Here is a 48,519-nt window from a genome sequence, read left to right on the forward strand (position 1 = left end):
CCGCTGCGGCGCGCCCGGGGGGCGGGGGGGGTCACGGAGCGCCCCCCGGGGGGCGCCCCCGGGGCCGGGTGGCGCCCACGGCGGTCGTGTCGGCGCGGGTTCAGCCCTCGTTCGCAACCGCCATCTCGCCGAGCTCGGACCAGTCGTCCTGCGCGAGGGTCGTGTTGACGATCCGCGGGGTCTCCACCAGGTGCGGCGGCAGGGTCCGGCGGGCCTGGGCGAAGTGGGCGGAGCCGACGTGCGCCGCGCCGGCCTCGTCGTCGCGGAAGGCCTCGACCAGGACGTACTCGGTGGGGTCGTCGACGCTGCGGGACCAGTCGAACCACAGGCAGCCCGGCTCGCCACGGGTCGCCTCGGTGAACTCACGCGTGATCTCGGGCCAGGCGTCGGCGTCCTCGGGCCGGACGCGGAACTTGGCGGTGATGAAGATCATGAATGGGTCCTTTCTGTCGTTCAGGGAACGAGGATCGCACGTCAGCGGACGCGTCCGGCGTCCAGGTCGCCCGCGTCGCCGCAGGGGCCGAGAGGCCGAGGGGCCGCCGCAGCCCGGTTCCCGGAGGGCTCACCACCGAGCGGTTCCCGAGCAGCAGCCGTGCTGCCGCCGCGCCTGGCGTGTTCCGCGTCGAGCGGGGCCTGACCGCGGCCGGGTCAGCCGGGTGAGGAAGCGGAGAGCTGGGCGCGCACCCATGCGGGGTCGGGGTTGGTGCGGGGCCGGCCCGCGACGACGACCGTCGGCACGGTCTCGTTGCCGCCGTTGGCCGCCCGTACCGCTGCCGCCGCCTCCGGGTCGCGCCAAATGTCGACCCAGTGCAGCCGGCGGGCGTCACGGCCCAGCCTGAGGCGCAGCCGCAGACAGTACTTGCAGCCCGGCCGCCAGTAGACGACCGGCCGGCCGTCGGCCTCGCTGCGGCGCCGCGCCTCCAGCGCGCCGACCGGCCGCGGGAAGACCAGCGGCGAGTGGACGCCCGCGAGCAGGAGGAAGAACAGGAGGAGTACGGCGGCCTCGCCGGCGCTCCCGTCCAGGACCAGCCCCGTCGCGACGGCCGAGCCGCACAGCACCAGCAGCGACGGCAGAACCCAGGTACGCGTCATGAGGACGCAGGTCAGCGTGCGCCGACCGACCGACTTTGCATGTTCATACGTTGCCCTGCATAATCAATACATGTCCAAGGTCCTCACTTCCCTCCCGGCCGGCGAGCGCGTCGGCATCGCCTTCTCCGGCGGTCTCGACACCTCGGTCGCGGTCGCGTGGATGCGCGACAAGGGTGCCGTCCCCTGCACCTACACCGCCGACATCGGCCAGTACGACGAGCCCGACATCGCCTCGGTGCCGGACCGCGCCAAGACCTACGGCGCCGAGGTCGCGCGTCTGGTCGACTGCCGCGCGGCGCTCGTCGAGGAGGGCCTGGCCGCGCTCGCGTGCGGGGCGTTCCACATCCGTTCGGGCGGGCGGGCGTACTTCAACACCACGCCGCTCGGCCGCGCCGTCACGGGCACCCTGCTGGTCCGGGCGATGCTCGAGGACGACGTCCAGATCTGGGGCGACGGCTCGACGTTCAAGGGCAACGACATCGAGCGGTTCTACCGGTACGGCCTGCTGGCCAACCCGAACCTGCGGATCTACAAGCCGTGGCTGGACGCGGACTTCGTGACCGAGCTCGGCGGCCGCAAGGAGATGTCGGAGTGGCTCCTCGCCCACGACCTGCCCTACCGCGACAGCGCGGAGAAGGCGTACTCCACCGACGCCAACATCTGGGGCGCCACCCACGAGGCCAAGACCCTGGAGCACCTGGACACCGGCGTGGAGACCGTCGAGCCGATCATGGGCGTGCGGTTCTGGGACCCGTCGGTCGAGATCGCCACCGAGGACGTGACGATCGGCTTCGAGCAGGGCCGCCCGGTGACGATCAACGGCAAGGAGTTCGCCTCCGCCGTCGACCTGGTGATGGAGGCCAACGCCATCGGCGGCCGGCACGGCCTGGGCATGTCGGACCAGATCGAGAACCGGATCATCGAGGCCAAGAGCCGCGGCATCTACGAGGCCCCCGGCATGGCACTGCTGCACGCGGCGTACGAGCGGCTCGTCAACGCCATCCACAACGAGGACACCCTCGCCCACTACCACAACGAGGGCCGGCGGCTGGGCCGGCTGATGTACGAGGGCCGCTGGCTGGACCCGCAGGCCCTGATGGTGCGCGAGTCGCTGCAGCGCTGGGTCGGCGCGGCCGTCACCGGTGAGGTCACCCTGCGGCTGCGGCGTGGTGAGGACTACTCGATCCTCGACACCACGGGTCCGGCGTTCAGCTACCACCCCGACAAGCTGTCCATGGAGCGCACCGAGGACTCGGCGTTCGGGCCGGTGGACCGGATCGGGCAGCTCACCATGCGCAACCTCGACATCGCCGACTCCCGGTCCAAGCTGGAGCAGTACGCGGGCATCGGCCTGATCGGCACCGGCGGTCCCGCCATCGGCGCGGCGCAGGCGGCCGCGACCGGCCTGATCGGCACCATGCCGGAGGGCGGCGCCGAGGCGATCGCCTCCCGTGGCCAGGTCTCCGGGGACGACGAGCTGCTGGACCGCGCGGCGATGGAGTCCGGCACCGACTGACCGGTACCTGGTGCGGGTGGCCCGGCGGTGTGGGGCCACCCGCACGTCGGTCGACGGAGTCCTTGGCGCCCGGCGGCCGACCGCGTGGCCGTCTTGCGGGCCGTGGCCGGCACCGACGCCGATCCGGGCGCCGGCCCGGGCACCCGCTCCGCCCGTCGGGGCCCGGTCGGTCCGGTGGTCCGGGCGGATGAGGGCGCCCCACGGGCCGGAGGCATAAGGCGGGAACCGAGGGGCTTGAGGGCCGTGAGGGACCCGGCGGTGCCGGACGCCGCGCCGCCCGGTGCCGCGGGCGAACCGGCCCGGCGCGGATCCGCCGGTGCCCGATGCGGTGGCCGCTCGTTGTTGTCGGCGAACGCCGTGTGCCGTGCTCGACGGCCCCGGCCCGGCCCGCGACCGACTCGGAGTCCGATGATCGCCGACATGCCCCGTGGCGGCCCTGACGCCACACGCCGGCACCGCAGGTCCGAAACGGACCGTGTGGAGTACACCGACCGGTCCGGCACCCCGGAGAAAGGGCGGCAGGCGCTGCGCGGACCTGACCGGCCGCAACGGCTGACGGGCGGCTGCCGGACCCCCTGCCGCCCGCCCCTCGCCACGGCCCGCGGCGTCCCCGGCCCGCACCTCCTCGGACTCGGAGCGGGACCGGGCCGGCTCGCCCGGCATTCCACGGACCGGCGCCCCGCGGCCCGGGTGACCGTGAGCGACGTCGTCCCCGACCTGGTCGAGCGGATCCGTCGCGGGCCGGCGGGCTCGCGCCCCCGGGCGATGCCCGCGGTGCTGGACGCCCCGTCGGCCGTCGCCCCCGACGGCGTCTTCGGCGTGGCGGTGCCGGCCATGACGCCGCACCGTCTTCCGGTGCCGGGCGGCGTGGCCCCGCTGGGGGAGGGCACCCGCGTCGCGCGGCGGCTGCTGATCATCGACGGCCGGCGCCGCCCCGCCCGTCTCGCCGCCGCGCCCCCGCTGTGGCTGACCGGTGGCCTGCCACCCCTCCCCGGCGGTCTGATCAGCCCGCGCGGGCGGCACGGCGCGAAGGCGCCGCACGCCCCGGCCGGCCTGTGCACACCGGCCGTCCCGGCGTGCACGCGTTTCGTCCCGCCCGGACACCTGGTGGCCGTGGCCGCCCGGGACCTGCGGGAACGGTAGGCGGCACCCGGTGCGGCCCCGGCGTGCGCGGGGCCGCCCGGCCCCCCTTCCCCCGTGCCGCTCCGCCCCCGCGGGCACTCCCCCGCCCCCACACCAGGACTTCTCCCATGACCTTCGTGGCCGCCCCGGCCAAGGCGCTCTTCGCGCTCTCGCGCGGTACCCAGGCCTCGCTGAGCGTCGCCCAGCCCCTGATCGCGGCTCTCCTCGCCGACGACCACCCCGCACCGCCGCGTCTCGCCGCGGCCACCCTCGCCGCGTTCGCGGCCTTCTTCGCCGTCTTCGCCGCCAACGACGTACTCGACATCGACACGGACCGGCGGCGCTTCGTCCACCTGCGCTCCTACGAGGGAGCCGACCTGGACAGCGTCGGCGGACGGCATCCCCTGGCCCGGGGCCGGGTGTCCCGCCGGGCGGCGCTCACCTGGACCGGCGGGCTGGCCCTGATCGCCGCCGTCGTCGCCGCGCTGCTCAGCTGGGTGTGCCTGGCGCTGTTCGCCGCGGCCGCCCTCCTCCAGGTCCTCTACTGCCGGCTGGCCACCGTGACGCCGCTCAAGTTCCTGGTCAGCGGTGTCATGGTCGCGGTCGGTGCCGCCGCCGGATGGTTCGCGGTGTCCTCCCGCCTCGATTCGCCGCGGCTGGGCCTGTTCCTGGTGTGGATGGCGGCGTGGGAGATCGGCGGCCGCAACATCCCCAACGATCTCGCCGACATCGACGAGGACCGGCACCTCGGCGTCCGCACCCTGCCCGTGGCCTTCGGCCCGCGGACCGGCGCGGCGGTCGCCTTCGGCTTCCTCCTCGTGGCCGGTGCCGCGAGCTGCCTTCTGGCCTGGGTGGCGCTGCGTTCCTTCGGCCCGCCCGGTCTGGTCGGCACGGTGCTGGTCACGGCTGTCACGGTGGTCCGGCCGGGCCTCGTCCTGCTGCGCCGCGCCGAGCCACCGGTCGCCCTGGCGGCGTTCAACCTGGCGTCGTTCCAGCCCGTGGGCGTCCTGGCCGTGTTCGCGGCCGGCCTCGCCTCGGCCGGGCTGTGGAGCTGACCCCCGCCGCCGCCCCGTTCGCCGGCCCCCTCCCGGTGACCGGAGCCTCTGGCCGGCGTCCCGGGGCGGGGCCCGGAACGGACCGGTGCCGCCCGACGGGGCGGCGAGGCACCGGCGCTAAGGTCGTGCCCATGCGCCTCGCCCTCTTCGACCTGGACGGCACCCTCGTCGACCGCGGTGCCGCCTTCGCAAACGCCGTAGCCGGCCTCGTCCACGACCACGCCTACGGTCCGGAGATCGAGCGGTGGCTGCGGACCGAACTCGCCGACTCGGCCGACCGCGAGGACTTCGTCCGCCTCCGCGACGTCTTCGGGATCGGCGAGGACCCCGGCCACCTGTGGCGCGTCTACGTCGACCGGATGGCGTCCGCCGTCACCTGCCGTCCCGCCGTCCTGGACAGCCTGGCCAGGCTCAAAGAGGCGGGCTGGAGCATCGGTGTCGCCACCAACGGGGCCAGCGACATCCAGCGCGCCAAGGTCCGCGCCACCGAACTCGCCGGACTGATCGACGGCATCGCCGCCTCCGGCGACATCGACGTCCGCAAACCCGACCCGCGGCTGTTCGAACTGGCCGCGGCGCGCTGCGGTACCCAGCTGACCTCCGGTGACTGGATGACCGGGGACAACCCGGAGACCGACATCGCCGGCGGCACGGCGGCCGGTCTGCGTGCCATCTGGGTACGCGGCCGGCCCTGGCCCGAGGGCCTGACCGCGCGCCACCACGCCGTCGACGACGTCACCGAGGCCGTCGACCACCTGCTCGCCCACTCCCTGGAGTAGCACCGTGTCCCAGCAGCCCGTCGTAGGCATCCTCCACCCCGGCAGCATGGGCGCCGCCGTCGCCGCCCGCGCCGCGGCCAACGCGGCCGCCGTCCTGTGGTGCGCGGACGGACGGAGTCCGGCCAGCGCGCAACGCGCCCGACGGTTCGGCCTGCGGTCCGTGCCTTCCCTGCGGGAGTTGACCGACCGGGCCGACATCGTGATCAGCCTGTGCCCGCCGGCCGCGGCCGAGGAGCTGGCCCGCGAGGTCGCCGGACACGGATTCACCGGCGTGTACGTGGAGGCGAACGCCGTCAACCCCGAGCGCACGGCGCGGATCGCCGCGCTGTTCCCGCCGCCGGCCACCGTCGTGGACGGCGGTGTCATCGGCGCTCCGCCCGTCGGGGGCAGCACCCCCTCCCTGTACTTGTCGGGACCCGAGCCGCAGACCACGGCCGTGGCCCGGCTGTTCGACGGCACCGCCGTACGCGCCGAGGTGCTGGGCCCGCGCATCGGGCAGGCCTCGGCGCTGAAACTCGCCTACGCCGGTTTCCAGAAGGTCAGCCGGGTCCTGGTCGGCCTGTCCTACGCGCTGGCCCATGAGCACGGCGTCGAGGGGGAACTGCGTGAGGTCGCCCTGCGCCGCTCGGACACCTACCTGGCCGAGCCGGAGCACGTGGTCTCCGCCGCGGCGCGGGCCTGGCGGTGGGGGCCGGAGATGGACGAGATCGCCGACACCCTGCAAGCCTCGGGACTGCCACCGCAGTTGCTGCGGGCAGCGGCGGCCACGCTGGAGCGGTGGCGCGCCAGCAAGGACGACGCCTCGCTCACCCTCACGGACGTGCTCGCCCGCCTCGCGGAGCCCGGACGGGAGTAACGGCCCCCCTCCCGGTGAGGGTCCCTCGCGGGCACCGGTGATTTCACCGATGGCACCCGCTCCGGGCGCCACGACGCTGATCGGGTCAGGCATCCCGCCTCCCCGCATCCTCGTCTGGAGGGTCCATGCGTCGTCGTTCCTCACGCCGGCTGCTCGGCGTGCTGGTGGCCGCCACCGCCGCCTTCACCCTGTTCTCCTCAGCATCGACGGCCGGCGCGGCCGGCACCTCCGTGGCGACGGCACCGGCCGCTTCGGCCGCCCAGCCGCTGTCCACCAGTACACCGGTCGTCTTCGTGCACGGCTTCACCGGCAACGCCTCCAACTGGGTCACCGCCATGAGTGTGTTCCGCCTGAACGGCTGGTCCAGCTCCAACCTGTTCGCCTACGAGTACAACTCCTACGGCAGCAACGTCACCAACGCCCAGGGCCTCGCCTCCTACGTCAACACGGTCAAGTCCCGCACCGGCGCGAGCAAGGTCGCCCTCGTCAACCACTCGATGGGCGGCCTGGTCAGCCAGTACTACCTGAAGGTGCTGGGCGGCCACAGCAACGTCAGTCACGTCGCCTCGATCGCCGGCGCCAACCACGGCACCACGTACGCCGGCACGTGTCTGATCTTCACGACGTGCCAGGAGATGTACCCGGGGTCGTCGTTCATATCGCAGATCACCTCGGGCGACGAGACACCCGGGGACACCCGGTACGCCACCTGGTACTCGGCCTGCGACGGCATCATCATCCCGTACACCAGCACCCGGCTGAGCGGCGCGACCAACAACAACGTGCTCTGCCAGACCCACATCGGCTTCCTGGCCGACACGATCGTCATGGGTGAGATCGCGGACTTCGTCGCCTCCTGACCCCTCAGGAAGCCGCCCCGTCCCCGGTGCCTCCTCGGTGCCGGGGACGGCCGCGTGCCCGGCGCGCAATAGTCCACACAGGGCACGTCATAGTCCACAGCGCTCTCCCTACTCTCACAGTGAGCCTCGACAAGAGCCGACCGCGAGGCCCCCTGCTGGTGCACCCCACAGCACGTCCCCTCAGCACGCCCTTCCCCGAAACCCCCACGGACGGAGATCCACATGCGCAGGACGAGCGCACGGTTCACCCTGGCCGGAGCCACGGCGACCGCTGTTGTCATGGCAGTGACAGGTGTTGGTACGGCGAGTGGTTCCGCCCCGGCCGAGCCGCTGGTGGCCGCCGCCGCGCCCATCGGTTTCGGCGCGGCCACCACCGGCGGCGCCGGTGGCTCCACGGTCACCGTCTCCACCGCCTCCGCCTTCATCAGCGCCGTGCAGAGCAGCACCACCCAGACGGTGCGGGTCAACGGCACGATCGCACTGTCGTCGATGACGAAGGTCGCCTCCAACAAGACCATCGTCGGTGTCGGTACCGCCGGGAAGATCACCGGCAGCGGCCTGAACGTCGCCAGCGTGAACAACGTCATCATCCAGAACCTGACGTTCACCGGCTCCAACGACGACGCGATCAACGTCCAGTACTCGACCAACGTCGTCATCGACCACAACGACATCTCCGGTGCCTACGACGGCGCGGTGGACATCAAGCGCGCCTCGAACAACATCACCGTGTCCTGGAACCGCACCCACGACCAGGACAAGAACATGCTGCTCGGCCACTCCGACGACAACGCCTCCGAGGACACCGGCAAGCTGAAGGTGACCTACGCCTACAACTGGTTCGACGGCACCAACCAGCGCAACCCGCGGGTCCGCTTCGGCAACCCGGTGCACGTGCTGAACAACTACTTCAGCGACATCGGCTCCTACGGCGTCGCGTCCACCGAGAACGCGGGCGTCCTGGTGGAGGCCAACTACTTCGAGAACACCGAGGACCCGTACCACCTCGGTGAGGGCGACTCCGACGAGGGCTCGCTGGTGGCGAGGAACAACTACCTCGTCAACTCCGGCTCGGGGCAGACCGGCGGCAGCGTGGCCTCGATCCCGTACAGCTACACCGCCCAGTCGGCGTCCTCCGTGAAGGCGACGGTGACCGCCGGGGCGGGCGTCGGCAAGATCTGACCCGCCCCACCCGTCGCACACCGCGCACGGACAGGACCGGTGGCCCCCCACGCCACCGGTCCTGCTCGGTTTTCCGCGGGTCCCGCGGACCCGTTCCGTCACGGCCCTTGCCGCGTACGACCGCCTCGTCTAGGTTCTCCACCCCCGGAGATGCCGACCGGGGCCGACCGAGGGAGCGCCGATGCCCGCGGACCCGCACGTCAGGCCGGACGGCGGCCCGCGCCGGCCGCTCACCATCGGGCTGCTCACCGCCAACATCCACCTCGGCGTCGGAGCCACCCTGTGGTCCGGCGTCCGCGCCGCCGCCGAGCGCGACGACGTCGGCCTGGTCTGTTTTCCCGGCGGCGACCTGCGCGGCGACGACGCGCCCCGCAGCGCCCTGTACGAACTCGTCGGCCCCGCCCGGCTGGACGGTGTCGTCTGCTGGAGTTCGACGATCGGGCTGCCCTCCTCGGGGGACCGTGCCCGGCGGCTGCTGCGGCGGCTGGCGCACCTGCCGGTGATCAGTCTCAACCAGCCACTGGGCGACCAGGCGGACGTCCTGTCCGTGGACAGCCACGCCGGCATGCGCAAGCTGGTCGGGCATCTCGTCGCCCGGCACGGCTGCCGACGGCCGGTGTGCATCCGCGGCCCGGTCGCCAACCCGGTCTCCGAGGACCGCTACCGTGCCTACACCGACGCCCTGCGCCACCACGGCATCGGGCTGGAGCCCACCCACGTGTGTGCGGCGGTGGACTTCGACGCGGCGGGCGGCGCCTCGGCGATGCGGGTGCTGCTCGAGGCGCGGGGACTGCGGCCGGGGGTGGACTTCGACGCGGTACTGGCGTGCAGCGACGTACTGGCGGCGGACGCGCTGCGGCTGCTGACCGGGCGGGGCGTGCGGGTGCCGCAGGACGTGGCCGTCGTCGGGTTCAACGACTCGCCCGAGGCCCGGCTGGGCGATCCTCCGCTGACCTCGGTGGCCCTGCCCTTCGCGGAACTGGGCGCGCTGGCCGTGGACACGCTGGTGGCCAGGTTGCGGGGCACCGGACCGCCGGACCGGACGACCATCCCGGCCACCCTCGTGACGCGCCGCTCCTGCGGATGCCCCTATCCGACGGCGCGGTACGCCGTACGGCCGCGGGCAGTGCCCCGGGCGGCCGAGGAGCCGCGGGGCTGGGCGGCGCTGGAGGCCGTGGCGCCGTCCGCCGGCACCCGGCTCGCAAAGGCCTTCCACGCCGATCTGGCGGACGACCCGGCACCGTCCACGGGCCCGGAGGAGGCGGCAGGCGGCTTCCTGCCGCTGGTCGAGCGGTTGCTGCGCGGCCGGGCCCGCACCCAGGCCGAGACCGAACGCTGGCACCAGGCGCTGGAGCGGGCCCGCCTCGGTGTCGTCGACCCGCTCCCGGCCGAGCTGCGCGGCCCCGCGGAGGCGCTGTTCGGACGGGCCCGGCTGATCGTCGCGGAACGGTCGCGCGCGCTGCTGGAGTACGGGCGCTGGACGCAGGCCGGACGGGCGAGGCGGCTGCGCGAGTTCGGTACCGCGCTGACCACGGTGGTCGACCTCGACGGGCTCTGCGACGTCCTGGAGCGCCACCTCGCCCAGCCCGGCGTACCGGCCTGCCGGGTCGTGCTGTACGAGCAGGCCGCGCCCGGGGCGGTGGCGCCGGTGCGCGGAACCGCCCGGCCGCTGCTCACCCGGGCGCAGGCGCGGCGGCTCGGGCACACGGGAGTGCTGGACAGTCCGCCCTTCTCGGCGGCGCTGCTGCTCCCCGACAACCTGATGCCCGGCACCGACCGGCGTTCCCGGCTGGTCCTGGAGCCCCTGCACATCGGTGAGCAGCAGCTGGGGCTGGCCGTCTTCGACGCCACCGCCGGGGAGGCGGCGGCCGACCAGGACGGGGCGCTCTACCGGGAACTGGGCGATCAGATCAGCGCGGCGCTGAAGGGCATCGGGCTGTTCGACGAGGTACGCCGGGCACGGGACGCGGCCGAGCAGGCCAACCGGTTCCAGACCCGGCTGCTCACCCATGTCGTCGCCGAACTGCGTGAGCCGCTGGAGGCCATGCTCGCACGGGGCGGCGACGACCCGGCGGCGGTGCTGACGGAGGTGCACCGGGACGCCGCCCGGCTGCTGCACCTCAGCGCCAACCTCCTCGACCTCGCCCACTCGGAGGCCGGAGATCTCGTGCTGACCCGCCGGCTGCTCGATCCGCTGCCCCTGCTGCGGCGGGCCTGTGCCGAGGCCGCGGCCGGGCGCCGGCTCCCGGCGCGGCCGCGCTGGTCGGTCGAGCTGCCGGCCCGGCTGCCGTCGGTCCCGGCCGATGGCGCCCGGCTGCGGCAGATCCTCGGCAACGTCCTGACCGCCGCCGCGGACCGGGCCCGGGACGGCACGGTGGAGGTGTCGGCCGGCTGGTCGCCCGCCGGGGTACGCGTCGTCGTCGCCGTGCCCTCGGCCCCGGCCGGCGAGACGCACCGGTTCGACGTGGCGCTGACCACGGCCCGTCGGCTGGCCATGATGCACGGCGGTTCGCTGTGGCCCGCCGGAGGGCCGGACCGCGCCGAGTACGTCCTGGAGCTCCCCCTCCCGTCCCCCGACGGGCACGCCCACCGGCCCCCGGCCGGCACCGGGCCGCTGCTCGTCGTCACGCCGGGAGACCTGGCCGAGGACGTACGCCGCTCGGCCGAGCGGCACGGGTCACGGGTCCAGCGCGCCGGCGGCCACGACGCGGTGCCGTTCCCGGAGGGCCGCGGGCCCGGGGCGGTGGTGTGGGAGGCGCTGCCCGACCGGCCGCAGGAGTGGCGCGTCGTGCAGCGGCTGCACGACCATCCCGCCCTGCGGCACACGCCGTTCGTGCTCTTCGGTGCCCGCGGCGCCGATCTGGGGGACGCCCTGCGGGCGCTGCGGCCGGGCGGCCTGGCCGAACCGGTGGTGGTGGCGGGCCGTTCGCAGGAGTCGCGGGAGGAGCTGAGGCGGATCGCGGAGGCCGCGCTGCCCGACCACCCGACCCGGGTGGTGGCCGACGCGGCGACCGTGCTGGCCCTGATCGCGGAGGAGACACCCCGGCTCGTCGTCCTGGAGTCCTCCCTGGCCGACCTGCACGGCCTGGACGTCGTGGAACGGCTGCACGACGGCAGCGGCCGGGCGCTGTGCCCCGCGGTCGTCGCCGGCCACGAGGGGATCACGGCGGCCGACGTCCGGCGGGCCCGTCCGCACCCGGCGCTGCTCCTGCTGGACCTGGACGTGTTCGCGCCGCACGAGGCGGCGGCACTGGTACGGGACCTGACGGGCCCGGACGGCCGGCTGCCGCCGCGGGTGCGGACCGTTTTGGACGAGGCCCTGGTCTATCTCTACGAGCACTACCGGCGGCCCGTCTCCCGCTGGCAGCTCGCGCGGGCCGCCGGGGTCAGCGAGGACCACCTCGGCAGGCTCTTCCACCGGCGCTACGGCCTGACGATGTGGGAGTACCTCACCCGGCTGCGGGTGCGCAGGGCGGCCGAGCGGCTGCGGACGAGCGAGGACAGCGTCCAGAGCGTGGCCCGTGCGGTGGGGTTCCGCGACCGTTCCCACTTCACCCGGGTCTTCCGCAGGGTGACGGGGGTGGCCCCGCGTGACTACCGCGAGGAGGACGTCGCCGGCCCGGGGCCGAGCCTCGTCTGAGGTGACCGGGTCCCGCCGGGTCCGCCGGAGCGGCTGTCCCCGGCGGCTCCCGACGGGGCGGCGGCAGCCGGCGGTTCGCCCGGCAGGGGGAGGGCGTGAGACGTCCTTCGGGGCGGAGCGGGCCGGGTCCATGGACGCCGGCCCGCCCGCGCGGGGCCTTCCGCCCGGAACGGGGGTCCCGCGCGGGCGGGCGTCAGCCGGTCAGCTCGACGGTCGTCGAGCCGGACCGGCCGCCGGCGGTGGCCGTCAGGGTGACCCGTCCCGGGCGCAGCGCCGTGAGGGTGTGCGTGGTCAGGTCGAGGACGGCCAGGGCCCGGTGGTCGCCGGTGGTCCGCTCCGCGGCGGCCGAGGCGGTGACGGTCAGTTCCGGGGAGCCGGACCAGACGACGCTGGCGGGGTGGCGCAGCGGGAAGCGGAGACCGTACTCGCTGGTGACGCCGGTGGCCGAGACGGCGGCCGAGGCGCCTGCGGCCAGTTCGGCGGGGGCCGACAGTTCGACGGCGTCGATCAGCGGGCGGCTCTGTGCCTGGAGCCAGTCGCGGGTCGCCGGGCTGGGCAGGCCGCGCCGGATCCGGGCCGGGCGCGGATCGACGGCGACGTGCATCCAGCCGAAGAACCCGCCCTGGTCGGGGGAGCTGTACGGCGTCTTGCCGACGGCCGGGGTGGTCACCTGCAGGACGCCGTCGGCGCGGGTGACGGAGGCGGTGTGGGCGTGGCCGGTGAACAGGGCGACGGGTTTGCCGGAGGTCTCCCGGAAGCCGGCCAGCCAGCGCTGGAGGAGGGCGGCGGAGAGCCGGTCGGAGAGCTGGGAGGAACCGGCGCCGGAGGGATCGGTCAGGGGGTGGTGGAAGGCGACGACGACACCGGTGACCCGGGTGTCCTCGGCGGCCTTCGCCAGTTCGTCCCGCAGCGCCGGGACCTGGTCCCAGTCCGAGGTGCGGATGTCGCCGGTGTGCGAGTCCAGCAGCACGAACCGGGTGCCCTTGTGGTCGAAGACCTGGCGGTTGGGGCGTTTGGTGGCGGCCTTGAAGGCGTCCAGGCCGCCGGTGGCCGACAGGCCGGCCTCGTGGTTGCCGGGGGTCCAGTACACGGGCAGCGCGGCCGGTACGTGGTCGCGCAGCAGGCTGTCGGCGAGGGCGAAGTCGGCCGGGCCGTTGTCGTCGACGAAGTCCCCGTTGACCAGGATGAAGTCGGGGTCCGCGGCGACCGCCTGGGCCAGGGCGGTGGCCGCCTGCCGCCCGGCGAAGGAGTCGGGTCCGGCCGCCGCGCTGATGTGCAGGTCGGACAGGACGGCGAAGGTCCAGCGGCCGCGCGGCAGCCCGGACTGTCCGACGACGTAGGGATCGGGCAGCGGCGCCTCGGCGGTCTGCGGCCGCTGTCCGACCTGTGCGGTGAGGGCGTCGAACTCCAGCGCGCCGGCGTTCTTGTCGCTCTGCGAGGTCTGCGCGATGTAGAGGCGCAGCAGGGTGACCGGTCCGGAGAAACCGTCGGGCAGTTCCCCGACGACCTGGCGCCAGCCCGTCCAGTCGACCGCGGTGGTGAAGGTGAAGGGCACGTTGGTGGTGGACTGGGAGCGGAGCATGGCGCGCAGCCAGTGACCGCGTCCGTCGCCCTTGACCCACAGCGCGAGCCGCTCGGTGCCCGGGGGCAGGGTGATCGGGGCGCTCGCCACCGCGTAGGCCGCGGAGGTGCTGGGCTGTCCGGTGAAGTCGTAGGTCAGGCGCAGGGCGTGGTTGCCGGCGTCGGCGCCGGGCCGGTCGGGGGCGGCCACGGTCTCGGCCGACGCGGTGCCGCGGGCGGCCGCGGCCGTCCACGTCTCGTCCGGTTCGAACCGCGCCAGGGGTACGTCGGACAGTCCGACCGTCACCGTGAGCCGGGCCGTGACGCCGTGCACGGTCGCGGTGAGGACGGTCGCCCCGCCGTCGGCCGCGGTGGCGCCGGTGACGGTGAGGCGGCCGTCGGCCTGTGCGGTGACGTCGATGACGGTCTCGTCGTGGTCGAGGGTGGCGTCGCGGGCGGCCACCGGGGCGTCGAAGCCGTCGGCGTCGTAGCCCGTCAGGCCGGTCCGCGCGGTGGCGCCGGGTTCGATGGTGAGGGACCGGTCGGTGAAGGCGAGCCGGTGCAGCGGGCCGACGACCCGTACCGGGTGCTCGCCGCGGGCGGCGCCGGCGCGTGCCGTCAGGGTGCCGACGCCGGGCCGGCCGGCGCGGAAGACGCCGTCGTCCGCCCGGCCCAGGGAGGCGGGCCGGGCGGTCCACGCGACCCGGTGGCCGTCGACGGCGGCCGGGGACCAGGTCTCGTCGTGGCCGGCGGCGGTGACGTTCATGGTGAGGCCGGGAAGGACGCGGTCGGCCGCGGCGCGGACGTCGAGGCCGCGCGGCTCTCCCGAGCCCTTCGCGCCGAACAGGCCGACCCCGTTGGGTACGGGCCGTTCGGCGCCGTCGGAGGGCGTGTTGACCACGCTGACCCCGGTGTCGCCGGGCCGCCTGGCGACCATGCCGGTGGAGCCGCCGCCGTCCAGCATGAACGCCTCGCTCGCGCCGAGGCGGACCAGGAGCTCGGCGGTGGCGTCGTAGGTGAGGCCGGCCGAGAAGCCGGCCGAGCCGTCGACGGCGACCAGCAGCAGGCGGTGCCCGCCGGCCGGCCAGCCGATCACCGTGCGCGGCTTGTCCGCGTCGTTGCCCTCGCTCGGCGGGAAGTCGACGGCCTCGCCGCCGCGGACCAGGACGGCATTGCTGCCCAGCGCCATGTGCGGCGCGGCGGGCGAGCCGGAGCGCGGCGCGAAGGTGACGGTGACGGGGTCGCCCGGGCGGGCGGCGGCGAGCCGGGCGGCGGCCGGGCCCCGGCCGACGACGATCAGCCCGCCGTCCGGTACCGCGGTGTCGGTGAGCCGGCCGTTGACCCCGGTCACCTCGCCGTCGGCGACGACGAGTTCGGTGTACGGGCCGGTGCCGCCGATCGCGGTGCGCGGGCCCGGACCCCACAGCGGGGTGTAGGCGGTGAGCCCGTCCGCGGGCGGGGAGGGGGAGTTGAGCGCGGCGAGCGGGCGCGCGGCGCCGGACACCGTGACCGTGCCCTCGATCACCAGGTCGGCCAGGCGCGCGACCCGGTCCGCGCCCACCGTCGCCACGGTGGTGGCCGCGGCACCGCCCTTGCGCAGCCTGCCGCCCTGTACCTCCGGTCCGATGGCGGCGTCGGTCTGCGTGATGTCGAAGAAGTCGCCGTTGACGGCGGCGACCGCGCCCCGCTCCCCGGCCAGCGCCGACGGCGTGCGCCTCTCGCTGACCTTCCCGGCGAGCAGGTCGGCGCCGGCGTGGCGCAGGTCGGCGTTGAGGACGTGGACCCGCGTCCAGCCGGTGCGGCCGTAGGTGGCGAAGCTGGTCAGGACGATGCCGGGGGCCACGGGGCGGTCCACCCGGTCCACCTCGACCGACTCGCCGGGAACCGCCGTCCGGTAGTCGGGGACCGACGGGCGCGGGCCGCCGCCGGTGCCGTGGCCCGTACCGGTGCCGCTCGCCGGGCCGGTGGCGGGCCGGGCGCCGGCGGCACCGGCGGCCGTGGTCGCGGTGAGGGCCGCGGCCACCGCGCCGGCGAGCAGGCCGCGCCGGCTCAGGGCCGCGGAGCTCTCGGGGAGTTCATTCATGGACATGACGCTATGGAGCCACAGCGGCGGCCGTGTGGAGGGCGGATCGGCGGAACGTCCGTGACGGCGAGTCGGGTCACGCCTGTTGACTCCTCGTCTCATCGGCCTCACATTACTTATCGGTGTTACTTGCAGGTAACGCCCGGTCCGGCGCCGCCGCGACCATCCGCCCGCATGCCCGAGAAGAGGGACAGCCCATGCCGAAGCGCACCTTCGGACGCTCCGTGAAGCGTGTCATGACCGCGACAATAGCTACGGCGGGTGCTCTGGCCCTGAATGTCACGGGTGCCACCGCGCACGCCGCCGAGCCGTTGGACTACGCCGCCCTCGGCGACAGCTACAGCGCCGGCTCCGGTGTCCTGCCCGTGGACGTCACCGACCCGCTGTGCCTGCGCTCCACCGCCAACTACCCGCGGGTCATCGCCTCCGCCACGGGCGCCCGGCTCACCGACGTGACCTGCGGCGCCGCCCAGACCAGCCACTTCACGCAGGCCCAGTACCCGGGTGTCCCCCCGCAGCTGGACGCCCTGGACACCGGCACCGACCTCGTGACGCTGACGATCGGCGGCAACGACAACAACACGTTCATCAACGCGGTGACCTCCTGCGGCACCGCGGGGGTGCTCAGCGGCGGCAAGGGCAGTCCCTGCGCGGACCGGTACGGCACCTCGTTCGTGGACCGGATCGAGACCAGCACCTATCCCGCGCTGAAGGCGGCGCTGAGCGGCGTCCGCGCCAAGGCGCCCGGCGCGCGCGTGGCGGCGCTGGGCTACCCCTGGATCGTGCCCGCCTCCGCCGACCCGTCCTGTTTCGCCAAGCTGCCCATCGCCGAAGGCGACGTGCCGTACCTGCGCGGCATCCAGGCGCGGCTCAACGCGGCCGTCCAGCGCGCCGCGGCGGAGACCGGCGCCGTCTTCGTGGACTTCGCGCGCCTCTCCGAGGGGCACGACGCCTGCGCGGCCCCCGGTACCCGGTGGATCGAACCGCTGCTCTTCTCCGCGAACTTCGTGCCCGTCCACCCCAACGCGCTCGGGGAGCGGCGCATGGGCGAGCACACCATGAGCGTCCTGGGACTGGGCTGACGTCAGCCGTCCGGCGCCGTCAGGTGGGCCGTGTCGCCCCAGAGGACGGGCCGCAGACGGCGGCCGTCGCCGCGCCAGTGCGAGACGGAGGCGTGGGGAACGGGCGGCACCCGGCCGGGCGCCTCGGCACCGATCCCGGCCAGTACGTGGCGCAGGGCGACGACCACGGCGTCGTGCGCCACCAGGAGCACCCTGCGGGCGGGGGCGGCCGCGCCCAGGTCGGTGACGAACTGCCCCACCCGCAGGGCCACATCGGTCAGGGCCTCGCCGCCGGGCGGCCGGTACCACCACTCCCCCGCCGTCGCGCGGCGCTCGGCCTCCCGCGGTGCGCGCTCCCGCAGCACCGCCGGGGGCCAGAGTTCGTGGACGCCCGTCTCCCTGTCCCGCAGCCGTTCGTCGGCCACCACCGGCAGCGACGCGCCGTACGTCCCCGCGGCGCCCTCGGCCATACCCCGCCAGGTCTGGCGTGCGCGGACGTAGGGGGAACAGACCACCAGGTCCGGTCCCGTACCGGGCCGCTGGCCGGCCAGCCAGCGGCCCAGTGCGCCGGCCTGGGCGGCGCCCCTGCCGGACAGCGGCACGTCACGGTCCCGGCCGGGTACCGGCCGGGCCTGACCACCGGAGCGTCCGGCCGCGGCGAAGGCCACGTTCGCGGTGCTCTCCCCGTGGCGCACCGCCCACAGCGCGCCGAGGGCGCAGGGGGGCGTGAGGTCGACGGCGGGCGAGCCGGCCGGCGCGGAGTGCGGCTGGACCATACGGCCTCCTGTCGGTTCCCGCAGGCGCGTCCTGCCGGACCAGGTGGTGCGGGCAGGGTCCGACGGCCTTCAGGACGGGGCCCGGAGCAGCGGCTCGACGACCGCCCGGCCGCCGTACGGAAACGGCCCGCCGCGACGGGGGATACGCGGCGGGCCTCCGCTCAGTGTGACACGAACGGGGGCGGGGTGTTCCGTTCCCCTCCGCCGTGGCCGGAAAACTCCGCCCGGCGGTCATCCGTTCCCCGCGCCGACGGGCACGGCGACCGGACCGCGGGGGTCGGGGCCGCGGCCCGAACCGGCGTACCAGTGGGCGAACTCCGCTCCCTGCGGACCCGGCCGGCCGAGGTGGCGCATCCGCTCCCGCCGCAGCCGGAGCAGGAACCGGGGATCGGCTCCGGCGCCCTCGGGCAGGTGGAGCAGGGTGAGCAGCCGGTCGGCGAACTCCTGCACCTGCCAGGCCTCGGTGGCCCGCCGCCGCGCGTAGCCCGCCAGGCCGGCGCCGTCGCCGTCGCGGAACCAGGACAGCAGGCCGCGGGCGGCGTCGGCCGCGTCGGCGACGGCCAGGTTGAGCCCTTTGGCCCCGCTGGGGGTCAGTACGTGGGCGGCGTCACCGGCGAGGAGGACCCGGCCCAGCCGCGCCCGGTCGCGGACCATCCCCCGCATGCGGAGCATGCCGACGTCCAGGATCTCCCCCACGGCCGGGAGGCCGTCGGCCGCGGCGCCCGCCCGGGAGCGGAACGCCGCCCGGATGCCGTCCGGGGTCCAGCGTCCGGCCCGGTCCTCGCACGGCACCTGGAGGTAGAGGCGGGCGCGGTGACCGGTGCGCGGCATCAGCCCGGCGAACCCGTCCGCGTGGACGGCGTACGTCACCCCCTCGACGGGCCGCTCGACGGCCACCAGGGCGGTGAGCCAGTCGTAGGGGTAGCGGAAGGCCCGTGCCGTCCCGGGTGACAGGCTCTCGGCGAGGCTGTGCGGGCCGTCGCAGCAGAGCACGTAGTCGCAGACGACCTCCAGACCGTCGCCGAGCAGCCGCGGGCGGCCGGCGACGTCGGTGACCGCCCGCACCCTGTGGCCGAACCGGGGCGGGCAGCCCGCGGCCTCGGCCCTGACGACGAGGTCGCGCACCAGCGACTGCTGGGGATAGACCCGGTGGGCGGCGCCCCCGGACAGCGCGCCGTAGTCGACCCGCACCCGGCGGCCCTCGCAGACCATGTCGCACCAGGTGTGTCGCACGCCGTCCGCCAGCAGGCCGCCGGCCAGTCCCCGGCCCTCCAGGTACTCGACGACGCGGTGCTCGACCAGCCCGGCCCTGGCCCGCTCCTCGACGTCCTGCCGGGAGTCCTTCTCCAGCAGGCAGACGTCCACCCCCGCCGCGCCGAGCACACAGGCGGCCACCAGCCCCGCCGGGCCCGCGCCCACGATGCCGACCTGCGCCGACAGACGCAGGCTCACCGGCCGCGCTCCGCCAGCAGACGGGGGTCGACCAGCGCGGGGTTGAAGACCTCCCGGACCACGCCCAGGGGTTCGCTTCCGTGCCGCAGCAGACAGATCCGGTAGGCCGCGGGCGCGCCGCCCCGCGCGAGCGGCCACGGCGTCCGGCCGATGTCCAGCAGGGAGCGGTGCCCGCTCACGCCCGCCCGGTGCAGCTCGGGCCCGAGCGGGCCGGTGCCCCGCAGACACGCGGTGGTGCGCGCGTCCACGTCCAGGCGGCCGACGACCACGTTGGCCGACCACACCGTCCCGGCCAGGTCCACCAGCGTGCTGCTGCGGACCACCACGCGGTCCGGTCCGCCGAGTACGGCCGGCGCCATGGCGATGGGCGTGTCCCGGTCCCCGCGCACCTGGCACTCCAGTGCTCCCACGCGCAGCGGGGCCCGCGCCCAGGCCTGCAGGGAGGTGGTGGTGAGGCCGTCGCCGGCGAGCAGCAGGCGCGTGGCCGGGGAGGCGAACCGGGCGATCGCGTCCTTGCGGTCCTGGCTCGCGAAGCCGGCCGTCCGCTCTGTCGTGGTCACTTTCACCGTACCGTTCCGTCCGCCGCAGGATCTGCGGAGCTTCGTTGCGACCGTCGTCACGCGCACGTGACGCGCCTTTCACTCAACCGGACGCGTCGCGTCACCGGTCATGCGCGGGCGGGCCGTTCATCCCATCGGGCGGTCGCACCGGGGAAACGGGGACAGTGGCGGGCTGACTCCGAGACGATGGACGGTGGCCTCCGCTCAGCCGACGGCGCGGGACCAGGGGGCGGGTCCGGTCCCGGCGGCCCAGGCGTCCAGTTCCTCGCCGTTCACGCAGACTATGCCGCACTGCTGCGCGTAGGAGAGGGCGGGAGCGGTGAAGTCGCTGGTCGTGACGAGTACCGCGACCTCGGCCTCGTGGACGGTGAAGCACGTGCCGCCGAAGCGCTGCAGGTCCTGTGAGCCGACCTTGTGGCCTTCGCCGTACCGCTTGCACTGGACGACCATCCGCCGCCCGTCGGGGGTGCGTGCCAGGACGTCCGCGCCCAGGTCCTGGGGGCCGCCGACCACTTCCGTCTCGGGGCAGCCGTCCCGGGCGCAGAGGCCGGCCACGGCGTGTTCGAAGCCGTCGGGTTCCAGTGCGCCGTAGTCGGTCCCCGCAGCCGCGACCTCCGGTACGGGGACGGACACCGCCTGCTCGGCCGCCTCCTCCAGCGCCAGCGTGGCGTGCCGGGCGTACCCGGCGGCCGGCCGGCGGCGCCGCCCGGAGCGGCACAGCCACATCACCGCGGTGCCCGTCAGGACGAGCGCGAGGGCCCACGCGGGGCGCTGTCCGGCGGTCCGTGCCGCGGTGCGGACCACGAAGCCCGCCAGGCAGAGGAGGATCGCGAGGAGGAGGAAGAACAGGGCGGTGGCGCGCAGGTCGAAGCGCCGCTCGCGCTCCGCGCGGTGAACGGGGCGTGTGGGTGCGGTCATTGCGCTCCTTCCACAGGGCCCGGACGAGGACCACGACAAAGATCACTTCACTCCGCCTGCCCAAGATCGACGCGCTTAAGATGACGCGCGATCCGGCAAAACCCGAGTCCGCAGGCCCACGCCCACCGAAGGGACACCCGATGATCGAGACCGGAGCGGACGGCCGCAGCTGGCTGCTGTCCGGCCCGACGAGTTCCTACGCCCTGCGCCTGGACGACGAGGACCACCTGCTGCATCTGCACTGGGGTCCGCGGATCGGTCTCGCGGACGTCGCCGCGCTCGCCGGACCGCCCTTGCCGCAGTGGCCGTTCGAGTCCCCGCTCGACGGCCGTGAGGAGTATCCCGTCGAGGGCGGCCGGCGGTTCGCCGAACCGGCCCTGATCGTCCGCTCCCCGGGCGTCCGCGGCACCGCGTGGACGTTCGTCGCCGCCGAGACGGCGGGGGACGAACTGCGCCTCGCCTTCCGCGACCCCCTGACCTCGCTGTCCCTCACCCTCCACTACCGCCTGCGTGACGGACACGACGTCGTCGAGCGCTGGGCCACCGTCGCCAACACCTCGGCACACACGCCCCTGGAGGTGCCGCGGGCCGACTCGGCGACCTGGACGCTGCCCGTCCGCGCCTCCTGGCGCCTGTCCCACCTGCACGGCCGCTGGGGCGCGGAGAGCCGGCTGGTGCGCGTCCCGGTCGGCCACGGCGCCCACACGATCGGCAGCCGGCGCGGGCACACCGGGCACCAGCACCTGCCCTGGGTCGCGCTGGACGCCGACGGCAGTGCCACCGAGGAGCACGGCGAGGTCTACAGCTGCGCCCTCGCCTGGTCGGGCAGCTGGCGGCTGGCCGTCCGCCGGCTGCCCGACGGCACCGTCCAGGTGAGCGGCGGCTGGGGGCACGACGACACGGGGCTGCTGGTCCTGGCTCCCGGCGAGTCGCGCAGTACGCCCGTACTGGCGGGCGTGCGCTCCGCGGAAGGCTTCGGCGGGGCCAGTGCCGCCTGGCACGCCTGGCAGCTGGCGCACGTGATCCCGTCGGCCGCCGAGGACCGGCCGGTGCTCTACAACTCGTGGGAGGCGACCTGGTTCGAGGTGTCCGAGGAGCAGCAGCTGGCGCTGGCCCGCCGGGCCGCCGCGATCGGCACGGAGCTGTTCGTCCTCGACGACGGCTGGTTCGGGCGGCGGACCAGTGACCGGGCCGGGCTCGGCGACTGGAGCCCGAACCCGGACCGGTTCCCGCGCGGGCTGGCCCCGCTCGCCGAGGAGGTGCGCGCCCTGGGCATGCGGTTCGGCATCTGGGTGGAGCCGGAGATGGTCAACCCCGACAGCGACCTGTACCGGGCGCACCCGGAGTGGACCCAGCACGTCCCCGGCCGCGCGCCCACCGAGTTCCGCAACCAGCTCGTCCTCAACCTCGCCCGCGCCGACGTGGCCGCCTTCGTCGAGGAACGGATGCGCCGGCTGCTGGAGTCGGCGCCGATCGACTACGTCAAGTGGGACTTCAACCGCTCCTTCACCGACCCCGGCTGGCCCGGCGAGGCGTTCCCGGAACGGCTGTGGACGCAGCACGTGGAGGCGCTGTACGGCATTCTGGACCGGTTGCGGGCCGCCCACCCGGGCGTCGCCTTCGAGTCCTGCTCGGGCGGCGGCGGCCGGATCGACCTGGGCATCCTCTCCCGCACCGACCAGGTGTGGACCTCGGACAACACCGACCCGGCGGACCGGCTGGCCATCCAGCACGGTTTCGGGCAGGTGCATCCGGCGCGGGTGATGGCGGCCTGGGTGACGGACAGCCCCAACGAGCAGATGAACGGGCGGGTCAGCTCCCTGCGGTTCCGGTTCGTCAGCGCGATGGCCGGGGTGCTCGGCGTCGGCGGTGACCTCACCCGCTGGAGCGAGGCCGGACTCGACGAGGCGCGGAAGTGGATCGGCCTCTACAAGGAGATCCGGCCGGTCGTCCAGCGCGGGCGCCTGCGCCGGCTGCTGCCGCCGGACGGTGACGGCCTGAGCGCCGTCCAGTACAGCCTGGGCGACGAGGTCGTGGTCCTCGCCTGGCTGCGGGCCCAGTCCTTCGGTCAGGAACCGGCCCCGGTGCGGCTGCGCGGCCTGGACCCGGGCGCCGTGTACGTCTGCCGGGACACCGGCCGCCCCCACCGCGCGTCGGTCCTGCTCCACCACGGCCTGCGCACGGGGCTGCGCGGCGATCTGGACGCGGCGGTGTTCCGTTTCCGGCGCGAGGGCTGACCCGGACCGGGCTGTTTTCGGCCATCCGCCGGCCGCGTCCGCGCGGCGTGACCGGCGGACGGCCGGGCACGGCGGGGGCCGGGGCGCGGAATACGGACAGGACTTCCCGGCCGCTCCCTGTCCCGGCGGGTACGCGCTAGCTTGATCCCGCCGATCGCATTCCCGTTCGGCCGCCGGGTCGTGTGCGCGGGACTCCCGTGTCACGTACGGGCGTTGACGAGCCAGACGGGGGGCGAGAGGAGCCGGACGGTGACACAGGGGCGGGTACGGCCACGGGATCCCCGGCGGCTGCTGCTGGTCGAGGACGACCGGGAAATGGTCGGCATGCTCTCCGGGGTTCTGCGCGAGGACGGTTACGAGGTCGACTCGGCGACCGACGGGCAGCGGGGGCTGCACCTGGGCCTCACCCGGCGGTACGACGTGCTGGTGGTCGACCGGCGGCTGCCGGTGCTGGACGGCCTCGACCTGCTGGGCCGGCTGCGCTCGCGCGCGGTGCGCACCCCGGTGCTCATGCTGACCGCGATGGGCACCGTGCACGACCGGGTCGACGGGCTGGACGCCGGCGCCGACGACTACCTGGTCAAACCGTTCGACCTGGACGAACTCGGCGCCCGGCTCAGAGCCCTGTGCCGACGGGCGCTCGACGTCACCGACACCCTGCGGATCGGTTCCGGCCGGCTGCACGTCGGTGCGCGCGAGGTCGAACTGCCCGACGGGCGGCGGATCACCCTGGCGGCCCGGGAGTTCGCGCTGCTGTGGGCGCTCGCCTCCCGCCCCGGCACCGTGTACTCGCGGGCGGAGCTGCGCCGGATGGTGTTCCAGGAGGCGCCCGCGTCGTCCATCGTCGACACCTACGTCTACTACCTGCGCCGCAAGCTCGGCCGGCAGGTGGTGCGCACGGTGCGCGGCCTCGGCTACCGGCTGGGGGCGCTGTGAGGTCGTCGCAGGCCGCGGAGCGCGCGGAGGTGCGTCTGGCCCGGCTGCGGATCTCGGTGATCACCGGGGCGATCATCACACTGCTCATGGTGGTGGTCGGCCTCGTCGCGGACACGGTGATGAGCCGGGCGCAGAACGACCAGGTGTGGCGGGAGCTGCGTTACGGCGCCTCGCGCGGCGACCTGTCGAGTCCGCCGGTGTGCACCTGGCTCTACGCGGCCGGCGCCACCCCGCTCGCCAACGCGCCGGACGGGTTCCCGGTCCGGACCGATCTGGACCAAGTGCGCCGGACCGGGAAGACGGTGGAGCGGGCGGTGCGCCGCAACGGCACGGTCTATCTGGTGCGCACCCAGGCGCGGGCGGACGGGGACGTGGTGCAGGCGGTGCTCGACCTGCGGTTCCAGCTCGCCGACCGCAGGCACCTGTGGTACGCGCTGGGCGTCGCGGAGCTGGTGGGGCTGATCGCGGCGGCCGTCACGGGCGCGGTCCTCGGCCGGGTGTCCGTGGCGCCGCTGGCCGAGGCGCTGGCCCGGCAGCGCCGGTTCGTCACGGACGCCAGTCACGAGCTGCGCACCCCCGTCACCCAGGTGTACACCCGGGCCCAGGTGCTGTCCCGGCAGGCGCGGGCCGCGCGGCTGCCGGCCGAGCACCGTGACGGACTGGCCCGGCTGGTCGGTTCGGCGGGCCGGCTCGGAGCGGTCCTGGACGACCTGCTGCTCTCCGCGAGCCTCGCGGCGGATCCCGCGCGGCCCGCGGAGCGGGTGCCGGTCGATCTGACGGCGCTGGCCCGGTCGGTGGTGGCCGAGGAGGCGGAGCGGATCCGGACCGGCGGCCTCACCGTGACCGTGGGCGGCGCGCGCCGGTCCCTGTTCGTCGGCGGTGTCGAGTCGGCGCTGCGCCGGGCGGTCGGGGAGCTGCTGTCCAACGCCATCAGCCACACCCCGGCGGGCGGACGGGTGGCGGTGACGCTCACCCGTTCGGGCCCGGCCGTGGAGCTGACGGTCTCGGACACCGGACCGGGTTTCGACCCCGCCGAGGCGGAGCGGCTGTTCGAGCGGTTCCACCGGGCCGGCGACGGCGGGCGGTACGGGCTGGGGCTGGCGCTGCTGCGGGAGGTGGTCACGGGACACGGCGGTACGGTGACCGCGGCGGGCCGGCCCGGGCGGGGCGCCCGGTTCACCATCCGGCTGCCGGAGTGCGCCGCCCCGCCGGAGCGGGTCCCGGCGGCCCCGGTCACGGCAGGCCGCGGGTGAGCAGCAGCCGGGCCGCGGCGCGCACGTCGGCGTCCAGCGGGCGGTCCGGTTCGACCGGCGGGACGGTCCCGGCGAGGGCGTCCAGGAGTTCGGCGCAGCGGGGCGCGGTGGGCCGGCGGGCGCCGACGTGGACGGCCTGGCGCAGGCCGACCGCGAGCGACCCGCACAGCAGGCCCAGCAGCCCGGCCATGTCGTAGGAGCGCAGGGCGGCCTGGGTGCCGAAGGGGACGACGTCCTGGTTGTGCAGGTTGGTCGGCAGGCTCTGCACGGCGGCCGGGGTGGCGCCTCGCCGGATCTCGGCGACGAACGCGGTGGTGGCCAGCTGCACGCCCTGCAGGCCGTGCTGGACGCCGGGCGCGGTGGCGAGCATGGGCGGCAGGCCCCCGTTGCGCGCCGGGTCCACCAGCAGGTCGAGCTGGCGTTCGGCGAGGTTGCCGAGCTGGGCGGTGACGGAGGCGAGCAGGTCGGCGGCGAACGCGGCGGGCTGCCCGAAGAAGTTCCCGCCGTGCACGACCCGGCCCTCGCCCTCGCCGTCACCGTCGGAGAAGAACAGGGGGTTGTCGCTGATCCCGCCGAGGTCGGCGGCGACCACGCCGTCCACGTAAGCCAGGGCGTCCTCGGCCGCGCCGAGCAGCTGCGGGGCGCAGCGGATGCTGTACGGCTCCTGGAGCGGCCGGGTCCCGGACGGGCGGGCGCCGGTCAGGGTGTGCCGCATGCGGGTGCCGACGCCGGCCGCACCGGGGTGGCCGTAGGCGCGGAGCAGGCCGGCGTCGAGGAAGCCGGGGTCGCAGCCGAGGAGGTCGGTGAGCAGACAGGTGAGGTCGGTGAGCGCGCGGTGCGCGGCGCGGACGGTGTCGCGGGCCAGGACGAGGGCGGCGGTGGTGACGGAGGTGCCGTTGACGAGGGCGAGGGCGTCGCGGCCGTCCAGGGCGAGCGGGGTCAGCCCGGCGGCGGTGAGCGCGTCGGCGGCGGGCAGCCGGCGGCCGTCCAGGTAGGCGTGGCCCCGGCCGCGCAGGGCCTGGGTGGCGTAGGCGAGCGGGATGAGGTCGCCGCTGGCGCCGACGGAGCCGTAGCGGGGGACGGCGGGCGAGAAGGTCGTGGCGAACATCGCGGCGAGCCGCTCGACGGTCTCGGCGGACACCCCGGAGTGTCCCTGGGCCAGCGACCAGGTGCGCAGCAGCAGGGCGGCGCGGGTGACGTCGTGCGGCAGGTCCGGGCCCTGCCCCGCGCCGAGGTGGGCCAGGGTGTTGTCGCACTGGTCGGCCTCGTCGGCGCGGCCCGCGTAGCCGACGAGGGCGCCGAAGCCGGTGGTGGCGCCGTAGACCGGGCCGTCCTGCCGCAGCGCGCGGAAGAGGCGCCGGCCGCGCTCGAGGCGGGCGCGGGCCGTGTCGTCCACGGTGACGGTGAGCGGGGCCGCCGCGCGGCGCAGGGCGGTGGCGTCCAGGGGGCCGGTGAGTGTGACGGAGTCCGTGGTGGTGAGCACGGGTCCAGAACGTAGGCGGGGAATCTCAGAGCCCTCTGAAATCCGGTGGATAGCTTCCGGGCCATGGCGCACGACTATCTGATCATCGGAGCGGGGCCCGCGGGACTGCAACTCGCCGCCGCCCTGGAGCGTGACGGTGCGGACTACGTCGTCCTGGAGCGCGGCGGCGTTCCCGGCGCGTTCTTCGAGCGGTTCCCCCGGCACCGCACCCTCATCTCGACCAACAAGGTGCACACCGGATACGACGATCCGGAGCTGCGGCTGCGGATGGACTGGAACTCGCTGCTGAGCGACGATCCGGAGCTGCTGTTCACCAAGTACAGTCCGCGCTACTTCCCGCCGGCCGACGACTTCCTGCGCTATCTGTCGGACTTCGCCGCCCGCACCGGGGTGCGCGTGCGGTACGGCACCGAGGTGACGCGGGTCTCCCGGGACGCCGACGGCTTCACCGTCACCGCCGGGGACGGACAGTCCTGGCGGGCGCGGCGGGTGGTGGCCGCCACCGGGGTCTCCCTGCCGAACGTGCCGGACATCCCCGGCATCGAACTGGCCGAGCGGTACGACTCCTTCGACCCCGACCCGGAGACCTTCACCGACCAGCGGGTGCTGATCATCGGGCGGGGCAACTCCGCCTTCGAGACGGCCGACAGCCTGATGGAGAACGCGGCGGTCATCCACGTCGTCGGCCCGGGTTCGCTGCCGATGGCGTGGCGGACGCACTACGTCGGACATCTGCGGGCGGTCAACAACAACTTCCTCGACAGTTACCAGCTGAAGTCGCAGAACGCGCTCCTGGACGGCCGGGTGCTCTCGATCCGGCGGGCGGCGGACGGTTTCCACGTACCGGTCGCCTTCGAGCGGGCCGACGACGTGGTCAAGGAGATCCGCTACGACCGGGTGATCGTCGCCACCGGTTTCCGGCTCGACACCTCGGTCTTCGACGAGACCTGCGCCCCCGGCCTGACGGTGAACGGCCGGTTCCCGGACCTGACGGCGACCGGCGAGTCGGTCAACGTGCCGGACCTGTACTTCGCCGGGACGCTGATGCAGGGCCGGGACTTCAAGAAGGCCACCACCGGCTTCGTCCACGGCTTCCGCTACACGGTCCGCGCCCTGCACCGGACGCTGCGGCAGCGGTACGAGGGGGAGCCCTGGCCGGTGACCGAGCTGGGGACGGACACCGAGCGGGCCGTCGAGGAGGTCATCACCCGCGTCAACCGGTCCTCCGCGCTGTGGCAGCAGTTCGGCGTCCTCGGCGACGTCCTGCTGCTCGCCCCGGACGGCACCCTGCGCTACGCCGAGGAGGTGCCGGTCGGCCATGTGCCGGACGCGGTGCGGGCCAAGGACTTCGGGGAGGCCGAGGCGCACGCGGTGATCACCCTGGAGTACGGGGAGGACCACGACCGGGTCGATCCCTTCGACGTCACGGCGGGCCGCAAGTCGCAGCAGGACGTGGCGGGTCTGGACGGCCGTTATCTGCATCCCGTCGTCCGCTGGTACCGGGGCGGCGCGTTCGTCGACGCGTACCACCTCGCGGAGAACCTGGAGAACGAGTGGGACAGCGAGGAGTTCCACCGCGCCCCGCTGCGCGCCTTCCTGGCGGCCAGGCGCGGCCCGGCTGCCCCGGTGGCACCGTGATCCTGCGCGACCTGCACGACAAGGCGCGGCAGTCACTGGACCCCGCCCGCTACGACTACGTGGCGGGCGGGGCGGGCGAGGAACGGGTCCTCGCCGACAACGAGCGGGCCTTCGACCGGTACGCGCTGCTGCCCCGGGTGCTGTCGGGCTGCGAGGGGCGCGACACCGCGGTCGACCTGCCGGGCGCCCCGCGGACGTCTCCGGTGGTCGTGGCGCCGACCGCGTTCCACCGGCTGGCGCATCCCGGCGGCGAGCGGGCCACGGCCCGGGCCGCCGCGGCCGAGGGCAGCGTCCTGGTGACCGGGACCGCGTCGACCACCGCGGTCGCCGACGTGGTCGCGGCGGCCGGGGACGCGCCCGTGTGGTTCCAGCTGTATCCGCACCCCCGCCGCGAGGTCACCGAGGCGCTGGTGCGGCGGGCCGAGGAGGCGGGCTGCACGGCCCTGGTGGTGACCGTCGACTCCCCGGTGTTCGGCCGGCACACCCGGGACCTGCGCAACGGCTTCACCGACCTGCCGCCCGGCTACGCGGCGGAGAACATGCGCGGCCTGCCCGGCGCCCCGCCCGGCGCCCTCACCGACATCCCGATGTCGCCCGCGGTGTCCTGGCGCGACGTCGACGGTCTCGTCGGTCTGACCTCACTGCCCGTGCTGCTCAAGGGGGTCCTGCACCCGGCGGACGCCCGGCTGGCCGTGGAGCACGGCGCGGCCGGCGTGTTCGTCTCCAACCACGGGGGCCGCCAGTCGGACGCCGTCCCGGCGGCCGTGGACTGCCTGCCCGCGGTCGTGGCGGCGGTGGCGGGCCGGGTGCCGGTCCTGCTGGACGGCGGGATCCGCCGGGGCAGCGACGTCGCCGTGGCGCTGGCGCTGGGCGCGAGCGCCGTCGGTGTGGGGCGCCCGGTGGTGTGGGGCCTGGCCGCCGAGGGCGAGACGGGGGTGCGGCGGGTGCTGGCGGCGCTGCGCGACGAGTACGACCACACCCTCGCGCTGTGCGGGGGGCGCCGGAACACCGATCTGACGAAGGACATGGTCGTCCGGAAGGGCGGGACGTGGTGAACAGCGGGCCGAAGCGGGCCCCCGCTACGACGTGGTGGCTGCCGCGGAGCGTGGTGGCGCTGCGGGTACGGATCTTCGAGAAGGTCAACGGCGACCGCGCGGTGACCCTGCCCGACGCCAGGCACGGACCCGAGGTGTTCGAGCGGGTCTACGCCCATCCCGCGGCGAACGGGCGCAGCGCCGGGGCGGGGTTGTCCGACCTGTTCTGGTACTGGCTGGCACCGGGTCCGGAGGTGCACCAGGAGCACCTGGAGCCCGGCGAGCGCTACGAGGAGGTGGCCGCGACGACGCGGCGCGTCCTGGCCGGCGGCTCGCAGGCCCTCGCGGCGGCGGCCGGCCGGGCCGTCGCCGGCGTACTGGACCCCCTGCCGGACGACCGGATCAGCCTGGTCCGGCTGCGGGACCTGGTGATGCCCGCGTGGGCGGAGTTCTGCTACGGACTGGTCTTCCAGGAGCCGTGTCCGGCGCGTGCCCGGGATTTGATCACCGCGCACGCCGACGATGTGATCAGCGCCCTGAAGTGCACCGGGCTGCGTCATCCGCGGCGCCGGGCGCGGCTGACGGCGTATCTGCGCGAGCGGATCGCGGCCGGTGACGTGCCGCACCGGCTGCCGGCCTCGCTGTCCCTGTCCGAGCAGGCGCACTACCTGCAGGGGACGTTCTTCAACACGGCCGTGGTGCAGCTCTCCGAGGCGACCGCGCACGTGCTGCTGGCGCTGGCCCGCCATCCGGAGGCGCAGCAGCGGCTGCGGGCGGACCCGGGCGACGACCGGTACCTCACCCGCGTACTGGACGAGACGATGCGGCTGTACCCGCTGTTCGGCATCGCGCACCGCGTCACCACCGGGGAGATCCCGCTCGACGAGGAGACGGTGCTGCCGGCCGGCTCGGTGGTGTGCTTCAGCTATCCCGACTACCACACCACCGGCTACGACCGTCCCGAGGAGTTCGACCCGGACCGCTGGGAGTCCCTGTCCGCCAAGGACGCCCACCACATCCCGTTCGGGGTGGCGGCCAACCGGCCCTGTCCGGCGTGGCGGCTGTCCCCGCTGGTGCTGCGGGCCGCGGTCCGGGAGGTGCTGCGCCGCTACCGGCTGGACTCCACGGCCTCGCACACCCGGTCCAACCCGCACCGCGCCCCCTGTCTGCTGATCCCGCGCGGCCTGTCCCCGGGCCGCCGGCTGGCGGTGCTGCGCGGGTTCGTGCGGGCGCGGGACGGGGTCGAGGACGTCACCCGGGCCGTGCGGCAGCTCGTGCTCGGCACGGTCATGGTGCTGCACGCCCGCAGACTGCGGCTGGCGGGCCGCTACTTCGAGGAGCATCCGGCCGGGCGCTGCCCGGTCGCCCACCCGGAAGGAAACAGCAGATGAGTGCCACGGACCTCGCCCCCGCGTTCTTCCTCGCCGTCGTGGTCATCCTGATCGTCTGCCGGGTGGTGAGCCGGCTGCTGGCACTGGCCGGGCAGCCTCCCGTGGTCGGCGAGATGCTGGCGGGGGTGGTGCTGGGCCCCTCGGTGCTCGGCGCCCTGCTGCCGGGCGTGGAGTCGGGTCTCTTCCCGCAGGAACTGCGCCCGGTCCTGTACGTGGTGGGGCAGATCGGCCTGGTCGCGTTCATGTTCCACGTCGGCTGGGACTTCCGGGTGGACCGGCTGCGGGGCGTGGCCCGGCCCGCCGGGCTGGTCTCCGCGGCCGGGGTGGTGGTACCGGTGCTGCTCGGTGTGCTGCTGGTCGTCCTCGCCGGTGAGCGGACCGGCACCATGGCCCCGGACGTGTCGCTGACGGTGTCGGCCCTGTTCGTCGGGGTCGCGCTGGCCGTGACGGCCTTTCCGATGCTGGCCCGGATCATCGCCGAGCAGAAGCTGGCGGGCACCCGGCACGGGTCGCTCTCGCTGGGCGCGGGCGCGGTCGACGACGCGGTGGCCTGGATCCTGCTCGCGGGGGTCTTCAGCATCGCCGGCGGCAGCGCCGGGCTGGTGTCGCTGGCCGTCGCCGGCGGGTTCGGGCTCATGGTGGCCTTGGCGGTGGTGGTACGGCTGCGGGGGCGCACCGTGCTGCTCGCCGAGCGGGCGGCGCCGGAGAACCTGCTCCTCGTGCTGGTCGGCGTGCTGTTCCTGGTGGCCTGGTACGCGGACGAGATCGGGCTGTACGCGGTGTTCGGGGCGTTCAGCCTCGGACTGGTCTTCCCGCGCTCGCCGCAGCTGGACCGCTCGGTGGAGACCATCGAGCCGGTGGGCCGGATGTTCCTGCCGTTGTTCTTCACCTACTCGGGGCTGAACACGGACTTCACCCTGCTGGGCTCCGGCCCGGTGCTGCTGTTCACCGCGGGGTGCGTGCTGGTCGCGGTGGCCGGGAAGTTCGGCGCCTGCTGGCTCGCCGCGCGCCTCTCGGGGGAGCCGAACCGGGTGGCGCTGCGGGTCGGGGCGCTGATGAACGCGCGGGGGCTGATGCAGCTGATCGCGCTCAACCTGGGGCTGGCGGCGGGCATCGTGACGCAGGCGATGTTCAGCGCGCTGGTGGTGGTCGCCATCGTCACCACCGTCATGGCGACGCCGCTGCTGGTACTGATCGACCGGCGGGAGCGGACCCGGAACGGGCGGGACGAGGGGCACGGACGGGACGAGCGGCCGCGGCCCGCGGCCGTGGCCGAGAGCCACTGAGCACGGTGAAGGGCCCGGCCGTCGGCCGGGCCCTTCACCGTGCCGGGCGGTTAGCCTCCGCTCGCCAGCCGCCGTTTGTCGGGCTTGCCGGCGGGCGTGAGCGGCACCTCCTCGATGAGGGTGAGCCGGGTCGGCGCGCACGCCTCGCCCAGTCGCGCGGCCACCAGGTTCCGCAGTTCACCGAGGCCGGGGACGCGTCCGCCGGCGGGTACGACGAAGGCGTGCACGGCCTCCCCGGTGCTGTCGTCGGGGACGGCGGTGACGTACGCCTCGGCCACCGCCGGGTGGGTGGCCAGCAGGCGTTCCACGGGACCGGCGTAGTACAGGTTGGCGTTGACGATGATCACGTCGCGGGCCCGTCCGGTGAGCCACAGCCGGCCCTGACCGTCGAGCCGGCCGAGGTCACGGGTGCGGACCCAGCCGTCCGGGGTGAACACCTCGGCGGTCAGGGCGGGTTCGCGCCAGTAGCCGCGGGCCTGCGAGGGGGTGCGCACGAACAGTTCGCCGTCGGTGCCGGGCGGGACGGGGCGGCCGTCGGTGTCCCTGACCTCCAGGTCGACGGGCGGGACGCCGAGCGAACCGGGCTCGTCGTCCGGGGTGGCCATGGAGATCATGCCGGTCTCGGTCTGGCCGTAGCCGTGGAAGACGACCGGCCCGAGCACCTCGGCGGCCTCGCGCAGCCGCCCCGGTGGCAGCGGGGACCCGGAGACCATCAGCGCGCGCAGCGAGCCGAGGTCCACGGGTGAGGCCCGCCGGCTGGCGACGAGCTTGGTCAGCCGGGCCACGGTGATGACGCTCGCGGTGGCCCGGTGGCGTACGAAGGCGTCGGGGAAGGCGGGCGGGTCGGCGGTGACGAGGGTGCCGCCGGCGGCGAGGGTGAGCAGGCCGTACTCCATCATCACCTGGCTCGCCAGGGTGCCGAAGACCAGGAACCGGTCGAGGCGGGCGGCGAGTTCGCGAACGGCGGGCGGCCAGGCGTCCGGTCGCAGCGTCCAGGCCGCGGTCATCGCCGCGTAGGTCTGGGCGCAGGCCTTCGGCAGGCCGGTGCTGCCGCTGGTGTGGATGAGCCGGGCGACGTCCCCGGGCCGGGCCGTGACCCGCGGCCGGAGGCCGTCGTCCGGCGTGGACAGCAGGTCGTCGAGGGCGAGGACGGTCCCCAAAGGCCCCGTGTCCGGCCCGTCGGTGACCCGGTACGCGACGTCCGCGAGGAGGTGTTCCCGCTGGCGGCCGGTCAGCCCCGGCCGTACGCCGACCACACGGGCGCCGACGACATGGGCGGCGACGACGGCGGCGAACGCCTCGGGGCTGACGCCCAGCAGCAGCGCGACGCCGTCACCGGGGCCGACGCCGTGCTCGCGCAGGCCGTGGGTCACGCGCCGTACGTCCGCGAGGAGCCGGGACCCGGTGACGGCCCGGTCCAGGTGCTCGAAGACCACGCGGTCGCCCGCCGCGTCGAGGAGGTCGAGCACGCGGCCGGGGAACTGCTCAGTCAAGGCATGCCTTCAGGTAGGCGACGAGCGGCTGCTGGTGGACGGCCGGGATGTCCCAGTCGTTCTCCAGGTTCTCCGCGAGGTGGTGGGTGCCGGCCAGGACGCCGTCGCGGTAGTGGCGGACGACGGGGTGCAGGTAGACGGAGTCCGCGGCGTGCTCGACGTCGTTCTCGACGACGCGCGGGACGCTGATGTCGAACGGGTCGACGTCGTCGTGTCCGGGCCCGTACTCCAGGTCGACGACGAACCGGTGCGCGGCGGGGCCGAGGCCGCCGTCGGTGACGTGGTCGAGCGGGACCTCCTCCTGGTAGCGGGCCCGGTCCCCGTCGACGGTGACCACGTCGCCGAGGAACCCGAACTGCTGCCAGAGCCCGGAGGAGCGGTTGACGCGGGCGATGAGGGCGTCGGCGACCGCCTCCGGGGTCGCGGGCAGTTCGGCGGCGGGCCAGGGGGTGTCGTGGTAGCGGGCGTCGAGGATGCGGCCCAGGGCCCGGACGCCGTAGCGGAAGCCGTGGATGAAGCCGTTGGTGAACTTCTTGAAGTCCCGCTGCTGGGTGAGGGTGCCGGCGAAGTAGAGGTCCGGTACGTTCACCGACTCGTAGGCGGAGGTCTGTTCGGGGAACCGGTCGTCGATGACGAGGGCGGGGCGGCAGGTCTCGTCGAAGACGCTCGCGTCGAAGCGGAAGCCGGCGGCCACGATGATCCGGTCGTAGCGCAGTTCGCGCAGCCGTTCCGTGGTGCGGGCGTAGCGGAACACCACCCGGAACCCGCCTGCGGGGCTCTTCTCGATGCTCTCCACGGTGCCGTCCAGGACGGCGTTCTGCGACTTGAGCTGATAGCTGTCCAGGAAGTTGTTGTTCACCGCGCGCAGATGGCCGACGAAGTGGGTCTGCCAGGCCATCTTAAGCGAGTGCGGGCCGGCCACGTGGATGACGGCCGCCTTGGCCATCAGGGACTCGGCGGTCTCGAACGCCGAGTTGCCCTTGCCGATGACCAGGACCCGCTGGTTGGTGAAGGAGGCCGGATCGGTGTCGAAGTCGTCGTAGCGCTCGGCGAGTCCGATGCCGGGGATGGGCGGTACGTTGAGGCGGGAGACGCCGGTCGCCACGATGATCCGGCGGGCCTGCCAGGTCCGTCCGGCGCCGTCGAGGACGGTGAAGACGCCGTCGGCGCGAAAGACGCGGACGGCTTCGGTGCCGTACTCGACGTGGACGCCGGTCTTCTCGGCGTAGTCGGCGAGGTAGCGCACGAAGTCGTCGGCGCGGGGGAAGTAGTCGTCGCTGTACCGGGTGAACAGCAGCCGCGGGTCGTCGCTGAGCAGCGAGTTCCAGTCCATGCGGAGGCTGAGCTCCGGGTCGCTGTATCCGGTGTTGACCTTGTTGATGGATATCAACTGCCGATGCCGGGGGAAGCGGGTGAAGAACGTTCCCGGGCCGCTTCCCCGCTCCAGGACGACGTAGTCGCGTCCGTCGCGTTCCAGGGAAGCGGCGAGCTGAAGTCCGGCCGGTCCGGCCCCGATGATCAGGTAATCGCGCACCATGGACGGGACGCTAGCGGCGGGAAATCAGAACGTTCTGAGATTGCCGGCCGGGGCGGGCACGGGTGGCGGGCCGGGGCTCGCCGGCCGGCTCGGGGTGGCCGGCGGGGGCGTGCTCAGGGCGGGCGCCGGCCGACTCCAGGCGGAGCACGCCCTCTTCGTCGGGGGTGCCGGGCGCCGCCTGGTAGACCACCATGCGCTGGCCGCCGGTCCGGGCCAGGCTCATGATCTCGTAGGTCAGGGTCATCGTTCCGGCCGTCGGGTGGCGGAACGTCTTCTGTCCGCCGCCGCGTTCACAGACGTCGTAGCGTTCCCACAGGCGGGCGAACTCCGGTGACTTCACGGCCAGTTCGCCGACGAGGGCGGTCAGCTCCGCGGAGTCCGGGTCGGCACCGGCGACCGCGCGCAGGTGCGCCACCGAGGAGGCGACGGTCGCCTCCCACGGGTCGTAGAGGGCCCGGCCGACCGGGTGGAGGAAGAGGTAGCGGGTCAGGTTGCGCCGTTCCTCGGGCCAGTCCCACAGGCCGGGCATCAGCCGTCGGCCGGGCGGGTTGGCGGCGAGGACGCGGTTGAAGCGGTTGACCACGTAGGCGGGCATCGGGCGTACCGACTCCAGCATCCGCAGGACCGAGTCGCGGACGGTGTGGTCGGAGCAGGCGGGCAGGTCGCAGAGGCGGCCGGAGGCCAGTTCCGCGAGTTCGTGGAGGCGTTCGTAGGCGTCGCCGCGCAGCCGCAGGGCGCGGCCGAGGGCGTCCACGACCGCGGGGGACGGGTTGGTCTCCCGGCCACGCTCCAGGCGGATGTAGTAGTCGACGCTCACCCCGGCCAGCGCGGCCAGTTCCTCCCGGCGCAGGCCGGGGGTGCGGCGCAGGCCCGCGCCGGCCGGCAGGCCGACGTCCTGCGGGCGTACCTGGGCCCTGCGGGCCTTGAGGTAGCGGCCGAGTTCGGTGCCCCGTGCGTCCCCTGCTGTCGCCATCGGCCCATTGTGGCAGCCGGTCGGCGAGCGTGAGGGGCCGCGTCACTGCCTGGAACGCGGCACCCCGGTACGACGCGGTCTGCCGGGCGGCGCCCGGAAGGCGGATGGTGGTGGTGAGCGGGCGGCCCGGCCGCCGGGGCCCAGGGGGTGCGTGGCACCGGACCGCGGCCCGGTGGCCGGTGCCGTCCGCCGTCGGTCCGTGTCCCTCGTCCGCCCGGGAGCCCTGCCGTGCCTGCCCTTCCCTCTTCGTCCGCGTCCGCGTCCTCGTCCCCGCCCCCGTCCCCGGTCTCGTCATCGTCCCCGGCCTCATCCCCGGTCCCGCCCACGTCCCGGGCCCCGGTCGACAGGGGTGGCCCCGGGCCGTCGTCGCGGTCCGACGGGCGGGACGGTCCGCCGGGGCCGCGGCGGACCGCGCCGGGCGGCGGCCTCGCCCTGGTCGCCGCGCTGCTCGGCTTCAGCGTCATCACCATCGACGTCTCCGCCGTGAACATCGCGCTGCCCGCCGTCCAGGACGCCCTCAGCGGCGGAATGGCGGGACTGCAATGGGTGGTCGACGCGTACACCCTCACCTTCGCCGCCCTGATGCTGTCCGCCGGCGCCCTGGCCGACCGCGTCGGTGCCCGCCGCGCCTATGCCTGGGGCGTGGCCCTGTTCACCGTCTCCTCCCTGGCCTGCGCGCTCGCTCCGGACATCGCCGTACTGACCGGGGCGCGCGTGGCGCAGGGCGGCGCGGCGGCGATCGTGATGCCGGCCTCGCTGGCGCTGATCCGGCACGCCTACGACGACGCGCGGTCCCGGGCCCGCGCCATCGCCCTGTGGGCGGTCGGCGGTTCGGTGGCGATGGCCATGGGTCCGGTGCTGGGCGGGCTGCTCACCGACTCGGCCGGCTGGCGGGCGGTGTTCCTGCTGAACCTGCCGGTCGGCACGGTGATCCTGGGGCTGCTGGTGCGGGTGCCGGTCTCTCCGCGCCGGCCCGCCGCGCTCGACGGAGCCGGGCAGCTGACGGCCGTACTGGCCCTGGCGGGGCTGGCGTTCGCGGTGATCGAGGGCGGGCACCGGGGCTGGACCAGCGGTCCCGTACTGGCGTCCGCCGCGCTCGCCGTCGTCTCCGGGTACGCGTTCCACGCGGTGGAGCGCCGGCAGCGGCGGCCCATGGTACCGCTGGACATGCTGACCGACCGGCGGGTCGCCGTGCCGCTGGCGGTCGGCTTCTCCGTCAACGCCGCCTTCTACGGCGGGATATTCCTCCTCGGGCTGTACTACCAGCAGGTGCGCGGCATGTCGGGGACCGCGGCCGGGCTGATGTTCGTCCCGATGTCGGTGCTGGTGACGGCGGTCAACCTGGTCTCGCCGCGGCTGGCGGAGCGGATCGGGCGGCGACCGGTGATCGTGGCCGGGCAACTGGTGTTCGTCGGCGCGATGCCGGCCCTCATGCCGCTGGCGGCGCACACGCCGGTGTGGCTGGTACTGGTGCTGCTGGTGCCGCTGAGCGTCGGAGGGGCGGTGGTGGTGCCCGCGCTGACGGCGCTGCTGATCGACGCCGTGCCGGGAGAGCGGGCGGGAACGGCGTCGGGGCTGTTCAACTCCCTGCGGCAGACCGGCGGAGCGCTCGCCGTCGCCCTGTTCGGCAGCCTGCTCGCCGCCCCGGACGGCGGCTTCTCCCTGCCGGGCATGCGCCTGGGCCTGCTCGTCGTCGCCGCCCTCCTGCTGGCCACCGCCGTGCTGTCCCGACTGGCGCTGCCCCGGGAGTGACCCGGCCCGCTCAGGAATCCGCGGTCCGGCCGGCGGCCTGCCGGGCTCGGGTCCCGTCTGTTGCGATGTCCTGGACGCCGATCACGGAGAGCAGCGCCGGCTGTCCCGCACCCTCGCCGCCGGGCGGTGCGGTGAGCCACAGCAGGCGTCGGCAGCCGTCCTCGCTGGACAGGCTGTGGCGGTCCGGTCCGACGCGTGCGCCCGCTGTCCCGCCCGCGCGGGAGGCCGCCTTTCCGTGCCGATCACGCCCCGAGCGGTGGACGAACGCCCACTGGCCGGCCTCCGGGGGCCGCGCGCCGTGGTCAACACCCGCCTGCGTCCCTTCGCCGTGCGCAGCGTCTCCTTCCCGCAGAGCTTCACCTGCTTCGGCGCACGGCTGAGCGTGGCGTCGCGGTTCCCGCAGACCGGGGACGACGAGCGGCGGCCCGTGTACCCGTCCTTCACCCGCGCCCCGGGCACCGTGCGGTGCGCCGTGGTCACCGACGTCCCCCGGGCGCGCGCCGCCGCGCTCCCCCGCCACTGGGTCCGGGCCCTGGGCTGACGCCGTCCGCCGGCGTGCGGACAGTGGAGGCAAGCAGGGCCAGCTTGTCCGCGCTGTCGGTGCCGGGGTCCGGGTGGAGCACTTCCAGCACCTGGCCCGCCGTACCGCCGATGTCCAGTTTCTCTCGGTTCAGGTGGAGGTCTCCGGCCCGGGGGTGGGCGAGACGCATCGGGGCGCCCTCGCACACCCTGATGTCGTGGCGGGCCCAGAGCCGGCTGAAGCGGGGACTGGCCAGGGAGAGCCCGCCGACCAGCTCGACGAACCGGGGGTCGTCGGTGTCGGTGCCGACCGACTCGCGGAAGACGGCGACCGCTTCCCCGGTGATCTCCTCCCAGTCCGGGTGGAGGGCCTGTTCGTCGGGGTCGAGGAACAGGTCCCACAGGCGGTTGGCCCCCACCGCCAGACGCGGCGACAGGGCCGTCGCCAAGGGGTTGGCGGCGAGGATGCCGAAGAAGCGGTCCTCGACCACCGCGGGCAGCGGGAGGGTGGCGACGAGCTGGGCGATGCCCGCGGGCACGGTTTCCTCGCGGGGGCGGCGGGGCCGCCGGCGCGGCCGGGCGGCGGCGAGGCGCAGCAGGTAGGCCGTCGCGTCGTCGTCGAGCCGCAGCACGCGGGCGAGCGCCTCCAGGACCTGCACGGACGGGTTGCGGTCCCGGCCCTGCTCCAGGCGCAGGTAGTAGTCGGCGCTGATGCCGGCGAGCACCGCGACCTCCTCCCGGCGCAGTCCCGGCACGCGTCGTGTCCCCACCGCGGGGAGACCGGCCTGTTGGGGGGTGACGAGCCGACGGCGAGCGCGCAGGTGGTCACCCAGCAGGTTCGGTCCGTCGGTCATCCGCTCACTGTAGTGCGCGGGCCGGGGCCGTTCCTGGTCCTGTCACCCCCAGGACCGCGGGGGCGTTGGTCCGTCCGGCGGCCGGTCCGCATCGTGGTCGGTGGCTTCCACGCCGCACGTACGGACCAGCACAGCAAGGAGCACCCCCATGTCGACGTACCTGCTCGTACACGGCGCCTGGCACAGCGGCCGGGTCTGGGACCGGGTGGTCCCGCTGCTGGCCTCGGCCGGTCACCGCGCGCTCGCTCCGTCCCTGACCGGGTACGGCGACAAGGCACACCTGCTCGGCCCCGGGGTGGGACTCGACACCCACGTCGACGACGTGGTCGGACTGCTCGTCGAGGAGGACCTCACCGACGTGGTGCTCGTGGGGCACAGCTACGCCGGGCTGGTCGTCTCGGCGGTCGCCCACCGGGTCCCGGAGCGGGTGGCGCACCTGGTGTACCTCGACGCGATGGTCCCGCTGGACGGCGAGAGCGCGGCCGACGTCATGCCCGTGACCCGGCACCTGATCGACCGGGCGCTGGAGTCCGGGAGCGGCTGGCGGGTTCCGCCGCTGCCCGAACTGCCGCCCCCGGCGGGCTTGTTCGGGGTCACCGACCCGGCGGACATCGCCTGGCTGCGCACGATGGTGTCGGACCATCCGGTGCGCTGCCTCCAGCAGCGGGTCCGGCTGGACAACCCGGCCGCGGACGCGATCCCGCGGACCCACGTCCACTGCGTCGCCGGTGTGCCAAAGGATTTCGCCCGGCGGCCCGTCCCCCCGGTGCAGCCCAACGGTGAGCCCGCGCGGGTGTGGGAGCTGCCGACCGGCCACGACTGCATGGTCACCATGCCGGAAGAGCTGACCGAGGTGTTGCTGCGAGCGGCAGGGGTGGAGGCCGCGTAACCGTCGTTCCCCTCCTCAGGACCCGCTCGGCGCGTGGCTGAGGTCCACGACGCAGAAGAGGTTGCCGTCGGGGTCGGCGAGGACGACGAAGTCGGGGTCGGCGAGGACGACGAAGTCGGGCTCGGGCGGGTACAGGTCCCAGTCGACGGCCCGGGCCCCGAGCCCGATCAGCCGCTGGACCTCCGTCCGCTGCTCCTCGGCGCTGTCCGTGAGGAGGTCGAGGTGCAGCCGGGGGCGCGGCTCCCCCGGTGACGCGCTGAGCAGCAGGCCGAATGCCCGGCCGGAACCGTCGGCGTGGTGGAGCGTGCGCCAGGTCTCGCTGCTCCGCTCGTCGGCGGTGACCAGGTCCAGCGCCTGTGTCCAGAAGGCCACCGCGCGGGGCAGGTCCGTGACACCGGTGACGGGCATTCCGAGTCGCAGCATGGAACAAGGAAAGGCAAGGGCCGTGCCCGGCCTCCGCGCGCGGCGCGGGCCGCGTCGGCGCCTGGCCGGAAGGCGTACGGCGGTCAGTCGTCCGGGGTCCATCCCGGGCGGCCCCGCGGCGGACCGGCCAGGACGAGGTGTTCGAGGGCCGCGTACCGCTCGCGTTCGCGCCGTGCGCCGCGGCGTCCGCCGCACAGGGTCCCCAGCCAGCCGAACACGAAGCCCGCCGGCACCGACACCAGGGCGGTCGTCGAGAACGGGAACCAGTTGAAGTCGGCCTCGGGGAAGGCGGCGGCCGGGGACCCGGATACCAGCCGGGTGCCGGACATCAGGACCAGGGTGACGGCCGAGCCGCCGATCAGGGTGCACAGCAGGCCGGTGCGGCTGAAACGGCGCCAGAACAGGGTGAAGACCAGGGCGGGGGCGATGGCCGAGGCGCCCAGGCAGAAGGAGAGCGTCGCCAGCGGCTGCAGTCCGCGGTGCTGGGCCAGGGCGGCCAGCACCACCACCGGCACTCCGACGACCAGCGCGCTGACCCGGGCCAGGGTCGTCTCCCGCACCGGCCCGAGGCCCGCGCGGCGGGAGGCGGCGACGTCGTGCGCCAGCGAGTTGGCGCAGGCGAGCGTCATCCCCGCGACGGAGGCGAGCAGGGTGAGGAAGACCGCCGTGGTGACCGTGCTGAACAGCAGGCTCTCGGCGCGGGACACCCCGGGGCCGAACGCGGCCCGCGCGCCCAGCAGATAGGCCGTGCTGCCGCGCGGGTCCGCCGCGGTGATCCCCGCGCGGCCGACGAGCGCCGTGGCGCCGATGCCGACGACGGTGATCACCAGCATGAACAGGGCCACCGACGACACCGCCCAGGACATGGTGCGCCGCACCTGCGGGGCGCTGCCGGCGGTGTACATGCGCATGGTGACGTGCGGCAGACAGGCGCCGCCCAGCACGATGGCGACCTGGGTGCTGATCATGTCCGCGCCGGGGTGGGGCCCGTCCGCGAACTGCAGTCCGTACCGCAGGAACGCGTCGCCGGCCCCGCTGCGCCGCGCGGCCGTGTCGACCATGGTCCCCGGGCGCCAGTCGAACGTGTACAGGATGAGGGCGGCGACGACCAGTCCGGAGCCCAGCAGGATGACCGTCTTGAGGATCTGGATCAGCGCGGTGCCCTTCATCCCGCCCAGCGCCGCGTAGCTGATCATCAGCAGTCCCGCGCCGACGACGCACCCGGTCTTCATGGCGCTGTCGGAGAAGCCCAGGATGAACGCGAGCAGCTCCCCCACGCCCGCCAGCTGCACGATCATCATCGGCACCAGCGACAGCAGCGTCACCGCGCACGCCGCGACGCGCACCGACCGTCCCGGCATACGGCGGCCCAGCGCGTCGCCCATGGTGAACCGGCCCGTGTTGTGCAGGGGTTCGGCGAGCAGCACCATCAGCAGCAGCAGGGACAGCAGTGTGCTCAGGGCCAGGACGACACCGTCGTAGCCGCACAGCGCGATGACCCCGCCGATGGTGAGGACGGTGGCGGCGGAGATGTAGTCGCCGGCCACGGCCAGGCCGTTGCGCAGCGGCGACAGCGAGCGGTAGCCGGTGTAGAACTCCTCCAGGTCGTCGCGGTCGGGGCCGGTCAGCACGCACAGCAGCAGCGTGACGGTGACGACGCTGCAGAACGCGACGAGGGACCAGGACTGGGCGGCGCCACCGAGTTCCGTCATCGCGGTGGCGTCCCGTCGCCGTCGGCCGGGTGTCCGTAGCCGCTGACTCTGCGGGCCGGCGGATCGACGTACCGGCGTGCCGTGTACACGAAGAGGACGACGGCCAGCCAGGTGACCGGCACCTGGATCAGGGCCAGCAGCAGTCCCGTGGGGAGACCGCCGGGCGCGGGGCGGGCCATGAGGGCGGGTGCCTCGACGGTGAGCGTGAGGAAGACGGCGAAGTAGCCGAGGGCGACGAAGGTGGCCGCCCGCCGCTGCCGGCGGCAGGCGCGCCGCAGGACCCGCAGTGCCCGGTGGTGACCGGACCACGAGGCCGGGCCGGCCCCGTCCCGCTGTCGGACCGGGCACGACTCCGAGTTGTCGTAGGACATCTCAAGTCTCCTAGCGCGGCAGGGGGTCCGGCACGCATCGCACGCTATGCGGGTGCCACGGGACGCGAGGGGTTTTCCGTTGAACTGTTCGACGGGGTTCCTCCCGCTGCCGGTCTCCTCCGTTGCCCGTGGTGCCACCGGGCCGGGAGGAGACCCGAGTGGCGTGCTCCGCCTCGTCTCGCGTGGCCCCTCTCCCCCATCGGCCGTAGCCGTCCGTACGTCCCGTGCCGCAGTGCCGGGCCCTCCACCGGTGCGGCCGGGTCCGCTCCTGTGGGCGGGCCCGCTCAGGCCGGCCTGGCCGCCGGCGGCAGCGGCGCGTGGTCCGGGAAGACCTGGAACGCCTGGGCACCCAGGCGGCGGAGCGGCGGGGGGGTGGCGGCCCCGGCGGCCTTCGGCGGGGCCGGGACGCCTCGGCCGGCCATGAGGAGGGGAACCGGGTCGTCCCGACCGTGCCGGTACAGCGGTCCGGCGCGGCGGGGAGACCCCGCCCGTGGGGGACGGGGCTCCCCGGGCGGGGGAGGGACGGCCGGGCACGCGGGCACGGGACAGGGACGACGGGGCGAGGACGGGCCGTCCAGCGGCCGGACTAGCATCGTCCCGTGTCCCTCCGTCCCCCTCCGCAGGCGGCCCGCCGCACGCTGCTGGCCCTGGCCGCCGCGGTGGCCGCGTCCAGTCCCGCGACGGTCCCCGGCCAAACCCGGGTGCGGTCACTGGTGCTGGCGACCGGGCTGTCGGGGGCGCCGTACGGAACCTTCGGCAGCCGGCTGGCCCGGGAGATCGACCGGCGGGTGGGCTCCCTGCGCGTCGACGTCGTCAACACCTCGGCGAGCATCCGCAACCTCCGGCTGCTCGGTTCCGGCGGCGCCGACCTCGGCCTGGTGCTCGGGGACAGTGCCGCGGACGCCTTCGAGGGGGCCGGTGCGTTCTCCCGGCCGCTGCCGGTGTCGGCGCTGGCCCGCATCTACCTCAACTACACCCACCTGGTGGCGCGTCCGGCGGCCGGGGTGGCCACCGTCTCGGACCTGGCGGCGCTGCGGGTTTCCCTCGGTGCCACGGGGTCGGGGACCGTCGTCGTCGCCCGGCGGATCCTGGCCGCCGCCGGTCTCGGCGGACGGGTACGCCGCTGTTACCTGGGGCTCGACGACTCGGTGCGGGCGCTGCGGCGCGGTGAGATCGACGCGTTCTTCGCGTCCAGCGGGGTGCCGGCGAGAGCCGTCACCAAACTGGCCGCCGCCCGGTCCGTCACGCTGGTCCCGCTGGACGGGCTGGCCCGGGTGCTGCGGGCGGAGCACGGGCCGGCGTACGTCGATGTGTCGATACCGGCGGGGACGTACGGGCAGGAGTCCGAGGTGCCGACGGTGGGTGTGCCGACGTATCTGATGGCCCGCTCGGCAATTCCGGCCCAGGACGCCTTCGAGGTGACGCGGGCGATGTTCGCGGCGCGGCGGACCCTGCCGGGTCCGGAGGTGCCCGGCGCCTATCTGGACGAGCGGTACGCGATCGGCACCGATCCGGTGCCGTTGCACCCGGGGGCCGTGCGGTACTACCGGAGTGTCTACGGCTGAGCACGCCGTACGTGGTCACCGGCGGCCGGGACCGGGCAGGCGGAACTCCACCACCAGGCCGTGCGGCCGGGCCGCCCGCAGGACGAGGGCGCCGCCGGCCGCGCGGGCCAGTTCGTCGGCGATGGCGAGGCCCAGTCCGCTGCCGTCGACGCCGCTGTGCCGGGGGGACCGCCAGAAGCGGTCGCGGGCGGCGGCGAGTTCCCCGTCGTCGAGTCCCGGGCCGTCGTCCTCGATCCGCAGCAGTACGTCACCGGCGCCCGGGGCCCCGGCGCCGGCCGTGTCGGTGACGGTGACGGTGACGGTTCCGCCGCGCGGGACGAACTTGACGGCGTTGTCGACCGCGATGTCCGTGATCCGGCCGGCGGTGTCGGGCGGGCACCGCACCACCAGGGCGCCGGGCAGGACGGTGCGCAGCCGCACACCCGCGACCTCGGTGACCTCCGCCCAGATCCGCAGCCGGGGGGCGAGTTCGGCGACGAGGTCGACGGGCTCGGCCCGGGCGGCGCCCTTGGCCTCGACGCGGCCGAGGGTCAGCAGGTCCTCCAGGAGGGTGCCGATGCGGTCGAGTTCGTCCATGGCGCTGTGGTAGCGGTCGGCGCCGGACTCCTTCAGGTGCGGGCGCAGGTTCTCCAGACGGAGGCTGAGGACGGCGAGCGGGGTGCGCAGTTCGTGGGAGGCGTCGGCGACGAACGCGCGCTGCTTGTCCAGCGCCGCGGCGACGGAGTCGGCCATGGCGTTGAACCGCGACTCCAGCCGCCGCAGCTCGGACGGTCCGCCGCCGGTGTCGGGGACGCGGGCCGTCATCCGGCCCTGGGCGATCGCCTCGGTGACCGCGTCCAGTTCGTCGACCGGCCGCAGGGCCCAGCGGGCGAGGCGCCGCGCGGCCTCCACCGCGAGGGCGAAGGCGACCGCCGCTCCCCCCGCCAGGGTGAGCCACACCATCAGGACGTCGTGGCGGGCCTCGGCGGTGGGCGCGGCGAGCAGCACCACGCCGGTCACCTGGGCGTCGCTGCCCACGGGTTCGGCGATGAGCACGCGGTCCGGTCCGAAGACGGTGACCAGCGGGAGGTGCGAGGTGGTGCGGCCGGCCAGGGCCCGGCGCAGCGGTCCGGCGCTGTGCGGCACGCCGCCGCCCGCGCCGGCCAGGACGGTGCCGGTGTCGCGGCGCACCTCCACCGAGGCGCCGTAGAGCCAGGCGTAGCGGTCGGCCTCGGCGCGCAGCACGCTCGGGTCGCTGTCCTGGATCGCCCCTTCGGCCAGCTCCGCCAGCCGGGTGGCGTCCGCGCGCCGGGCGAGCAGGAGTTCGGCGGTCCGTTCCTGGGTGTAGGCCAGGCCCAGGGGGACGGACAGGGCGAGCAGGACGCCGCCGATCAGCGTGAGGTAGGTGGCCAGCAGCCGGCGGCGCATCAGCCGCCCAGCCGGTAGCCGACCCCGCGCAGGGTACGGATCAGGTCGGGCCGGCCGGTCTTGGTGCGGATGCCCCAGACGTGCACGTCCAGGGAGCGGGAGACGGCGAGGAAGGCGTCCCCCCAGACCGCGTCCATGATCTCCTGCCGGCTGCGGACGGTCCCGGGCGTCCGGGCGAGCAGGGCGAGGACGTCGAACTCGCGTGCCGTCAGGGTGACCTCGCGCCCGGCCACGGTCACCGTGCGGGACGCCAGGTCGATGTGGACGTCGTCGACGTCCAGTGCCCGGGGCTCGGACCCCGGCTCCCGGCCGGGCCGGTGACTGTGCCCGGCACGGCGGCGTACGGCGTCCATCCGGGCCAGCAGTTCCCTGACGCGGAACGGTTTGGTGAGGTAGTCGTCGGCGCCCTGGCTCAGGCCCTGGAGGACGGTGCGTTCGTCACCGCGGGCGGTGAGCACGATCACCGGGACGGCGGAGACTTGCCGCAGTCGCCGGAGCATCTCCAGGCCGTCCATGTCCGGCAGTCCGAGGTCCAGGAGGACGAAGTCGGCGCGGTCCTTGCGGCGCAGGCCCTCGTCGGCGCGGCTCAACCGCTCCACCGGGTGGCCGCGCTCGACGAGGGCCGTGGTGAGGGCGTCGGCGAGCCGCTCGTCGTCCTCGATCAGCAGCACACGCATGGCGCCCAGGCTAGGCCGTGACCTCGGCGGCGCGGCGCGGGGCCTGGTCGCCCCGGGTGAAGGACACGTCCTTCGTCTCGCGCATGGTGAGGTACACCACCAGGGAGACCGCGGCGCAGCCCGTGACGTACCAGTAGAAGCCCGACTCCATGCCGGCGTCCTTGAACCACAGCGCCACGTACTCGGCGGTGCCGCCGAACAGGGCGTTGGCGAGCGCGTAGGGCAGGGCGACGCCCAGCGCGCGGACCCTGGCGGGGAACAGTTCCGCCTTCACCAGGGCGCTCATGGAGGTGTACCCGGTGATGATCAGCAGTCCGGCGATCATCAGCAGCAGCGCGCCGCCGAAGGTGGAGACGTGGCCGAGGGCGGTCATCAGGGGAACGGTGAAGATCATCGCGCCGAGCCCGAAGCCGATCAGCAGCGGCTTGCGGCCGACGCGGTCCGACAGCCCGCCGGCCAGGGGCTGCAGACAGATGAAGACCAGGATGGCGACGAAACTGACCAGGGAGGCGTCGGTGGTGCTCAGACCCGCGGTGTTGTGCAGGTACTTGGTCATGTACGTCGAGTACGTGTAGTCGCACAGGGTGCCGCCCATGCTGAAGCCGACGACGAGGGCGGCGGTGCGCCGGTACTGCCACAGCGCGCGCAGTGTGCCACGCCCGTCGCCCGGCCGCGTGCGGTCGGCCTCCTCCGCCGCCGCCTCCTCGTAGGCGTCGGTCTCCACCAGGTTGCGGCGCAGCCAGAACACGGCGGCGGAGCCCAGGGCGCCGACGACGAAGGGGATGCGCCAGCCCCAGGAGGTCAGTGTCTCCTCGGACATGTTCCGCTGGAGCAGGATCTGCAGGCTCAGCCCGATGAGCTGGCCCACCTTCATCGACACCATCTGGAAACTGGCGAAGAAACCGCGCCGGCCCGCGGGGGCCGCCTCGGCGAGGTACGTGGCGCTGGCCGCGTACTCACCGCCCACCGACAGTCCCTGGAGCAGCCGGGCGAGCAGCAGTACAACCGCGCCCCAGTAGCCGACCTGGGAGTGGGTGGGGGCGACGGCGATGAGGAGGGCGCTGAGCGACATCATGAGCACGGTCACGGTCAGCGCGGCCTTGCGGCCCTTGCGGTCGCCGAGCCGGCCGAGCAGCCAGCCGCCCACGGGCCGCATGAAGAAGCCGACCGCGAAGATGCCGGCGGTGTGCAGGAGCTGGGAGGTGGCGTCGCCCTCGGGGAAGAACGCGGACGCGAAGTACACGGAGAAGGTGGAGTAGACGAACCAGTCGTACCACTCGATCATGTTGCCGATCGAGCCACCGACGATCGCCTTCCAGGGGCTCGGCGCGGCGGCCCGCGCGCCCGTCGTGGACACAAGTGTCTCCCGCCTGTGAGGAAATGGAATGCCTGCGGCGAACCCGCATCACCGCAGGTCGCAGCAGCTTGACCGATGACCGCGGCGGCGGCCAGGACCCCCGGGTGAGATCTAACCGGCGCTTAAGACTTCGCCGGCGGCCGCACCGGCGGAATCCCGCCGCGGGTCCCGGTGCGGGTCCCGGTGCGGACGCCCTCGGTGCGGTGCCGCGTGCGGCGATGGCCTCGGCGGCCTCGTCCATGGCGGTGCGGAGCAGGTCGTCGCGGGGCCCTCCGGAAGGGACGGGGCGTCCGCCCGGCGGCGCCCCGCCGGGCGGACCGGGTGAACCGGCCGGTTCGGGGCCGCCGCGGTCCGGTGGGGCGGAGCGCGGCGGCCGGGCGGAAGCGGGTGTCAGCCGGATTTGCGGCGGAAGGTGCGGTTCTGGCCCTTGGGGCCGTTCAAGCCCTTGACCTTCTGGCGTCCCTCCTGGTGGGCCTGCTGGGACCTGCTGGCACGGGCCTTGCGCTGCAGGGCCTCCTGGAACTTGCGCTTGGTTTCGGCGGCCTCCGTCCGCTCCGTTCCTCCGGTCTTCCCCGTCTCCTCGGTCTTCCCCGTCTCCTCGGTCTTCCCCGTCTCCTCGGTCTTCTCGGGCTTCTTCTCCTGGCCGGCGGTCATGTGCGGTCTCCTTCGTTCGGTGGTCGGACGGTGGCTCGGTGGGGGCCTCGGGCGGGCGGAGCGGGGCTTCGGTCCCGGGCGGGAAGGGCGGGGTGGCCGCCCCGCAGGCGCTCACGCGGTCGCGGTCGTGGGAGACGGCGACGAGAGTGCCGGGGCAGGTGCGCGGGGCCTCTTCGAGTTCCCCGGCGAGGGGCGGCGGGAGGTGGCCGGCGGGCCCGTCGAGGAGCGGGGTGCCGCAGGGGCGGCTGAGCAGGCGGGCGGGGGCGAGACGCACGCCGGCCGGTGGAGAGGCCGGACGCGGACGGTGAGCCGCTCGGGGCTGAACAGGCCGAGCGCGAGAAGCGGCGCCTCGGGGCCGGCGCGCGGACGGCGGCCACGCGGCCGGCGGCCGGGCGCGGCTGGACCTGTTCGCCGCCGCGGAGGGCGCCGACGGCGCGGTCCCGGGGCGGCCCGGCCGGGCGGGACGCCCCGCCCGGGTGACGCGCTGTCAGGACGGCCCTCCCCGGTGACGTCCCGCCGGCCGTTCCGCCGTCAGGCCTCCGGTCCCGCCTCCGACATCCCGTGCA

General features: G+C 74.6%; 39 protein-coding genes. 20 read left to right on the forward strand and 19 right to left on the reverse strand.

Going from position 1 to position 48,519, the window contains the following annotated elements:
- Positions 1 to 100: 100 nt before the first annotated feature.
- The gene (locus tag ACY1JF_RS17475) at positions 101 to 433 is read right to left on the reverse strand and encodes a putative quinol monooxygenase (protein ID WP_462706052.1); all 333 of its coding nucleotides are present in this window, start codon (positions 431 to 433) and stop codon (positions 101 to 103) included.
- Between the two features lie 215 nt (positions 434 to 648).
- Positions 649 to 1,092: a glutaredoxin domain-containing protein gene (locus ACY1JF_RS17480; RefSeq protein ID WP_462706053.1), complete on the reverse strand. Its 444-nt coding sequence runs from the start codon at positions 1,090 to 1,092 to the stop codon at positions 649 to 651.
- A gap of 70 nt (positions 1,093 to 1,162) precedes the next feature.
- Here ACY1JF_RS17480 and argG point away from each other — a divergent pair, with 70 nt between their 5' ends.
- From argG to ACY1JF_RS17520, 8 genes are all read left to right on the forward strand, one after another.
- Positions 1,163 to 2,608: an argininosuccinate synthase gene (gene argG / locus ACY1JF_RS17485; RefSeq protein ID WP_462706054.1), complete on the forward strand. Its 1,446-nt coding sequence runs from the start codon at positions 1,163 to 1,165 to the stop codon at positions 2,606 to 2,608.
- 696 nt (positions 2,609 to 3,304) lie between these two features.
- Positions 3,305 to 3,751 carry a hypothetical protein gene (locus tag ACY1JF_RS17490; protein ID WP_462706055.1) on the forward strand — a complete coding sequence of 149 codons (447 nt, stop codon included), beginning with the start codon at positions 3,305 to 3,307 and terminating at the stop codon, positions 3,749 to 3,751.
- 107 nt (positions 3,752 to 3,858) lie between these two features.
- The gene (locus ACY1JF_RS17495; protein ID WP_462706057.1) at positions 3,859 to 4,785 is read left to right on the forward strand and encodes a UbiA family prenyltransferase; all 927 of its coding nucleotides are present in this window, start codon (positions 3,859 to 3,861) and stop codon (positions 4,783 to 4,785) included.
- Between the two features lie 131 nt (positions 4,786 to 4,916).
- Positions 4,917 to 5,564 (forward strand): HAD family hydrolase, encoded by a 648-nt coding sequence (locus tag ACY1JF_RS17500; protein ID WP_462706058.1) that lies wholly within the window; start codon positions 4,917 to 4,919, stop codon positions 5,562 to 5,564.
- 4 nt (positions 5,565 to 5,568) lie between these two features.
- Positions 5,569 to 6,420: an NAD(P)-dependent oxidoreductase gene (locus ACY1JF_RS17505; RefSeq protein ID WP_462706060.1), complete on the forward strand. Its 852-nt coding sequence runs from the start codon at positions 5,569 to 5,571 to the stop codon at positions 6,418 to 6,420.
- Between the two features lie 125 nt (positions 6,421 to 6,545).
- Positions 6,546 to 7,280: an esterase/lipase family protein gene (locus ACY1JF_RS17510; RefSeq protein ID WP_462706061.1), complete on the forward strand. Its 735-nt coding sequence runs from the start codon at positions 6,546 to 6,548 to the stop codon at positions 7,278 to 7,280.
- Positions 7,281 to 7,502: 222 nt separating this feature from the next.
- On the forward strand, positions 7,503 to 8,462 hold the full coding sequence (locus ACY1JF_RS17515; protein WP_462706062.1) for a pectate lyase family protein: 960 nt from the start codon (positions 7,503 to 7,505) through the stop codon (positions 8,460 to 8,462).
- Positions 8,463 to 8,643: 181 nt separating this feature from the next.
- A complete protein-coding gene (locus ACY1JF_RS17520) occupies positions 8,644 to 12,102 on the forward strand; it encodes a substrate-binding domain-containing protein (RefSeq protein ID WP_462706063.1) in 3,459 nt (1,152 codons plus the stop codon).
- 193 nt (positions 12,103 to 12,295) lie between these two features.
- Here the strand turns inward: ACY1JF_RS17520 and ACY1JF_RS17525 are convergent, their stop codons facing one another.
- Positions 12,296 to 15,745, reverse strand: coding sequence for a phosphodiester glycosidase family protein (locus tag ACY1JF_RS17525; protein ID WP_462706064.1), 3,450 nt, complete (start codon positions 15,743 to 15,745; stop codon positions 12,296 to 12,298).
- A 236-nt stretch (positions 15,746 to 15,981) separates the two neighbouring features.
- Here ACY1JF_RS17525 and ACY1JF_RS17530 point away from each other — a divergent pair, with 236 nt between their 5' ends.
- Positions 15,982 to 16,827, forward strand: a complete 846-nt coding sequence (locus ACY1JF_RS17530; RefSeq protein ID WP_462706065.1) for an SGNH/GDSL hydrolase family protein — start codon at positions 15,982 to 15,984, stop codon at positions 16,825 to 16,827.
- Between the two features lie 2 nt (positions 16,828 to 16,829).
- On the opposite strand, the gene ACY1JF_RS17535 is transcribed toward ACY1JF_RS17530, so the two are convergent.
- The 4 genes from ACY1JF_RS17535 to ACY1JF_RS17550 form a co-directional block, all read right to left on the reverse strand.
- On the reverse strand, positions 16,830 to 17,582 hold the full coding sequence (locus ACY1JF_RS17535; protein WP_462706066.1) for a histidine phosphatase family protein: 753 nt from the start codon (positions 17,580 to 17,582) through the stop codon (positions 16,830 to 16,832).
- Between the two features lie 231 nt (positions 17,583 to 17,813).
- A complete protein-coding gene (locus ACY1JF_RS17540; protein WP_462706067.1) occupies positions 17,814 to 19,034 on the reverse strand; it encodes an FAD-dependent monooxygenase in 1,221 nt (406 codons plus the stop codon).
- The gene (locus tag ACY1JF_RS17545; protein ID WP_462706068.1) at positions 19,031 to 19,594 is read right to left on the reverse strand and encodes a hypothetical protein; all 564 of its coding nucleotides are present in this window, start codon (positions 19,592 to 19,594) and stop codon (positions 19,031 to 19,033) included. The genes ACY1JF_RS17540 and ACY1JF_RS17545 overlap by 4 nt, the downstream gene beginning before the upstream one ends.
- Before the next feature lie 204 nt (positions 19,595 to 19,798).
- The gene (locus ACY1JF_RS17550; RefSeq protein WP_462706069.1) at positions 19,799 to 20,512 is read right to left on the reverse strand and encodes a restriction endonuclease; all 714 of its coding nucleotides are present in this window, start codon (positions 20,510 to 20,512) and stop codon (positions 19,799 to 19,801) included.
- A 140-nt stretch (positions 20,513 to 20,652) separates the two neighbouring features.
- On the opposite strand from ACY1JF_RS17550, the gene ACY1JF_RS17555 reads away from it, so the two are divergent.
- From ACY1JF_RS17555 to ACY1JF_RS17565, 3 genes are all read left to right on the forward strand, one after another.
- Positions 20,653 to 22,749, forward strand: a complete 2,097-nt coding sequence (locus ACY1JF_RS17555) for an alpha-galactosidase (RefSeq protein ID WP_462706070.1) — start codon at positions 20,653 to 20,655, stop codon at positions 22,747 to 22,749.
- A gap of 249 nt (positions 22,750 to 22,998) precedes the next feature.
- A complete protein-coding gene (locus ACY1JF_RS17560) occupies positions 22,999 to 23,685 on the forward strand; it encodes a response regulator transcription factor (RefSeq protein ID WP_462706071.1) in 687 nt (228 codons plus the stop codon).
- On the forward strand, positions 23,682 to 24,938 hold the full coding sequence (locus ACY1JF_RS17565; RefSeq protein ID WP_462706072.1) for a sensor histidine kinase: 1,257 nt from the start codon (positions 23,682 to 23,684) through the stop codon (positions 24,936 to 24,938). Before ACY1JF_RS17560 ends, ACY1JF_RS17565 begins: the two co-directional genes overlap by 4 nt.
- Here ACY1JF_RS17565 and ACY1JF_RS17570 read toward each other — a convergent pair.
- Positions 24,919 to 26,421 carry an HAL/PAL/TAL family ammonia-lyase gene (locus tag ACY1JF_RS17570; RefSeq protein WP_462706073.1) on the reverse strand — a complete coding sequence of 501 codons (1,503 nt, stop codon included), beginning with the start codon at positions 26,419 to 26,421 and terminating at the stop codon, positions 24,919 to 24,921. The genes ACY1JF_RS17565 and ACY1JF_RS17570 overlap by 20 nt on opposite strands.
- 63 nt (positions 26,422 to 26,484) lie before the next feature.
- Here ACY1JF_RS17570 and ACY1JF_RS17575 point away from each other — a divergent pair, with 63 nt between their 5' ends.
- Genes ACY1JF_RS17575 through ACY1JF_RS17590 form a run of 4 tightly spaced genes read left to right on the forward strand, consistent with a single transcriptional unit; the run spans position 26,485 to position 31,770 of the window.
- The gene (locus ACY1JF_RS17575; RefSeq protein WP_462706074.1) at positions 26,485 to 28,059 is read left to right on the forward strand and encodes an NAD(P)-binding domain-containing protein; all 1,575 of its coding nucleotides are present in this window, start codon (positions 26,485 to 26,487) and stop codon (positions 28,057 to 28,059) included.
- Complete coding sequence (locus ACY1JF_RS17580; RefSeq protein ID WP_462706075.1) at positions 28,056 to 29,114, forward strand: alpha-hydroxy acid oxidase; 1,059 nt, start codon at positions 28,056 to 28,058, stop codon at positions 29,112 to 29,114. The genes ACY1JF_RS17575 and ACY1JF_RS17580 overlap by 4 nt, the downstream gene beginning before the upstream one ends.
- Positions 29,108 to 30,484: a cytochrome P450 gene (locus tag ACY1JF_RS17585; RefSeq protein ID WP_462706076.1), complete on the forward strand. Its 1,377-nt coding sequence runs from the start codon at positions 29,108 to 29,110 to the stop codon at positions 30,482 to 30,484. The genes ACY1JF_RS17580 and ACY1JF_RS17585 overlap by 7 nt, the downstream gene beginning before the upstream one ends.
- Complete coding sequence (locus tag ACY1JF_RS17590) at positions 30,481 to 31,770, forward strand: cation:proton antiporter (RefSeq protein WP_462706077.1); 1,290 nt, start codon at positions 30,481 to 30,483, stop codon at positions 31,768 to 31,770. Before ACY1JF_RS17585 ends, ACY1JF_RS17590 begins: the two co-directional genes overlap by 4 nt.
- 50 nt (positions 31,771 to 31,820) lie before the next feature.
- On the opposite strand, the gene ACY1JF_RS17595 is transcribed toward ACY1JF_RS17590, so the two are convergent.
- The 3 genes from ACY1JF_RS17595 to ACY1JF_RS17605 are packed head-to-tail and all read right to left on the reverse strand — an operon-like array spanning position 31,821 to position 35,773.
- Positions 31,821 to 33,263, reverse strand: coding sequence for a class I adenylate-forming enzyme family protein (locus tag ACY1JF_RS17595; RefSeq protein WP_462706078.1), 1,443 nt, complete (start codon positions 33,261 to 33,263; stop codon positions 31,821 to 31,823).
- Positions 33,256 to 34,800, reverse strand: coding sequence for an NAD(P)-binding domain-containing protein (locus ACY1JF_RS17600; protein ID WP_462706079.1), 1,545 nt, complete (start codon positions 34,798 to 34,800; stop codon positions 33,256 to 33,258). The genes ACY1JF_RS17595 and ACY1JF_RS17600 overlap by 8 nt, the downstream gene beginning before the upstream one ends.
- A gap of 10 nt (positions 34,801 to 34,810) precedes the next feature.
- Complete coding sequence (locus tag ACY1JF_RS17605) at positions 34,811 to 35,773, reverse strand: helix-turn-helix domain-containing protein (RefSeq protein ID WP_462706080.1); 963 nt, start codon at positions 35,771 to 35,773, stop codon at positions 34,811 to 34,813.
- A 228-nt stretch (positions 35,774 to 36,001) separates the two neighbouring features.
- On the opposite strand from ACY1JF_RS17605, the gene ACY1JF_RS17610 reads away from it, so the two are divergent.
- Both ACY1JF_RS17610 and ACY1JF_RS17615 read left to right on the forward strand, forming a co-directional pair.
- Positions 36,002 to 37,525: an MFS transporter gene (locus tag ACY1JF_RS17610; protein ID WP_462706081.1), complete on the forward strand. Its 1,524-nt coding sequence runs from the start codon at positions 36,002 to 36,004 to the stop codon at positions 37,523 to 37,525.
- Positions 37,526 to 37,760: 235 nt separating this feature from the next.
- Entirely contained in the window at positions 37,761 to 38,066 is a 306-nt protein-coding gene (locus tag ACY1JF_RS17615; RefSeq protein ID WP_462706082.1) for a hypothetical protein, read from the forward strand.
- Here the strand turns inward: ACY1JF_RS17615 and ACY1JF_RS17620 are convergent.
- Positions 38,002 to 38,898, reverse strand: coding sequence for a helix-turn-helix domain-containing protein (locus ACY1JF_RS17620; RefSeq protein WP_462706083.1), 897 nt, complete (start codon positions 38,896 to 38,898; stop codon positions 38,002 to 38,004). The two genes, ACY1JF_RS17615 and ACY1JF_RS17620, sit on opposite strands and share 65 nt — an antisense overlap.
- Positions 38,899 to 39,046: 148 nt before the next feature.
- Here ACY1JF_RS17620 and ACY1JF_RS17625 point away from each other — a divergent pair, with 148 nt between their 5' ends.
- Entirely contained in the window at positions 39,047 to 39,787 is a 741-nt protein-coding gene (locus ACY1JF_RS17625) for an alpha/beta hydrolase (RefSeq protein ID WP_462706084.1), read from the forward strand.
- Between the two features lie 15 nt (positions 39,788 to 39,802).
- Here ACY1JF_RS17625 and ACY1JF_RS17630 read toward each other — a convergent pair whose 3' ends face one another.
- The 3 genes from ACY1JF_RS17630 to ACY1JF_RS17640 form a co-directional block, all read right to left on the reverse strand.
- Positions 39,803 to 40,210, reverse strand: coding sequence for a VOC family protein (locus ACY1JF_RS17630; protein ID WP_462706085.1), 408 nt, complete (start codon positions 40,208 to 40,210; stop codon positions 39,803 to 39,805).
- Positions 40,211 to 40,293: 83 nt separating this feature from the next.
- The gene (locus ACY1JF_RS17635) at positions 40,294 to 41,922 is read right to left on the reverse strand and encodes a sodium/solute symporter (RefSeq protein ID WP_462706086.1); all 1,629 of its coding nucleotides are present in this window, start codon (positions 41,920 to 41,922) and stop codon (positions 40,294 to 40,296) included.
- Positions 41,919 to 42,293, reverse strand: a complete 375-nt coding sequence (locus ACY1JF_RS17640) for a DUF485 domain-containing protein (RefSeq protein WP_462706087.1) — start codon at positions 42,291 to 42,293, stop codon at positions 41,919 to 41,921. Before ACY1JF_RS17640 ends, ACY1JF_RS17635 begins: the two co-directional genes overlap by 4 nt.
- A 599-nt stretch (positions 42,294 to 42,892) precedes the next feature.
- Here ACY1JF_RS17640 and ACY1JF_RS17645 point away from each other — a divergent pair.
- Entirely contained in the window at positions 42,893 to 43,858 is a 966-nt protein-coding gene (locus tag ACY1JF_RS17645; RefSeq protein ID WP_462706088.1) for a TAXI family TRAP transporter solute-binding subunit, read from the forward strand.
- Between the two features lie 15 nt (positions 43,859 to 43,873).
- On the opposite strand, the gene ACY1JF_RS17650 is transcribed toward ACY1JF_RS17645, so the two are convergent.
- From ACY1JF_RS17650 to ACY1JF_RS17665, 4 genes are all read right to left on the reverse strand, one after another.
- Positions 43,874 to 45,265, reverse strand: a complete 1,392-nt coding sequence (locus ACY1JF_RS17650; RefSeq protein WP_462706089.1) for a sensor histidine kinase — start codon at positions 45,263 to 45,265, stop codon at positions 43,874 to 43,876.
- On the reverse strand, positions 45,265 to 45,942 hold the full coding sequence (locus ACY1JF_RS17655) for a response regulator transcription factor (protein ID WP_462706090.1): 678 nt from the start codon (positions 45,940 to 45,942) through the stop codon (positions 45,265 to 45,267). The genes ACY1JF_RS17650 and ACY1JF_RS17655 overlap by 1 nt, the downstream gene beginning before the upstream one ends.
- A gap of 10 nt (positions 45,943 to 45,952) precedes the next feature.
- Positions 45,953 to 47,227 (reverse strand): MFS transporter, encoded by a 1,275-nt coding sequence (locus ACY1JF_RS17660; RefSeq protein WP_462706093.1) that lies wholly within the window; start codon positions 47,225 to 47,227, stop codon positions 45,953 to 45,955.
- Between the two features lie 462 nt (positions 47,228 to 47,689).
- The gene (locus ACY1JF_RS17665) at positions 47,690 to 47,953 is read right to left on the reverse strand and encodes a DUF5302 domain-containing protein (protein ID WP_462706091.1); all 264 of its coding nucleotides are present in this window, start codon (positions 47,951 to 47,953) and stop codon (positions 47,690 to 47,692) included.
- Between the last annotated feature and the right edge of the window lie 566 nt (positions 47,954 to 48,519).

The sequence above is a fragment of the Streptomyces sp. SYSU D01066-1 genome (assembly GCF_054956795.1).

Excerpts from the sequence above, each read along its gene's own strand:
- ACY1JF_RS17520 (WP_462706063.1), top strand. The coding sequence starts at position 8,644 with ATGCCCGCGGACCCGCACGTCAGGCCGGACGGCGGCCCGCGCCGGCCG.
- ACY1JF_RS17660 (WP_462706093.1), bottom strand. The coding sequence starts at position 47,227 with ATGATCGAGTGGTACGACTGGTTCGTCTACTCCACCTTCTCCGTGTAC.
- ACY1JF_RS17625 (WP_462706084.1), top strand. The coding sequence starts at position 39,047 with ATGTCGACGTACCTGCTCGTACACGGCGCCTGGCACAGCGGCCGGGTC.
- ACY1JF_RS17650 (WP_462706089.1), bottom strand. The coding sequence starts at position 45,265 with ATGCGCCGCCGGCTGCTGGCCACCTACCTCACGCTGATCGGCGGCGTC.
- ACY1JF_RS17620 (WP_462706083.1), bottom strand. The coding sequence starts at position 38,898 with ATGACCGACGGACCGAACCTGCTGGGTGACCACCTGCGCGCTCGCCGT.
- ACY1JF_RS17575 (WP_462706074.1), top strand. The coding sequence starts at position 26,485 with ATGGCGCACGACTATCTGATCATCGGAGCGGGGCCCGCGGGACTGCAA.
- ACY1JF_RS17515 (WP_462706062.1), top strand. The coding sequence starts at position 7,503 with ATGCGCAGGACGAGCGCACGGTTCACCCTGGCCGGAGCCACGGCGACC.
- ACY1JF_RS17500 (WP_462706058.1), top strand. The coding sequence starts at position 4,917 with ATGCGCCTCGCCCTCTTCGACCTGGACGGCACCCTCGTCGACCGCGGT.
- argG (WP_462706054.1), top strand. The coding sequence starts at position 1,163 with ATGTCCAAGGTCCTCACTTCCCTCCCGGCCGGCGAGCGCGTCGGCATC.
- ACY1JF_RS17550 (WP_462706069.1), bottom strand. The coding sequence starts at position 20,512 with ATGACCGCACCCACACGCCCCGTTCACCGCGCGGAGCGCGAGCGGCGC.
- ACY1JF_RS17535 (WP_462706066.1), bottom strand. The coding sequence starts at position 17,582 with ATGGTCCAGCCGCACTCCGCGCCGGCCGGCTCGCCCGCCGTCGACCTC.
- ACY1JF_RS17640 (WP_462706087.1), bottom strand. The coding sequence starts at position 42,293 with ATGTCCTACGACAACTCGGAGTCGTGCCCGGTCCGACAGCGGGACGGG.
- ACY1JF_RS17635 (WP_462706086.1), bottom strand. The coding sequence starts at position 41,922 with ATGACGGAACTCGGTGGCGCCGCCCAGTCCTGGTCCCTCGTCGCGTTC.
- ACY1JF_RS17605 (WP_462706080.1), bottom strand. The coding sequence starts at position 35,773 with ATGGCGACAGCAGGGGACGCACGGGGCACCGAACTCGGCCGCTACCTC.
- ACY1JF_RS17480 (WP_462706053.1), bottom strand. The coding sequence starts at position 1,092 with ATGACGCGTACCTGGGTTCTGCCGTCGCTGCTGGTGCTGTGCGGCTCG.
- ACY1JF_RS17525 (WP_462706064.1), bottom strand. The coding sequence starts at position 15,745 with ATGAATGAACTCCCCGAGAGCTCCGCGGCCCTGAGCCGGCGCGGCCTG.
- ACY1JF_RS17510 (WP_462706061.1), top strand. The coding sequence starts at position 6,546 with ATGCGTCGTCGTTCCTCACGCCGGCTGCTCGGCGTGCTGGTGGCCGCC.
- ACY1JF_RS17590 (WP_462706077.1), top strand. The coding sequence starts at position 30,481 with ATGAGTGCCACGGACCTCGCCCCCGCGTTCTTCCTCGCCGTCGTGGTC.
- ACY1JF_RS17630 (WP_462706085.1), bottom strand. The coding sequence starts at position 40,210 with ATGCTGCGACTCGGAATGCCCGTCACCGGTGTCACGGACCTGCCCCGC.
- ACY1JF_RS17600 (WP_462706079.1), bottom strand. The coding sequence starts at position 34,800 with ATGGTGCGCGATTACCTGATCATCGGGGCCGGACCGGCCGGACTTCAG.
- ACY1JF_RS17665 (WP_462706091.1), bottom strand. The coding sequence starts at position 47,953 with ATGACCGCCGGCCAGGAGAAGAAGCCCGAGAAGACCGAGGAGACGGGG.
- ACY1JF_RS17655 (WP_462706090.1), bottom strand. The coding sequence starts at position 45,942 with ATGCGTGTGCTGCTGATCGAGGACGACGAGCGGCTCGCCGACGCCCTC.
- ACY1JF_RS17495 (WP_462706057.1), top strand. The coding sequence starts at position 3,859 with ATGACCTTCGTGGCCGCCCCGGCCAAGGCGCTCTTCGCGCTCTCGCGC.
- ACY1JF_RS17555 (WP_462706070.1), top strand. The coding sequence starts at position 20,653 with ATGATCGAGACCGGAGCGGACGGCCGCAGCTGGCTGCTGTCCGGCCCG.
- ACY1JF_RS17530 (WP_462706065.1), top strand. The coding sequence starts at position 15,982 with ATGACCGCGACAATAGCTACGGCGGGTGCTCTGGCCCTGAATGTCACG.
- ACY1JF_RS17475 (WP_462706052.1), bottom strand. The coding sequence starts at position 433 with ATGATCTTCATCACCGCCAAGTTCCGCGTCCGGCCCGAGGACGCCGAC.